Genomic DNA, 57671 nt, shown 5'->3' with positions numbered 1-57671 from the left:
AAATTGCTTAGGAGCCACGCTAGGAGAAGAAAAATAGTTTTCCCCCGCAGAAGGCCGATTTTCCAGCTCTGCATTTACTGGTTCAATACCCGGAAGCTCATCGATAGATGCGGCTTCTAATAATACTGTTCGTACCGCTTGATAAATAAAATCATGTACCAGACGAGCTTGGTGAAAACGAACCTCATGTTTTGCTGGGTGTACGTTAACATCAACTTGTTTTGGGTCAATGGTCAGATACAAAACATAAGCAGGCTGCTGGTTTTCGTCTAAATGCCCTTCATAAGCTTGGCGAATAGCATGATTAATCAGGCGGTCACGCATCATACGGCCATTAACATAGCAATATTGTGTTTCACTACCCGACGTCATTGATGGAGAAACGACCCACCCTTTGATTGCAAGATCGCTATGTTCCCAAGACAACGCTAAAGCGCCTTGTATGAAGCCTGTTCCACAAATCGTGCCAAGCCGCCTTTCTTGCTGCGCCTCATCATGGGCGGCACGATATTGTTTTACCAATTTGCCATTGTGAGTCAGGTTGATAGCCACATCAGGGCGAGAAAGCGCAATTCGGCGAACAATTTCATCAATGTGCCCAAACTCGGTTTTTTCTGTGCGCATAAATTTACGGCGAGCTGGCGTATTATAGAATAAATCTAATACCTCAACTGTTGTGCCGTTGGGGTGGGCAGCAGGTTTAACCATCACATCCATATCCCGACCTTCGGCATAGGATTGCCATGCTTCTGTCTGGTCTGCGGGCTTTGATGTCAACGTTAAACGTGAAACAGAACTGATACTCGCGAGTGCTTCACCGCGAAACCCCATACTCATAATGGCTTCAAGGTCATCCAATGTGGCAATTTTACTGGTCGCATGGCGAGCTAAAGCCAGAATCAGTTCATCTTTACTGATTCCACAGCCATTATCACGAATGCGGATCAGTTTTTCTCCGCCACGTTCAATATCGATATCAATACGCGTTGCCCCTGCATCAAGACTGTTTTCTACGAGCTCTTTAACCACTGACGCAGGCCTTTCAACCACCTCGCCTGCTGCGATTTGGTTGGCAAGTTGTGGGGAGAGAATATGTATTGCCATGTCTCCCCCTTATTGTGGCGCCGCTTGTATTGGATTTGCCAAGAAATATTGACGCAATCCTAAATGAATCGCTTCTGCAACTTTGTCTTGGAATTCATTAGATTTTAGCAACTGCTCTTCCGCGGTATTACTAATAAACCCTGTTTCCACTAAAATCGATGGGATATCAGGAGAACGCAATACACCTAGACTTGCATGTTCAGGGGTTCTTTTGTGAATATTACCGACTTTTCGCAGCTGTTCGATCACTTTAACTGCAACATCGTACCCCACACGCTGAGAATGACCGAATTGTAAATCTAAAACAGCTTGGCTTAAGTAAGGGTCCGCGCCACTCAGTGCATCACCCGCCCCACCTAATAATTCCGATTGTTTTTCACGTTGTTCTAGCCAACTACCCAGTTCACTATTTGCACGTCGATTAGACAAAACCCATACTGATGCTCCGCGTGCGCTGCTATTCGGGGCCGAGTCAGCGTGAATAGACACCAACATATTCGCCCCTTTCTTACGTGCCACATCAGAACGACCACTAACAGAAATAAAATAATCACCGTCACGTGTCATCGCAGGCTTAAACATTGGGTCGGCTTCAAGACGTTGGTATAATTTACGTGCAACGCTAAAAGTCACATCCTTTTCTTTATAACCATTCTTACCTATCGCACCCGGGTCTTTACCACCGTGACCTGCATCGATGGCAATGACAACCTGCTTACTGCCTTTTGGCATACTCTTATATTTAGTCGGTGTAGGTGTCGCAACAGGTGCAGACTCACTCATCTTCAACGGTTTATCTTGAGTGCTATTTACTGCTGGTTTAACCGTATTATTGGTTCGATTAAAAGAGGTAGAACTGGATGAACTCCCAGTCGATATCGTTAATACCAACTGATATTCACCTGAAACTTGTTTAAGTACCGCTTTCGCTTTTGCTACTCGGGATAACTCCAAAACTAAGCGTTTGTGTTGGTTATCAGAAGGTTGGCTCGCTCGTACTAATTTTACGAGGTCTCCCGCAGGAACTTTAAGGGGTAAACCAATGATCTCACCTCGCTGTTTGATATCAACAACAAGGCGCTCAGGTGAATGCAATGGAAAATAGGAGTAATCGGGCTTACCATCAATAAAGCTTAACACCACTTCTGCTTGTGATGGGCTGTTATTAACTTGAATATTTGATAATGTTGCCGCGTGCGCTTTTGCAGCAAACAGCCACATGACTGATACCATAAACAAGACGAAAACAGTAAAAAAACCCTTTTTTGTTATTCTGTGCATTGATGCATTCAACATGAGCAATAGCTTCCTTAGAGTAGGGGTAATGCTTCTAACAACGACTCCCCATTGGCAGAAAAAGCAACAAAGTGAGCCTGACGCCCTTCGCCTTGATAGGTCAGATGGAGCTCAAGATCCGCTTCAGGTAAAAAACCTTTACCTTGTTGCGGCCATTCGACCAAACAGATCGAATTTCCAGAAAAATAGTCACGAATTCCCATAAATTCAAGTTCTTCAGGATCAGCTAACCGATAGAGATCAAAGTGGAAAACTTGGCGATCTGCTAATTCATAGGGTTCAACCAAGGTGTAAGTTGGGCTTTTTACGTGACCTTGATGGCCCAGTGCTTGCAAGAAGCCTCGGCTAAAGGTCGTTTTCCCTGCGCCGAGATCACCATATAAATGAATAACTGTACCTTGATGGCAAGCCTTAGCGATAGCATTACCTAACGCAACAGTTTGCGCTTCATTGGCAAGTTGTATTGTACGTTCTTTCATATTGTTCTTTTTTATGTCATTAATAGACTGTGTCGCCTGTTTATCCTTTAAATGCATAGTTTATATTGCTGTTCAAAATGCATAAAGAGATATCAACAAACATCAATATTACCGCTTATCTTAACCTAAGATGGGGCTTTTTTCTTAATTAACATTATCTAAATGATGAGTTCAGAAATATCCTATAATTGCTCTCAATACTGAAGGCATTTTTTCATCCCTTTTGATGAACAACGCAGGTCATGATAGAGTGCCTGCCGTTTTACTCTTTATCAATATAGGATCCGATGGCAAGATACCTCGATCTCGATCTTCTCGCTCAGAATATTAAACAATGGGGCATTGAAGCAGGTTTCCAACAAGTCGGGATCTGCGATACTGACCTGTCTGCGGAAGAGCCCAAATTACAAGCGTGGCTAGATAAACAATTTCATGGCGAGATGGAATGGATGAGCCGCCATGGGATGATGCGAGCCAGACCCCACGAACTGCATCCAGGCACGTTACGTGTCATTAGCGTGCGCATGAATTACTTGCCAGCTAAAGCCGCATTTGCCAGTACACTAAATAACCCTGAATTAGGTTATATCAGCCGCTATGCACTAGGGCGAGACTATCACAAGCTGTTAAAAAAACGCCTAAAACAACTTTCAGATCGTGTTGTAGACTATTGTCGTGAATTTAATGGAATGATACTGGCCGATGGTACCACCATCGATGATCTTAATTTTCGACCTTTTGTCGATTCTGCTCCAATCTTAGAGCGTCCTCTTGCGGTAAAAGCGGGCTTAGGATGGACAGGAAAACATTCATTAGTTTTAAATCGTGAAGCAGGATCTTGGTTCTTCCTTGGTGAATTATTGATTAATTTACCCGTTCCTGTCGATAAACCTATCGAAGAAGATTGTGGCCGCTGTGTTGCTTGCATGACAACCTGCCCAACCGGTGCGATTGTTGAACCTTACACCGTCGATGCAAGGCGCTGTATTTCTTATCTCACCATCGAGCTAGATAGTGCTATCCCTGAAGAATTTCGCCCGCTAATGGGAAATCGGATTTACGGTTGTGATGACTGCCAGCTCATTTGCCCATGGAACCGTTTTTCTCAACTTACGAATGAAGACGATTTTAGCCCAAGAAAGGCGTTGCATACACCAGAACTGCTTGACTTGTTCTCATGGGACGAAAAAACCTTTTTGAAAGTGACCGAAGGCTCGGCGATCCGCCGCATTGGCTATATTAAGTGGTTAAGAAATATCAGTGTCGCGCTAGGCAACGCACCTTATCAAGATAGCATTGTTATCGCATTACAAAACCGGCTTGGAATTAACGCTATGTTGGATGAACACTTCCAATGGTCTATACAACAACAGCTTAACCGACGCAATGCAAACCAAGTTACAATCCAAACTTCGCAACAAAAACGTCTTGTACGAGCTATTAACAAAGGTTTACCGAGAGACGCCTAGAAAAAAGCCTGCCATATATCTGAAATCAAGAATTGTCAAATCAATGTGAATAAAATAAAAAATGCTTAGCTGACAATAGGTAAAGAATTTGCAAGCTACGCTAGCCTCATTTTGACAAAATAACCCACAAAACAATAAAATCAATAAGTTACAATAATGCAACTTAAACGCTAGAATTAATTAGCACAACAGAAATTTATTAATTAGCCTGTGGATAACTCTGTGTAATAAGTTATTTCAAATCGCGATAAAAGCGCAGGTTGATTGAGTTAGCTGTGGATAACTTTCTAATGTCTCGTTGAAAAGAAAAACACTGATTTTACGTTAACTAGCAATACAAAAGTGACCAAAAAGCAAGGTTAAAATGAAAAAATACTCGAAGTAAATAAAAAAGCATATTTTTGTTTATTGTTTAAACTTCGTGTTTTCATCTTAGAGATGGAAGTAAAACACCCTATTGCTAAGGGGTGGCTATTCTATTGTGCCCCGAAAGTGAATGCAAGCACAAATCTGGATATGATCCAAAAAAGATCGCAAAAACCTTTTAGATCCTAGTGTTCAAGGAATAAAATAGTGAACAAGCGCAGTTCGTATGCACTACGTGATTTCACTTAATAAAAGTGAGATAAATGGATATTATGTGAGATTTAATTAAGAAAAAAGTTAAGAGATAAAGAAAATATTGGAGCGGGAAACGAGACTCGAACTCGCGACCCCGACCTTGGCAAGGTCGTGCTCTACCAACTGAGCTATTCCCGCATTTGGTGGGTACTGTTCTTTCACTAAAACACTAAGAAAGTTTGGAGCGGGAAACGAGACTCGAACTCGCGACCCCGACCTTGGCAAGGTCGTGCTCTACCAACTGAGCTATTCCCGCATCACGAAAATAGTGCTTTAGCTAAAACATCAAGAAAATTTGGAGCGGGAAACGAGACTCGAACTCGCGACCCCGACCTTGGCAAGGTCGTGCTCTACCAACTGAGCTATTCCCGCATCACATTTCTGGATGTTTCACGTGCCGACTCAATCACAAAAACTTCATCGGTACGGGGAGCGCATTATACGAAAAATTCAGATACTAGCAAGCCCTTGCGCTCAAAATTTTTATTTTTTTATCCGTTTGCCGACAAAACAATCACAATGATGATTTTATCGACACCCGTTGTAATAAACTGATTTCAATACGTTAACATTGTTAACTTATTGAGAAAAAACCGCGAATGAAAGTCGCCAATGGCGACTTTCATAACGAATCATTTATTCTTTAATAAATGTTTCCCGGTAATAAGCTAATTCAGCCACTGATTCACGAATATCATCAAGAGCTTGGTGGGTATTTTTCTTCGAAAAACCCGCTAAAATTTCAGGTTTCCAGCGACGAGCGAGCTCTTTTAGTGTGCTGACATCAAGATAGCGATAATGGAAATAGCTTTCTAATTCAGGCATATAGTTGAATAGAAAACGCCTATCTTGCCCAACACTGTTTCCACAAATGGGTGATGCCCCCTGTGGAACCCATTGCTCTAAAAATTCAATCGTGGCTAACTCAGCTTCACGCTCACTTACGGTACTTTTGCGTACACGTTCAACTAAACCGCTGTTGGTATGGGTGTTTACATTCCACTCATCCATTAAAGCGAGTTGTTCATCCGTTTGGTGTACTGCAATGACAGGGCCTTCTGCTAAAATATTAAGATGACTATCTGTTACAATGGTCGCTATTTCAATAATACGATCACGAACAGGATCGAGCCCTGTCATTTCTAAATCGATCCAAATTAAATTATTCTCATTCTTTTGCATGATATACCCTAACCGCATTCTATGAAGTTAAGGTATGATAGCACTCTTCATGCCATCAGTGACAGGCGTGAGTAACCCTAAAATACCGCCCACAGTAAAGAGAGGACAGGTGGCTAAACAGAAACTTTCGAAAGGCCAACAGCGCCGAGTTCAAGAAAATCATCAAAAAAGACTCAAAAAGCAAAAAAACGTTGAGATCGATGATAGCCAATTAGGTGAAGCACAAGAAGGCTTAGTCATCAGCCGTTTTGGGCAACATGCTGATATTCAAGCAAGTGACGGGACTATCCAGCGCTGTAACTTACGCAGAACCATTTCTTCCCTCGTTACAGGGGATAATGTGGTGTGGCGGCCTGCCCTGAACACACAAAGCGATATCAAAGTAAATGGCATTGTTGAAGCTGTTCATGAACGCCACTCTGTTCTGACTCGTCCCGATTATTATGATGGCTTGAAACCGATTGCCGCTAATATTGACCAAATTGTTGTGGTTTCCGCTATTTTACCTGAGCTTTCGCTGAATATTATTGACCGTTATTTGGTTGCCTGTGAAACCACGGGGATTAAGCCTGTTATCGTTCTTAATAAAGTCGACTTACTCGACGACGAAAACCGCGAGTGGGTAAGCGATTTGATGACGATTTATAGTGATATTGGCTATCAAGTTCTCGAAGTTTCAAGCCATACCAATGAAGGCATGGAAGCGCTTACTAACGCGCTAGCAGGTAAAGTGTCCGTGTTTGTTGGGCAGTCTGGTGTGGGTAAATCCAGTTTATTAAACGCATTGCTTCCACACAATGAAGAAGCCATTTTAGTCAATGACGTTTCAGACAACTCAGGGCTGGGGCAACACACAACAACGACAGCCCGCTTATATCATTTCCCATTGGGAGGTGATGTGATTGACTCCCCTGGTGTGCGTGAGTTTGGTTTGTGGCATTTAACCACGGAACAAGTGACCAAAGGATTTGTCGAATTTAAAGATTACCTTGGTGGCTGTAAATTCCGTGACTGTAAACATTTGGATGATCCTGGTTGCCTGTTACGTGAAGCCGTAGAAGCAAATAAAATTGCGGAATCACGTTTTGAAAACTACCATCGCATTTTAGAAAGCATGGAGCAAATCAAGCCTCGTGGCAATTTTATGGCAAAAGAGAAATAATGTTAGTGAGTACTTACAAAATACCTAACTAACACTAAACTCGCTCTAAATAATTTAATCACGGTTAGTCAGTTACGCGACCGTTTGAAATATGACGAGTAAACTGTGTACAATAACCGCCCTTTTGCTAACATACCTTTAAAAATCAGAGGTTAACGTGCTAGATAAAATTAAAATTCGCTTGCAATATATGCTTCCAAAACAATGTCTTACTGAATTTGCTGGCTGGTTCGCAAGTCGCAATGCGGGTTTCATGACGCAATGGGCAATTAAACTGTTCGCAAAAGTCTATAAAGTGAACATGAATGAAGCACAAAAAAGCGAGCTTACGGCTTATGCCACTTTTAATGATTTCTTTGTCCGTCTGTTAAAAGAAGGCGCTCGCCCTATTGTCGAAAAAGAGCACCAACTTGCTCAGCCTGCTGACGGTGCCGTGAGCCAATTAGGTCCAATAAATGATGACCTTATCTTCCAAGCTAAAGGCCATCATTACACCGTTGAAGCGTTACTTGCGGGTCAATACCAATTAGCAGAACGTTTTCGTGGCGGTGACTTTATTACCACTTACCTCTCCCCAAGTGACTATCACCGTGTACACATGCCATGTGATGGCTTACTCAAAGAGATGATTTATGTACCAGGCGATTTATTCTCTGTAAATCCATTAACGGCACAAAATGTTCCCAACCTGTTTGCACGAAATGAACGTTTGATTTGTGTCTTTGACACCCCTGTCGGCCTAATGGTACAAATCCTTGTAGGTGCAACCATCGTTGGTAGTATCGAGACGGTTTGGAGCGGTTGCGTTAACGCCACGCGTGAAGGTGTCATCAAACGTTGGGTTTACCCTGAGCTGGATTCTGAAGGTGCTGTTTTCTTGAAAAAAGGTGAGGAAATGGGGCTATTTAAACTGGGCTCAACGGTGATTAATTTATTTGAGCCAAATAAAGTAACCTTTAATTCATCACTGATCCCCGGTTATGCAACTCGCATGGGTGAATTACTCGCTGAAACTGTTACAAATACAGTGGCAGAAGAGTCCGTTGACGCTTAATTAAATTATTATTCCTTGAAGGAGCTCCTCACTGTGCGTGTGATTATCAGTTTTTTTCTTAGCCTGTTAATCGTTTTTTCTTCCGTTGCAGCGCCGACTGCAGCGCAGGACGAAGCACAGATTAAGCAGGAGCTCAAACAACTCGAGTCAAGCACCAATCCTAAAGATGCAGAGATAGCACAAGCATTACAGGGCGCGCTAAATTGGATGAGTGAGACACGTGAGTCCGACGCTAAAGCCAAGTCTTACCAAGAAGCTATTGATAATTTCCCTAAAATCATCAAAGACATAAGACAAAAAATCCTCAATGAAAGTGATGAGCCTACCCCTATACCCGTTGGTATCAGTCTAGGTGAGCTTGAGCAACGCATTATTCAACTTAGCAGCCAATTACTTGATCTAAGTCGCTTAACTCAGCAAGAACAAGATAAAGGCCGCGAAATCAGTGAATCACTCAGTATTCTCCCACAACAACTTTCTGAGGCGAGGCGTTTGCTCAACGAAGCCTCTTCGCGTTTTCAGTCTCTGAGTACACCATCAACACCATTAGCCGATGCCCAGTACACTTTGGCTCAAGCCGAAGTAAGCGCTCGCAAATCCGTAGTTAATGAGCTGGAAATGGCCCAGCTTTCTGCCAATAATCGTCAAGAAATTTCACGGCTTACGTTGGAATTATATAAAAAACGCTACCAACGTATGGAACTTGAATTACAAAACCTGCGGGATTTCCAAAATACCCAACGCCAACAAAAAGCAATCTTAGCGCTAGAACACACAGAGATGTTGGCTGCGCAAGGTGAGCTTACGCCATTTTTAACTGAGCAGCTTGATATTAATCGAAAAATGTCTCAGGAATTAACCGCTCAAGCACAACGTATGAGCGCGATTACTAATAGCCAAGCCGAAATTTCAACGAGTATCCGTGATGCGCGCCAAGCACTCACAACTATTCGTGAACAAGCTCAATGGATCAGCAGCTCAAGTACATTAGGGGAAGCACTCCGAACACAGCTCTCTCGCTTGCCTGATATTCCCAAAAGCCAGCAACTTGATCGTGAAATGGCGGCTTTACGTGTTCAACGATTAAATTATGAAGATAGCCTCGATAGACTAAGTAAAATAGATACAACCGAGCAGGAAACCGAACATGGGCTCAATGCAGCTCAAGTGCAAGTTTATCAGTCATTGATTAAAACGCGTCGTGAGCTACTAACCTCTTTAATTTCAGGTCTCGATGCTGAAATGTTGGAGCTAACCAAGCTCAATGTCGCTACAGGGCAGTTGACCGATGCATTGAAAGAGGTCAAAGATGCCTCAAACCGTTATCTTTTCTGGGTCGCTGATGTTCCACCGATTAGCATCAGCTACCCCGTTATGTTAGTGACTGATATTACTCAATTACTTTCTTTGGATACCTTGTCTCAACTGGCTGGTGCTCTGCGTGTTATGCTAACGACACAAGATACCTTTTTGTATCTTTTAGGTTCGATAGCCTTAGTCATTTTCAGTATTAGCACACGTAAACACTATCAAGCATTTCTTGACCGCTCCAGTTTACGCATTGGTAAAGTGACACAAGACCGTTTCTACTTAACCATTCGCACTATTTTCTGGTCAATTATTGTTGCACTTCCTCTCCCTATGATGTGGTCCGCCATCGGTTATGGCTTACAAAGTGCATGGCAGTTCCCTATGGCTGCTGCCATTGGCTATGGCGTTAGTGCCACGACACCGTTGTTGTGGCTATTTATGATCAGCGAAACATTCTCTCGCCCTACAGGGTTATTTATTTCTCACTTCGGTTGGGATAAAGACTCGGTTAAGCGTGCGATGCGCTATTACCGAATGGCTATTTTTGTCATCGTTCCATTAGTCATGGCAATTATTACCTTTGAACATTATAGCGATAGGGAATTTGCAGCTAGTATTGGCCGCTTATGCTTTATCTTTTTATGTGTCGCACTTAGCTTAATTACCAACAACTTACGCCGCTCACAAATCCCTCTCTATTTAGATAGACATGGGTCCGGTGAGAATATTGTTAATCAAGCATTGTGGTGGATGATATTACTCGCACCTATTGTTGCTGGGTTTTTCTCCATTTTAGGTTATTTTTCAACCTCACAAGCCTTACTAGCGCGCTTAGAAACCTCCGTTGCTATTTGGTTTGTCATCCTCATCATTTACCACACTATTCGCCGCTGGATGTCAATGCAGCGCCGTAAATTAGCCTTTGAGCGAGCAAAACAGCGCCGTGCTGAAATATTAGCGCAACGTGCTAAAGGTGAGGACGATAGCCAGCAAGCAAATGCCAGCAGTGAAGGGAATATTGATATCGAAGAACAGGTTATCGACTTAGATGCCATCAGCACCCAATCCGTTGGGTTAGTTCGTTCGATTTTAACTATGATTGCCTTGGTTTCATTGATTTGGCTGTGGTCTGAGCTACATACCGCATTCTCTTTCCTTGAAAATATACGCTTATGGGATGTGACATCAACCGTTAATGGCGTTGATACTGTTCAACCTATTACCATGGGCTCAATTTTTATTGCTATTTTGACTATTATCGTTACTGCCCAATTAGTGCGTAACTTGCCCGCTTTACTTGAGCTGGCCGTACTCCAACATTTGGATTTAACACCCGGTACCGGCTACGCCATCAGTACATTAACAAAATATACGATTACTATTATCGGAACCATTGTTGGCTTCTCTATGTTAGGGATTGAGTGGTCAAAACTGCAATGGCTTGTTGCTGCAATGGGGGTCGGGCTTGGTTTCGGTTTACAAGAAATTTTTGCTAATATTATCTCGGGGTTGATGATCTTATTTGAAAAACCGATCCGAATTGGAGATACCGTCACTATCCGTAATTTGACCGGCAGTATTACCAAGATCAACACTCGTGCCACTACACTGACGGACTGGGACAGAAAAGAAATTATTGTGCCAAATAAGGCATTTATTACTGAACAATTTATTAACTGGTCGCTGTCTGACACGATCACACGTATTGTGATGACCATTCCAGCACCTTCTGACGCCAATAGTGAACTGGTGACAGATACCATTTTACGTGCAGCCAAACGTTCTACCATGATCTTAGATAACCCTGCGCCAGAGGTTTATCTGGTTGATTTACAACAAGGTATTCAAATTTTCGAATTACGTGTCTATGCTGCTGAGATGGGCCACCGGTTACCTGCACGTCATGAAATCCATCAAAACATCTTAGTTTCCTTTGCTGAACAAGGGATTACCTTACCATTCCCACCATTCCAAGCAAGGGTGGATGTCCGTGATAATTCGCTACAAAGTGCGACAAACAATCTTTCGGCACGTAATCCAAGCCGTAAACCAGGGGAACTGTAAGCCGTATTATGCGATTAAAACCAGATGATAAAGATGAGTTGGTGACGTTGAAGATCGCCCAACTTGAGCGTGTTGGGTCGATTTTATTCTTTTTAATTCCATTAATTATCTTATTAATTGTTGGGAAAGCTTTTGCATTTAATACACTGTACCTTTGGCAAGTGTATTGTGCGGTTTATATCGTTGGGTTTCGTGTACTTTGTGGCAAGCTATCATCACAACAGCTACAGCTAGCTATTCGTCGAGGCTGGGGGAATAACCGTTTCTATCGGCTTTCGTGGTGTTATCTTGTATTCTCTATAGCCATAATGGTGGGATACAAAATAGTCTCCCACACATCGGCTTAGCCATTAGCTGGCTTTGAAACCGTACGATTTAATGTAGTTTTCTGCTAATTTTTGTGCCTGCTGTAATTCTTCAGGATTTAACTGATCCGCTATCTTTTTTTGCAGGCGATGGCTTTCTGCGTTGCCACTGAACACTGCAGTTGCAAGCCATGCGTAGGCTTGTTGCAGGTTTTTCTTCACGCCACGTCCTTCAGAGTACATAACGCCTAAGCGGTCTTGAGACTTAGCATCTTTTTGCTTTGCGGCTTTTCTAAACCAAAACACCGCCTTTTCATCATCTAAATCAACGCCGCTACCAATCGAGTACATTTGACCTATTTGGAATTGAGCAAGTATGTTTCCGCCTTGCGCTGCTTTTCTAAACCAAAATGCCGCTTTTTCTAAATTTTGAGTGACGCCTAAGCCTTGCGCATACATCATCGCCATATTGGTTTCAGCTCGCGTATCACCTTGTTCTGCTGCTTGCTCATACCATAGCATCGCTTTGTCATAATCACGACGCACACCAAAACCATTAACAAACATCGTGCCAAGACGGAATTGCGCATCTGAATTCCCTTGGTTTCCAGCCTTGATAAACCACTCAGCCGCTGCTTTAGAATCTTGAGAAACACCTAACCCTTTAAAATAACGTTCACCTAGCTGGAATTGGGCTTTAGGATCACCTTTTTGGGCTAACTGCGTAATTTGTTCAATCGAGGGTTCTTGTGCTGCTGTTGCCGATGCTGGCACAGGGGTAGGTTTAGCGGTTAAAACGGAACTATAACAAATCGAGCCCAACAACAATACTAACGCTATTCTTTTCATCCTAAGGAACCCTCAACAGTGCAATATGCAAACTGTGAAAACAGTGCTATCCATTAATATCGACCTAAACACTCATCCCCCTAGTTTAAATTTACTTTCTGTCAGAAAAAATAGGAAAAGTGGCCTAAATTTCACAAAAAGCACGTTTCGCTGTATTTTCTCTATGGGAACTTGTGTTTTTCATCTAATTACAATAATAAAAAACCAGATAAACATAATGCCTATCTGGTTTCTCTATTTCAAATAACAAAATAAATTATGCGTTGTTAAGGTATTTATTTCTCAGGTAGCGAGCGACTGCATCATCACTGTTCGAGCCAATAACTTCCATCTGCGGTAACGCATCTTTCAGCAACTGGTGCGCATTTTCCATGATGCAGCCTTTTCCAGCCATCGTCAGCATTTCTTTGTCATTCATACCATCACCAAAAGCAATACTATCACTCGGTGTATAACCATGTAGTGCGGCCACTTGCTTCAGTGCCTCACCTTTAGAAACACTACCAGCCATAACTTCTAAACAGCTACGCAGTGAAAACGTGACATTCACTTTATCTTGCCAACGTGCTTGAATACGCTGCTGTAAATCCACCAGCAAATCATGATCTTCACTGGTATAGTAAACTTTACAGACCTCAGAAGTGACAAAGTCATAGCGATCAAATAACTGATAGTTAAATACCGATTCTTTAAAAAATTCTTTTTGTTCAGGGCTTTCACGGTTGATAAACCAATCATCACCATGGTAGTAGTTAGTGATAAGTTCAGAGTTATCAAATTCCATCAAACACAACTCGTGAGCAATTTCAGGCGCAACATTGTGCTCAAAAATCAAGTCACCGCGAGTATTATGGATCCGTGCGCCGTTAGACGTGATCATATACGCATCGATGCCTAAACCATCGCGGATTTGAGCAACATCCACATGATGACGGCCTGTTGCAAACACAAAATGCACATCTTGCGAAGTCACTAGCTGTTTCAAGGTGTCTTTGGTATAAGACGTTAAGTCATGATTGGGAGATAACAGTGTCCCATCTAAATCGGAAGCAACTACAGGATATTTCATATTCAAACCCTAACTAATACTGCTCAAAAAAATCACAGATAGCATTGAGCGCCATCGCTCTTAATGCATCCACTTCAAATAGGATTTCATGGTGTGCCCCTTCTATAATGAGAGGTAATTTTTCTTCTCGTCCTATTTGCGCTTTTTGCCTGCTTTGACAAAAAGCTTGTAGCTCTTTATTGCTGACCACTTTTTCTTCACTGGCTTCTAACACCATCAGTGGTACATCAATCTCTCCCGCTCTCGCAATTAGCTCATCGCCAATCACAAAACTCTCACGTAACCAATGGTAAGTTGGCCCACCTAAGCGCAATTCGGGATAATCGGCGTAATAGCGTAAGTAACGCCGATAACGCTCCGGGCTGTGTGTTAATACGTTGATTAAATAAGGTAACGGCTGCCATTTCCCAGTAGAAGCCGCGTAGTCATTACGAACACTTTCGCGAGATTCGGCCCTATCAACAATAAAGCTCGCCATCCAACGAGGCATCGGTAGATTAATTCCAATCATCGGTGCACATAAGGTTGCAGCATCAAATGTGACGCTATCTCGCAATAAATACCCGGCTAAGATAGCACTCCCCATTGAGTGAGCTAACGCGTAACATTTTGGATAATGCCGATATTTAACTTCAAGCTCAATGAACTTTTCAAAATCATCAATGTAGTCAGTGAATTTTTCAACATGACCTTTTTGAGGATCCGCTAACATGCGCCCTGATCGGCCTTGGCCGCGATGATCAATAATAAAAACATCATAGCCTAAATGATAAAAATCATAAGCCACTTCTGGATACTTTACATAGCTTTCACTACGTCCTGGTGAAATAACTATCGCTTTGTGATGCTTAGGGTGAATAAAACGGACATAGTGAATGGGAATATCATCAACACCTATAAATTGAGATTCTTCACGGCGTTGCCAGAAATCTAAAAGTGGGCCATTTGTAAAAGCAGAAAATTGAGTTTCTCGATTCAGCCAACTCTCTTTTAGGTGTTCAGGCGTCATCCAACAGCTTCCTTATTTATTCATTCATAACCTTCAAGATGGTCTTGGATAAGTGCCATAAATGCCACTCCAAAACGTTCGAGTTTGCGCTCGCCAACACCATTAATTAATAATAATTCGGCTGGTGAAGTCGGAGTGTGCTCAGCCATTTCAATCAATGTTGCATCATTAAACACCACAAATGGCGGAATATTTTCTTCATCTGCAATGGATTTACGCAGTTTACGCAGTTTCGCAAAGAGCTTTTTATCATAATTGCCATGATAAATTTTGTTTTGTTGATTACGGCTTTTTACCACTAAAACACGCGGAACTGCGAGTTTCAGTGTCGCTTCACCCCGTAATATTGGCCTTGCAGCCTCAGTTAATTGAAGCGCTGAAAAATGCGTAATATTCTGTGTGATCATACCTAAATGGATCAGCTGACGGATCACACTGACCCAATGTTCATTACTTTGTTCTTTACCGATACCGTAAACAGGCAGCTTGTCATGACCTAAGTCACGGATACGCTGATTATTCGCACCACGTAATACTTCTACAATATAGCCGATACCAAAGCGCTGACCAACACGATAAATACAAGATAGTGCTTTTTGCGCATCAACTAATCCATCGTACTGTTTTGGTGGATCTAAGCAAATATCACAGTTACCACAAGGTTGCTGGCGATTTTCACCAAAATAATTGAGTAGCACCAAACGACGGCAGGTTTGCGCTTCGGCAAAAGCGGCGATAGCATTCAGCTTATGTCGTTCAATATCTTGCTGCATACCCGCTGGCTTTTCTTCAAGACAACGACGTAACCATGCCATATCTGCTGGGTCATAGAATAAAATGGCTTCGGCTTCAACACCATCACGCCCTGCTCGCCCTGTTTCTTGATAATACGCTTCGATATTACGCGGAATATCGAAATGAGCGACAAACCGAACGTTTGATTTGTTTATTCCCATCCCAAAAGCCACTGTTGCCACAACAACTTGTAGGTTATCTTTTAGAAATGCATCTTGTACCCATTCACGTTGCGCAGCATCTAACCCTGCATGGTATGCCGCAACACTTAAGCCGCGTTTTTGCAATCGCTCTGTCGTTTCTTCAACCTTACTGCGACTATTACAATAAACAATACCCGCTTTGCCTTTTTGGCCTTTAATAAAAAACCAAAGTTGATCTAAAGGCTTATATTTTTCGACTAAGGTATAACGAATATTTGGCCTATCAAAGCTACTCACATGGACGAGTGGCTCATGGAGTTCTAATAAACGAATAATGTCTGCACGTGTGGTTTCATCCGCAGTCGCGGTTAGCGCCATCACGGGTACATTGGGTAATGATTGCCGTAATTGACCTAGTGCGCGGTATTCAGGCCGAAAATCATGCCCCCATTGGGAAATACAGTGGGCTTCATCCACCGCTAGCAAGGTGATATTCCATCCTGCTAGTTGGCTTAGAAAATAGTCAGTTAACAACCTTTCAGGGGCAACATACAGTAGTTTTATTTCCCCCTGACTGCACCGCTCAATAATTTGACGTTGTTCTTGTGACGTTTGCGATGAATTTAAACACGCAGCATTAACCCCATGTAACCGCAATTGGTCAACTTGGTCTTTCATTAATGAAATTAAGGGAGAAACCACCAGTGTAACGCCCTCTTTCACTAAAGCAGGAACTTGATAACAAAGGGATTTCCCGCCCCCAGTTGGCATTAACACTAAGCAATCACGGTTATCCAGGATGGCCCCAATAACGGCATCTTGCCCTGGGCGAAATGACTGATAACCAAATGTACTATTGAGCACATTTTCAGCCAATGAAAGTGGGTTAATGACGCAAGCAGTGGACACAAACTTCCTCAATCGATAAAACAAGTCGCTGCCCAATTGAGCAGCGAATTTGTTGATTTATGACTTGGTATGCAACTCAGAACAAAATAGAGAACTGAGTTTTTCTTCCATTACAACATATCGTTTAGCATAACACCGATACCAAAACGTGTTTGGCGATAATTGTAGTCTATCATCGACTCACCATATCCGCTAAACAACTGGGTATAAAAACGCACATGTTTACTAATTGGATAGCTCCACCCCAGTTCTGCACCACCATAACCCGTATTCCAGTTATAACGCCCAGTTGTAGTAAATACACTGTCTCCCAATGCATACCCTACTTTTAAACGATAGTAACCCATATATTTGGTAATATCGGAATTATCATCACGCCCTTCACTTTCATGAATGCGGTACCACGGTTTAAGGTCAACTTGCCAGTTACCATTTTGCGCCATCGCTCTCGCATATACTCGGTTCCAGCTGCGAGAAGTCGGTTCTGAACGCCCATTTGACTCATGGTTAAAGCCCGTTTCAAACTCACGTAACGTCCAACCAGCAAATTGGTAGTCGGTTAACCAGCCAACAAACACTTGAGGCTCATAGTTGGTTTCTCTAAATGGTGAAGACTCTTTTTTATTACTTAGCTGCCACCAAGAACGCTGAGTATAAGAAACAGCTAAAATTGAGTCATCACCCGCAATACCTGCCCATAAAGGAAAAGCTAAACTTAGTTGAAATTTAACTTCATCCTTTAACGCATCATCACCCCAATTGTAGCTAGAAATGGCTTCTTTATTTATCGAGGATGTATAGGTATAAATGATGTAATTCGATTCATACGGGTACAACACAAATGGGTTATCGTGGTGTTGTAGTAACCCTGAAATGATGCTACCACGAATTGGTAGGGTATTTTTTACATCGTCAACAGGCTGAATATCTGTATCTTCGGTCGCAAACAGTGAAGCAGACCAAAAGCTGAGCACTGCACTTAACAAAATCGGTAAAGCGCGCATTAGTCATTCCTATTTTCAACATCGTCCAAAAAAAGTTTGTCCTATTTTACACACAAAACTGAATAACTGTTGCAAGATTATTCATTCGTTTGTTAGAGACATCATTTAAACATAATGTTAACTTATGATTTACATATTTTTAAAGGATGAAAGCGATGAATGACCGTACTTATACTTTAGAAGAAGCCAGTGAGTTAATGAGCCATGCTTTTATTTATAAAATGCCATTTAACCAGCTACTTGGTATTAAATTAATGAGTCTAAATGATGATTTTGTTCAGCTTAGCATTGAGAATCGTCAGCAATTAATTGGTAATTTCACTCAAAACATCCTACATGGCGGTGTGATCGCTTCGATTTTAGATGTTGCAGGAGGCATGGTGTGTATTAACCGTATTTTGCAGCGAATTACCCCCTTAACTCATACTGAGATCGTCGACAAAATGTCTCGTATGGGGACAATTGACCTACGAGTTGATTATTTGCGTCCTGGTCGAGGCCAACTATTTACCGCCAGTGCCAGCTTATTAAGAGACGGTAATAAAATAGCCGTTACCCGCTGTGAGCTTCATAATGAAAATAATCAACACATTGCAACAGCAACGGCAACTTATCTGGTTGGGTAAAAATAAAATATAAATAATTAGTCACCTACTAAACTAATAACTTGTAAAAAAACCTGAGCAATGTCACATTAGTGGTATCAAAAATCGAGCCGCTTAAATCGGCTCGGTCTCTCTGTATAAGTATCTTTTTAGTCTTTAATTCAATTTCAGAGCCAACAATGAGCCAGCAAAATACTACCAAAGGCGTGTTATGTGCCTTAGGCGCCTATTTTATTTGGGGTGTCGCACCTATTTATTTTAAAAGTATCCAAGAAGTGCCCGCAGAAGAAATTCTGACTCATCGTATTATTTGGTCATTTTTCTTTATGATTTTATTATTAACCGTTTCACGGCATTGGAGCTATGTCCGCCAAGTACTAAAGCAACCAAAGAAAATATTAGTTCTTGGTGTGACTGCAACGACGATTGCTTGTAACTGGTTAATTTATATTTGGTCAGTTAATAATGGTTATATGCTACAAGCCAGCCTAGGCTACTTTATCAACCCATTAGTTAACGTACTGTTTGGAATGCTATTTTTACAAGAACGTTTTCGCCGCATGCAGTGGGTTGCTGTTGGTCTTGCATTAACGGGTGTCTTGATCCAGCTATGGCAATTTGGCTCAGTCCCTGTGATAGGGCTAAGCTTGGCTGTAACATTTGCCACCTACGGCTTATTACGCAAAAAATTAGGGGTCGATGCACAAACAGGAATGACATTCGAAACACTTTGGCTTCTTCCTGTAGGGATTATCTTCTTATTATTTTTTGCAGATAGTCCAACGAGTGATATGACAATGAATGATTGGCATTTGAATGTGCTTTTGATTGCTGCTGGGATAATTACTACAGTGCCACTGTTACTATTTACAGAAGCGGCTAACCATTTAAGGCTTTCAACGCTAGGCTTTTTCCAATATATGGGGCCAAGTATTATGTTCTTGCTCGCTGTCTTTGTGTACGGTGAAGTTATGACTCCTGAATTGTTAGTCACCTTTGGGTTTATCTGGGTTGCATTAATTTTATTTACATTAGATGCTTTATATACCCAGCAAAAACTAAGAAGAAAATAACGGATAACAGTTTTCAAAAACTCAGATAGCCGGAAAATAGTGTTAATATTAAATGCCGACTCTCGTTTAATATTCTAAACGAGCTCGGCGTTTCATTATATGGAACTCGAATAGTTAATTTAATTAATGCAAATAGGCTATTTAATTAAGTCGCAAATTCTTTATCTAACTCATCCTAAATCAAAATTAATTTAAATCTTTTTGTTCTTATCTATAATATGCCAAAATTGTAACAAAATAAACTTTACCCTACAAAATCAGTATGTTATCCACAAAAAATTCATCTTGATTTTCTAAGTATAATCGCTATGATTTAACTTATCTTAAATCCACTTCAATTAATAAACACATCCATCAAACAACTCTTTGAAATAAAAGTAGTTGTTTATTTTTTTAAATTAATGATTGCTTAATAGGAACTTGGTAATTATATTGTACGCCGCTTGTATTCACCCCAGCGGATGGTGATGGTCCGATTCATCACTGACGTTTCATTAAAGTGCGCACGATGACATTTCATTTTTAAAATGTCCTGGTGCGAGGTTTTCTGAAATTGAATGCAGACGGTTCTAAAATTTAATTTTATACAATCATGTAGCGTTAAGACTCTAAATAATTCGAAAACATAACTAGGCGGCGAGCGAAGCCAACAACGTTGTAATTCGAAGTATGACGAGTACGACTCTAAATAATTCGAAAACACAACTAGGCGGCAAGCAAGAGAGTCGCTAGGAGCATACAAAAGTATGTGACTAGTGCGAGCGAGCGAAGCCAACAACGTTGTGATTCGAAGTATGACGAGTACGGCTGCATTTTAGGTTCACTCGGCCTGAACATTCAGACAGAGTTGACGTTGTTAAGGGCTTTTGGGAAGGGCTTAAAAATGCAACAGAATACCGTTCAAATGAAACGCGTACTGACCGTGCCTGCGTTAGTTTTTTTCGGGCTGGCTTATATGGTGCCACTCGGAATTTTCACCACCTATGGACAAGTGACTGTATTAAGTGAAGGCCATCTGCCTATCGCTTATTTAATTACATTAGCTGCCGTCTTTTTCACTGCCATGAGCTATTGCCGCATGACAAGCGCACTTCCGCTTTCAGGATCTGCTTATTCATACGTGCAAAAAACCTTTGGCGGCACACTCGGTTTTTTAGTGGGTTGGGCACAACTGCTCGATTACCTCTTTTTACCTATTATTAATTACATTGCGATTGGGATCTTTGTTCACGAAGCATTCCCCAATATCCCGATGTATGTGATTATTTGCAGCACAATTACAATTGTTAGCATTATGAATATTTTGGGAATTAAATTAGTTTCCTCAATGAATATGCTAATCATTTTAATGCAATTTGTCTTTATCGCCGTGTTCCTATATTTGAGTTTTAAAACTTCATTTATATTGGATACTGATGCTTTATTAGCACCGATTACGGTCATGTCAGAACAAGTATCAGGGTTATTTGCAGGTGCTGCGGTACTCTGCTTAGCCTTCCTTGGATTTGATGCGATCTCCACCATGGCAGAAGAAACCAAAGATGCACGGAGTGCGTTACCCAAAGCGATTTTATACACCGTATTTATCGCGGGTACCCTGTTTGTCGTCATCTCCTATGGCGCGCATCTGGTTTACCCGATGTGGCAGGATTTTATTCCTAATACCGATATTGCGAGCCTTGCGGTAATGAAACAAGTGGGTGGCGCGATGATGGCATCTAGCTTTATCACCGCTTATGTTATTGGTGTATTTGCCTCCGCAATGACTTCACAAGCCAGTATTGTGCGTATTTTCTATGCGATGGGCCGAGAAGGTGTGTTGCCACGTTCGCTGTTTGCCTATCTGCATCCAAGACTCAACACACCGATTTACTCGATTATTTTTGTTGCACTAGCGTCATTACTTTCATTGGTACTTTCGCTCAGCATGGTCGCCTCAATGATCAGCTTCGGTGCCTTAATCGCGTTTACTTTTGTGAATTTATCGGTCATTAAGCATTTTTATATTGACCGTAAAGCACCGTTGGATAATACAAAAATTATCACTTGCCTGATTATGCCTTCTGTTGGTGTTATCCTAACATTATGGTTATGGACAAGCCTTGATAGCGAAGCCTTTAAAGTAGGTTTATGGTGGTTAGCTGCTGGGGCTATTTACCTAGCACTATTGACCCATGGTTTTACTCGTCGTCCACCTGCAATCTCTGACGATGAAACTGAAATGATTATAAACTAAGCATTTCAAGTCTTATAAATGATTACGGGGGAGCACTTGCCTTCCCCGTTGTTTTTTTAGCTCTGGTGCCACCAAAGCACCACTGATACAGACGGTTTACAATGAATAATCAATTAGCTGACGTTATTTACTTTAACGGTTATATATATACCGCAGATGATAAAAATCGCGTTGTCGATGCGGTTGCTGTTCGTGATGGTTATATTCTTGCCACAGGTACCTCTGATGAACTTCATCAATATGTTGGCCCTGAGACAGAGAGTATCGATCTCGAAGGAAAAATGATGATGCCTGGCATCATTGATGGTCATATGCATCCTTTTTGGGGCGGTATTCAACTCTTTGGTTGCCATTTAAATTATGAATCGTTAACTATCGACCAAATTTTAGCGCGCGTACAAGATCACCTCGATAAAGACCCTCGTACCGGGGAAAATGATTGGCTCAAAGTCACTGCATGGCTGCGCCAAGGTATGATCCCTGCAGGTGTTGATATGTACCGTGAAGATATGGACAAGCTCAATACAAAACGCCCTGTCGTCTTGTTTTCAAATGACTGCCATACACTGCTAGCAAATAGCCGTGCCCTCGAATTATTTGAAATCACCAAAGATACGCCTGAGCCACCTGATGGTAAAATTGGTAAATACGAGAATGGCGAGTTAAATGGTATCCTTGAAGATGCGCCTGCTATGCGTGCTGCCGATAGCATTCCTTCAATTCGTGAAGACCAAGCAATTGAAGTTGCTGAATTAGTACAGAAAGTCCTTAATCAGCAAGGTGTGACCATGGTGATGGATGCACGCGTCTCAGAACAACAACTTGAAGCCTTTTCTCAATTACAACAACGTGGCGACCTGACAATCCGTTTCCAAGCAGCACGTGAAATTACCCCTGATGAAACACCAAATGTTGCCTCAGTAGCGGCAGCAGTGGATAAAGCTGTTGCATTTGCCAAAAAATGGCACCAAGCCGATTGGACGCCAACCCCGGGTATTGGCTTAAATAATATTAAAATGTTTGTTGATGGTGTCATGCAGTTTCCAACCATGACAGCGTCATTATTGCAGCCATACCGTATCAATCAGGGCACGGATGACGCTCCGAATTGGGTTGAAACGGATAACTACGGTGATTTGTATTTCACGGCTGAGATTCTTGATGAATTAATGGAAAAAATTGCCGCAGCGGGCTATGACCCTCACTTGCATACTGTCGGTGAAGGTGCCGTTTCCATCGTTTTAGATGCGATAGAAAAAATGCGTGCTGCACACCCCGAAAAAGATATTCGCCCAGGACTCGCTCACAATGAATTAGTCCATGCCGATGACTATGCACGTTTTGCGCGTTTGAAAACCATCGCTTTCTTATCCTTCCAGTGGGCAGCGCCAACTCCAGAGCTCGCCGCTTTTGAGAAAAAAATGCTCGGTGATGAACGTTTTGAGCAACTTGAACCCATCGCTAAATTTGTCGATGCTGGCGCAGTTGTCGCATTTGGTAGTGACTGGCCAATCGATGATTTCGACGAGTGGTATGACTTAAAAGTGGCAGCAACACGCCGTGGCCGTGATATTAATGGTCAAAAAGCACCGAGACTGGATAATGACCGAGACTTAACGGTAATTGAAGTTTTGCGCTCTGCTACGATAGACTCCGCTTATGCACAACACCGTGAAGATGTACTTGGCTCATTAGAAGCTGGAAAATTTGCAGATATGATCGTGCTAGATCGTAATGTATTTGAGATCCCAGCTGATGATATTGAGAATGTAAAAGTATTACGCACAATTATTGGCGGAAAAACAGTACATATCGCTTAATAATTTAATTATCTATATAATTAAATAAACACCCCAAAGATTAAATATTATCTTGGGGTGTTTTTAATTGAGTGCTTAATTCCAAACCTGAATACGCACAATTAAATCGGGAAATTACGAGGGAATAGTTTCCCTCGTAAAGCAACATTACTCTTCGTAAGAAAACGTTGTTTGAACAACTGTATTTCCATGACTAATGATAATTAGACAAAGTCTGTCTCGCATTAGTACTGAAATACTAAACACGGTAATACACGCTGAAACAAACGCAATCACTGCGAATTTGCTCATTTCCCTTGACCTCTTAATGGTTAAGAGGCACAATCTCAACTGTTCAGGTTTGGATCGGGCCTCGTTGGTTAATAATAGCGAACGGGGCTTTTCCATTTCTAATCCAAACATTTTATTCCGACAGAGTATGCTTGAACTAAAAAGGCTCAAGCACCCGCAAAAATAATAACAAACTTTTATATTTCACTCACGTTTAATTTCATAGAAATAAATGAAAATACAAATTTAATTACCTAATTATTTATTAGATTAAATATTATAAATAAATTTAAATCATTTAATTTTATATTTTATTTTTATATATTGAACTTCGGAAAAAGGCTAAAAATCGATAGCCTTAAAAATAGTCCTTGCAAAAGAAAAAAGTTATCGTTAGTATCCGCAGCGTTTTACATTCATCTACTAACTGCAAGGAGGTTTACCATGACAACAATTAATCAAACTCTTTGCGGGCACTCTCAGAAATAGCCACTCTCGTTAGTTAATCTATTTTCTTAATTTTGCCTGCTAATTCACCTTATTTTTCAATTAAAAATGAGTTAATAGCTTATGGGCAATACCTTACATACTGTGGATCAGCAAGTTAGCTATATCGCCACAGGATCTACATGGATTGAAAGTAAAGCAATCCAACAATTACAAACAACTGCAAGCTTACCTGGTATGGTATCTGTTGTCGGCATGCCGGATCTGCACCCAGGTCGTGGATACCCAATTGGCGCGGCATTTTTCTCTACCAAACGCTTTTATCCTGCACTGGTTGGTAATGATATTGGTTGTGGAATGGCACTGTTCCAAACTGATCTTAAAAAATCGAAAGTTAACCTCGATAAGCTCGAAAAGCAACTTTCTGAAATGCCAGATCATGCGCCTTTGTCATGGCTTGAAGAGCATGTCCCAAACAACATGCTATCACATGATTTTATGCCATCATTAAGTTCTATTGGTGGTGGAAATCATTTTGCTGAATTTCAAGCCGTTGACGAAATATTAAATACAGAATTATTCAGTATGAGTGGTTTAAATAAACAGCAATTACTGTTATTAGTTCACAGTGGCTCTCGAGGTTTAGGCCAGTCCATCCTTCGTCAGCATGTAGAAAATCATAGTCATGATGGGCTTATAGACAATACTCAAGATGCAAAAAATTATCTGGAAGCACATCAGCGTGCTTTGCATTTTGCTCAGTTAAATCGCCAGATGATCGGCTTACGTATGCTTCAACAGGTTAAGTCAAAGGGTGAACTTGTTCTTGATATCAATCATAACCTAGTTGAAGCCTGCAAAATTAATGGTATTGATGGATGGATACACCGAAAAGGAGCCACCCCATCAGATCGCGGGCTTGTCGTTATCCCTGGCTCTCGAGGTGATTACAGTTATCTGGTTTCCCCACAACCAAGTGAAGTTTGTCTGAATTCTCTTGCTCACGGCGCTGGTCGGAAATGGATGCGAACGGAGTGTAAAGGGCGTTTGTCTCATAAATATACACCGATTCAATTATCAAGAACGGCGCTAGGTAGCCGTGTTATCTGTGCAAACAAACAATTGATTTACGAAGAAGCCCCACAATCTTATAAATCTATTGATACTGTAATTGAAAGTATGGTGAATATTGGCGTTATTCAAGTGGTTGCACGTCTTAAACCTGTCATCACGTACAAAACCAGTGGAGAGTGTTAATGATCTTATTACAATTCTCCTCAGCTCAAGGACCGGAAGAGTGCTGTATTGCTGTCGAAAAAGCCCTTGCCCACTTTCTACAAGAGGCTAAAGAATATCATGTCACTTATGATGTCTTAGAGTCTTTTCCATCTAAAAAAGGGCTGAAATCTGCCTTAGTTTGTTTAGAGGGTGTAGAGGCTGAAACTTTAGCAAACAATTGGTGTGGTACGATCCAGTGGCAATGCCAAAGCCCTATTCGGCCACGGCATAAACGAAAAAACTGGTTCTTAAGTGTGACTCAATTTTCACCTGTTCAACCTATCGAGGAAAGTGAAATTGAATTTGAGTTTACCAAAGCACAAGGGGCGGGAGGTCAACATGTTAATAAAACCTCCTCTGCGGTTAGAGCAAAGCATGTCGCCACAGGTATCACTGTCAAAGTGCAATCTGAACGCAGCCAACACGCTAACAAAAAACTCGCGAAGCAATTAATACAATGGAAGTTGAATGAGAGCCAATCGCAGCAACTTAATGAACTGGATAAACAACGTCATCATTCCCATTATCAAATTGAAAGAGGAAACGCAGTAATTACTTTTTTAGGAAATGAATTTAAGCGATTGATGTAAAATTAGTGCCACTTCTTATTAGGGTGGCACATAATTCAATACAATATTAGAGAATATTTAATTATTAGGATTACAAAACAAACCTATTTAAAACAATAAAAAATCGAACTATTCAATTTAGATGAATAACCCCCTATTTCAGTCACTGATAAATAGTCTTTTTGCGCTGGGAAATGATTTACATTTTGAATTAATGATGACATATCATCATTGGAATTAATTATCACAGTATCACCTATATTTTTCTTACTTAACTCCTTCAATGCTTTTTCTAATTGGCGTTCATACTCTATAACGCTAACACCTTGTTGGGACTGTTTAGAACCATAACCAAATTTATCAGTATCACTCATTCATAAATTCCTTTTATATAATTGATTAACACAATAAAAAATATAGTCAACAATTGAATATTAAAACACTAAGACTCGAATAACTTTAATATCAAGAAAAACAAAAAATCAAATTAATATATTGAAACCGCTGTTATAAAATTTGTTGGATATATAAATAATGAGAATACTTCTATCAGCCACCTCATTAAGAGGTGGTAATAGTCTGAACGGGTTAAAGTATTTTTTCTGTTAAAAACCAACCAGCAATGCTTTCTCGTTTTTGCTGAGTCGGTAGCACTTCATGTGGAAATTCTTCAGACATGAAAAAAATCATGCGGCCAGCCCGGGGTTCTAATTCAAACAGTTGATTGTTTTCTTTATCGTAAACAACAAGTTCACCGCCATCTCCTGTTTGCCATGTTTCATTCATATATAAAACAGTAGTCACCTTACGACGCCCTTGTCCTCTTGGGTTATCAAGGTGCTTTTTATAAAACCCACCATTAGGATAACGGCAGAAATGCGTTTCAAAATCACGTAGCCCTAGATAAAGCTGGCAGTTTAACTCTTGCCTTATCTGTTCCATTTTATCGAGATAATGGGTGATAGGTGCCCCCATTTCAGGCTCTAGCCAAATAGTTTGGTCAGCACGAACAGCTTTATTACCTTGTAATGAGTCTCCATGCCCAATACGCGCATCTTGCAATGTGTTTGGTATACATTGTTTTATCGTTTTAATATCTGACAAGGTCAGAAAATCGTTCCACACATACCAACCTTGTGAGGAAAGTGAATCAATGAGTTTATTGATAGACATGATAAATATAAGAATGGTTATTAGGTAAGATTTTATACTTTATTATCGGGAAAAATTAAAATAAAAAACGTGAATCTTGATGATTCAACAACTATATCGATGATTAATCCTAAAAGTAGGTATTTCTAAATGCAGGCTCTCGAGCGCCATCTATTATATTGATGCTCAACAAGTTTCCTCCTCGAGAGGATATTAATTAAGGGGACTAACAGTAACCAGTTAGCACCCTCAACCAATTAGCAAAATGATATCTTTAGTGTGTTACTCCACACATTGCTGTTCTTCCGACGCAACCTTTAATTTGAATGATGGGTTTTTGATCCAATATAGGGACATCAATACTTGATGAAGCATTACTCTCATAAGCTGGCTTGAACCCTACAATTTGTTCAGCAAGTGTATCTGGCTGTTGACGTTGAGTAAGTGATGATTTCGGTGTTTTCATGCCCTTTAAAAAATCTAATTCAATATTTAAGCGCTCTCGATTCATTTCTTTCATTAACATTTCAACTTCATAAATCTCTTTAGCTAACTCATTACTTTTTATATTAAAACTAGAAATAGGTGTAAAAATCTTGCCCCGTAACCCACCATGATTAACAAAATCTATTTTCTTGAAATTATTTTCAGGTCTATTCCAACTTTCATTATTTTGCAAATCTTGATTGACTTCCTTAATATATATATCAGCTTCAAGTCGACTGTATTGCCAATCTTCCTCTTTCAAATTAGTAAGTGCAGACTCCTGCTTTAATAACATATTAGAGACTTGTTTAACTTTCTCATACTGCTCAGATAGACTTTCATTTATTTTGATCTCAACCGTATTCATAGTGCTATTTATTCTATCAGCATCTCGCCTTTTAGAGACTAACAAATCCTCACGAACAGAATCCATTCTCTCTATTGATTTATTAGCACTATTATCAACATCATTTAATAGCTCATTAATTCTTTTTATTTTCAACTTAACCAAATCTAGATTTTGATTTATATTTGCAAAAATTTCATTTTCCATATGAATAATCTCCATTAATTAACTTAATAAAATTGAAAATAAAGGTTATCGCAAGTTAAAATAAAAAACAAACAGTTTAAATATATCATTAAATTATAAAATCAAGAATACATTATTCAGTATTATATAATTTCTATTATATTTATTTGTGGATTAGTACCGCAATTCTTCGCGGTACTATATTGAATTGAGATCTACAGCATTTCTAGCCGTGCATAAGAAGCCACCAGCCACTTAATTCCCTGCCCTTGAAAAGCAATTTGCAAGCGGCAGTGTTCCCCACTACCTTCAAGGTTAATAATCGTGCCTTCGCCAAATTTAGGATGAACTACACGCTGCCCTAATGCATACCCCGAATCATTTTGGCTAATCGGGGTACCAAGGCGTTGATGACTAACTGGTCTTGAAACCTGCGCTCGCAAGCGAACTTCCTCAACACACTCAGTTGGTAACTCACCGATAAAACGAGAAGGCCTGTGATAAACTTCTTTGCCATATAAACGACGGCTTTCAGCATAAGTGATCGTGAGTTTCTCCATTGCTCGGGTAATACCGACATAGGCAAGGCGACGTTCTTCTTCAAGACGACCGCTTTCATCCATCGACATTTGACTTGGGAACATACCTTCTTCCATCCCCACAATGAATACAATGGGAAACTCTAGGCCTTTAGCTGAATGCAATGTCATTAATTGAACCGCATCTTGACTGACATCCGCTTGCCCATCTCCTGCTTCCAATGCTGCATGAGAAAGAAAAGCCTGCAGTGGCATTAAGTCTTGGTCTTCATCTTGATAACTAAAGTCACGAGTCGCGTTGACTAGCTCTTCCAAGTTTTCAATTCGTGCCTGTGCTTTTTCACCTTTTTCTTGTTCATACATCGCTCGAAGGCCTGAGTCATTAATCACTCGATCAGCCTGAACATGCAATGGCATATCTTGGGTTTCTTTAGCTAATGCATCGACTAATTCTAAGAAACGCTCAATTGCAGCGGCTGCCCGCCCACCGAGTACCTGCTCACGAAGTAAGTACTCACAACTTTCCCATAATGTCAGTTGTTGATCCCGTGCAGTTTGGCGAACAGTATCTAATGTTCTCTCTCCAATCCCACGGGTTGGTGTATTGACCACACGTTCAAAAGAAGCATCGTCGTTGCGATTTGCTATCAGCCTTAAATAAGAGAGCGCATCTTTGATTTCTTGGCGCTCAAAGAAGCGTTGCCCACCATAGATACGATATGGCATAGCACTTTGGATAAGCGCTTCTTCCAATACACGAGACTGGGCATTACTACGGTAGAGCATAGCGCAATCTTGTAAAGCGCCCCCATTTTCATGCCATTGCTTGATACGCCCAACCACATAGCGGGCTTCATCTAACTCATTAAAAGCACAATAGAGGGAAATTGGCTCGCCATCTCCCCCTTCCGTCCATAAATTTTTTCCTAAGCGGTCACTATTATTCGCGATCAATGTATTCGCTGCTTTTAATATATTATTCGTTGAGCGATAGTTTTGCTCGAGACGGATAGTTTCTGCACCAGGAAAATCATTGAGAAAGCGCTGGATATTTTCGACTTGAGCGCCACGCCAACCATAGATTGACTGGTCATCATCACCAACAATCATGACTTTGCCCGTATCCCCCGCGAGTACACGGATCCATGCATATTGGATATTATTGGTATCTTGGAATTCATCGACAAGAATATTGGTAAAGCGCTCACGATAATGCTGCAAGACATGGGGTTTATTTAGCCACAATTCATGGGCTCGTAATAATAGCTCAGCAAAATCCACCAGTCCGGCTCTGTCACAGGCTTCTTGGTAAGCTTGGTATACTTTTAGCCATGTTGCTTCAACGGGATTACCGTAGGCTTCAATGTGTTGAGGCCGAAGGCCTTCATCCTTTTTACCGTTGATGTACCACATACCCTGACGTGGCGGCCATTGTTTTTCATCTAAATTCATCGCCTTGAGTAAACGACGAATTAAACGGTACTGGTCATCGCTATCGAGAATTTGGAAATCTTGGGGTAAATTGGCATCCATATAGTGTTGGCGTAATAGGCGATGCGCCAATCCATGGAATGTCCCTATCCACATTCCGCCTTCACTGGTTCCAATCAATTGATTGATTCTATGGCGCATTTCTGCAGCTGCTTTATTCGTGAACGTCACTGCCATAATTGAAAATGGAGAAGCATTTTCTACAGACATCAGCCATGCGATTCGATGCACTAACACCCGAGTTTTACCACTCCCCGCCCCCGCAAGGACAAGTAAATTGGTACGCGGTGCGGCAACCGCTTCGCGCTGTTTGTCATTAAGACCTTCAAGCAGATAAGAGACGTCCATAGTTACCATCAAAGCAAAACAGTGGCTAACACCACTGTGAGGTTATTGACAATGGCAAACCCCACTGTCTTTTTATACAGTAAATGATTATACCAATGATAAGAGAGAATCCAACCGCGAAATTTCCACATGCGGTAATAAACGCCCCTCTTTCTCTTCCATCAGTGTTTTTTGTTCTGTGTTTATCCAGCAAGCTTGCATACCGCTATTAATTGCACCTTCAACATCCGTTAACAGGTTGTCGCCAACATGAAGAATAAACTGTGGTTCCATCTCAAGCCGCTTCGCCGCTAAGCGATACATATCACAAAATGGTTTTGAGCGGCCGTCGGGCCCTGCTTTCAATACAAATTGAAAATATTGACCTAACCCACATGCTTCAGGCTCTGCATTTCCATTTGTGATCGCCACCAGCGGAACTTTCTCTGCGAGCTGACGCAATGTTTCATGGGTAGATGACGGGATATCGATTCTATTTCGCCAATATGTGAAGTGCGCCATGATGTCATCAGCCCCTTTTTGCGCGGCTTCTTTCGAGTAACCATAATGGCAAAGCATCATTTTGGAAGAAAGCCAACGCCAGCGTGATATATCATGATAAATATCAGGCTCTTGTTCTTCAACAAGGCGCCGAAAAGCATAAAGATCTTCATTATTAAAATGATTAAAGCGCGGATCATATTCACGAACAAAACGTAAAACTTCTTCTTCCGTTTTATCAATAACGGGATGGTTATCGTAAAGCGTGTCATCCAAATCAAACGTGATCGCCAAAATGGGTGATAACGGACGGTAAAAATGCATTAAGGTTTCTCCCTCTTTGCTCTCGGATGAGCCACATCATAAACGTTTGCTAAGTGCTGAAAATCAAGGTGCGTATAGATTTGTGTCGTCGATAAATTTGCATGCCCAAGAAGTTCTTGCACTCCACGTAAATTCCCACTGGATTCAAGGATATGTGTCGCAAAAGAGTGGCGTAATTTATGGGGATTAATGTGGCTATTAACCCCTTGTTTTATTCCCCATTGCTCAAAACGCTTCTGTACGTTCCGATTCGAAATTCGTTTACCACTTTGGGTTGAAATGAAAACAGCGTCATCTTCTGGTTCATAGAGTTCTCGCATCTCAAGCCAACGCTGCAGCCAGCTCACTGCGGTTTTCCCCATTGGCACTCTGCGCTCTTTGCTCCCTTTTCCCATCACCCACACTTCACCCGTATTTAAATCAAGATGGCGAACGTCCAGCCCAACGAGCTCAGATAAACGTAACCCCGCACCGTACATTACTTCAAGCATTGTTCGGTCACGTACAACAAGGGGGTCGCCACTATCCATATTCAACAGTTGGGAAACTTCATCCACATCCATATTTTTAGGGAGACGCTTTTTGGATTTTGGAGCATGGATTGCTTTTGCCGGGTTTGCTGGTAGTTCCCCTTGATGTACCATCCAATCAAAAAAACTACGCAACGATGATAACCGCAACGCCATACTTGCTGCTTGCAAGCCAGATTTACGACTTTTCGCGGCAACATTACGCACAATAGTCGCATCTACTTTTTGCCATTCATGGATATTTAATGAAGCTAACATTTCCACGATAACACTGAGTTGACGGCGATAATTAGTGATAGTGACGGGGCTTAGCCGGCGTTCAACTCGCAAATAATGCAGAAAAGCTTCAATTTGGCTCATCAACCCTTCTGGCTGATTTTTTACAGGCGTTCTATCCATTGGCATAATAACCTCGGTAGAATTTGAGCAACTTTTTCCAGCATGACCGTTCCCATATCATGTTGGTAATGTTCACGATCTCGGCTAGTAAAAATGACCATACCTGATTCACCGTGATGACCAAACAGTGAAATAGCGACTGAGCCCACATTTAATGCTTCGGGTAAAAGTAATTGAATTTCAGGGCCATTTAGCCGACCGAGGTAGTTAAGATTATCGCCAAACCGTTGAATTCTCACGGGTTCAAAGACACGACGCGAAATAACAAGTTGATGCGCATCCATCGGTGCAGACAAATGCCAGCTATCGCTAAACAAACGTACTTGGGCACCTGATAAACCTAATTTTTTTGCCCAACGATTTAGCGCTAACAGCATTTGTTGTAAACTTTCTGCTGACGACATTTCAATCACCAACACTAATAACTCTTCAAAAAGCTCCGCATTTTCATGGGCTTGCTCAACCATAAAACGAATGTCTTGTTCGAGCTCTTTGATTTTCAACCGTTGACGGCTCATCACTAATTCAGGTAATGAAATAGCCTCCCGCACAACATGGGGGATTTTTAGCTGTTCCAACAGTTGAGCATTACGAAGAAAAAAATAGGGGTTTTCCGTTAAGTAGCGCACGACATCGAGCTCATCAATTTGATGAACCAATTCCTGTGCTTTTTTGGTTTTATCCATTTTTCCCTCTTCGGCTATTCAAAATTAGAGTTGAATGACTCCGTCATAAACATGCGTTGCAGGGCCTGTCATATAAAGTGGCGACCCAGGGCCGTCCCACGAAATATCTAATGAGCCCCCCGGCAAATCGACTTTAACCCGTTTCGCCAGTAACCCTTGAGTAATTCCAACTGCAACAGCCGCACATGCTCCGCTACCACAAGCTTGAGTTTCCCCAGCCCCGCGTTCATAGACGCGCAAGCGAATATGGTCAGCACTGATAATTTCCATAAAGCCAATATTGGCACGTTCAGGGAAGCGCTCATGACTTTCTAATGCGGGACCTAACACTTCGACTTCTGCCGTATGAATACTTTCAACTTGAATGACACAATGTGGGTTCCCCATTGAGACAACCCCACACAACACTGTACGTTCTTGTGCTCGAATAATATAGGTCTTTTCTTCTTTGATAGCGCGAAATGGCACTCTCTGCGGTTCAAAATCAGGTTCGCCCATATTAACGCTGACATCATCATTTTCATTTATGGTTAATGTCATACGGCCGGACTGAGTACTGACCTTAATTTTCTGCTTATTCGTTAAGCCTTTTAGCCTAACAAAACGTGCAAAACAACGGGCTCCATTGCCACATTGTGCAACTTCACTGCCATCCGCATTAAAAATACGATAATGAAAATCAAGGTCAGGGTCATAAGGTGCTTCAACTAATAATAGTTGATCGAACCCAACGCCTGTATGCCTGTCTGCTAATCGACAAATCAATTCAGGCGAAAAATACACATTTTGTGTAACACCATCGACAACCATGAAGTCATTGCCTAAGCCATGCATTTTAGAAAATTGCATTTCACGCTCCATAGAGGCGACTTACTGATTATTTGTGGTTTGAGCAGGCTCTTTGGCAGTACTGTCTTGTGCAGTGGGTTGCACATCAGATGCCTTAGCCGGTGCTGCAGTTTCTTCCGGCGGAAAATACAACGGGCCTTTTAAGCCGCAGCCAGAAAGGGTAAATAAAACAACTAGAGCACTAAGCCCAATTAAACTTTTTTTCATTCTTTTTCGCCCGTAATGCTTACTTTTGACATCTGATATTTTACACAATAACAGGAGTGGCCTTGCAAATCACGCCTGTTTATTCAGCATGCTGATATTATATACTTTAGGCTAAATTTAGTCTGAAATTTTTAGTAGGTATGCTTAGATTGACCCCAATGCCGATCCCCTCCTATAATTTCAATCAATAATAATAGTTTTCATTAAATCATTGTGAGCAAACAGGAAATTAATCGTGAATGACAGCGAATTTCATCAGTTAGCCGAAGCGCTACTGAACAGCATCGAAGAGCATTTAGATAATTATGAAGGTGATGCCGATATTGATTGTGAAATCAATGGTGGCGTGATGACCCTTAGCTTTGAAGATGGCAGTAAAATTATTATCAACAAACAAGAGGCATTCCACCAAATGTGGTTAGCAACTAAACAGGGTGGGTACCATTACGATTATCAACAAGGTCATTGGGTTTGTGACCGTTCAGGACATGAGTTTAAGGCTAAACTAGCCGAGGCAATTGCTTTCCAAAGCCAAGAGCCCTTTTCATTCTAAGCCTTATGAATTTAAACGGTGGGCAGCGTTATACTACTGCCTACCATCAATAATAGTGCGCTTGTGGGTGCTGCGGTTGGCTAGAATGCATTTCATACCCAATGTCATCATCTTCTGCCGTAAATGGCCATGTCCCGCCAGAAAAGGCAACAACTTGGTTTTTACCATCTTGATTAATGATTTGGTAAAATTGCGGTAAATTGAAGTTGATAAAGTTTGCACCGTAGGTAAACCGATCATGGGAAGAAGAATAGAATTTACTCACATCACGGACAAGATCTTCTTTCGATCCTTCACAGTGGGAATAGATTTCAACCCGATTCGCTTCATCTAAAACATAAATATTAAAACTGGTATTATCTGCCGTATTTTCAAAGAAAAACTGTACAATCCCTTCACTTGCATAGCCATCGACAACCGCAGGCAAATGGTTGTCACTCTTCGCCTGAAGTTTAACGGGCCAGCCATGCAGCTTGTTATGGGAGATAGCCCCATAGAACTCAACCGCATTCTCAAGTTTTTGTACGGAAACATTCAGGCGCTCAAAGAATAAACCCCATGTCTGCCCCGCGATACGTAATGCCTTAAAACGCCCAGGGTCATTTCGGTTGCTCGATAAACGCAATTCAACACACTCAGAAATTAGCTGTTGTACACGGGTACGAATCAACCCACGTAAGTGCTCACTATAACAAAACACTTCGACCGCTTCAGGAGGTGACGCATCTTGATGCATTTTCCCTAAAATGGTTTTAAGTGCTTCTAACATGCACTGTTCTCCGCTGAAATGTAGCGTTCTTACCTCATTCCACGAATTACGATATAACAAATCAATGCTACCGATCAGACATTGTTGTGATTCGCCAAAACTGAAAATATCCAGTTTTCTAAAATCAACATGAACAACTTGCTCAGAATAGACCTGTGTTGGGTCTTTTTCTAAGTTAACAATGATTGCCAGATGGCGAATTTCACACGGGCTATAAAGCGCTTTTGGCGTTGGAGCGGGTAACCTAATAGGGAAATGGCTTGAAACATCGTGCATTAATTCAAGCAGTTTTCGTTCATCACACTGGGACTTCCCATTATGCATATAAACTTGGGTTGTCTCAGTCAGTAGACCATTAAAATACGCCCACGCCACTAATTTATTTAAATAGCGGTTATATTCAAGAGGTTGATGGCCAATAATGGCATCAATATTTGGCGCTTGGTTATACAGATACCAACCACTCCGGTTAGCGCGCCCCTCAGGCACATAAATAAAGGTGAGATGCGCTTCGCTTAAATCAGGTGAAATTTGGGGGTTAACTAATGTCACCTTACCAGGAAGAGCCTCGAAAGCCGCATATAATTTACGGGTTAATACCCCAATATCTTGTGGGCTTGCACTAACACTTAAATTATTTCTCCGCGCAAAGCGAATAAGGTTACGATAACTTTGCATCATCGTATCAAGTAACTCGTTATGCGCCTCACGGACACGCTCAATTTTCCATTGATTACGTGTATCGAGTATCGACAAACGTGCTTCCCCCCAACCCCATGATTCAACCAACTGAGACAACACATCACGGCGCCAGCCTGAACACGTGTTAGCGTCTTCTTCAGACAGTTTTTCACACACTTTTAGGTAGAAACAACGACGGATAAGGTCAAGACGAGTTAAATCATTAATTTCAGTCAGGTAACGTGTCACACGCTCTAACATTAAGCAGTATGAGTCCAAGCCATAACACACGATTTCGCCAGCATGTAAATGACGCTTAAACTCCATCGCTAATAATTTGCCGTTAGGGTAATCCCATGAATAGGATTCCAACAAAATACTCTTCAATACGGCCTTATAGGGGGAATCGACACTCTTGTACAACTGCCATAGGCTTGCACCGAAATACTCCGCGGCAGAAAGTTCGCTTAACCCGCCTAAATCAAGCCATTCATTAGGCGTTAATACCCCTTGCGCGTATAACCCCATAACATATTCATCGTAATGCTGTTCTTCCTCAACGGGTACCATCGTCCACAATAAACGCTTGCCCGCCATACGCACAGCCGTTCGATAAAATTCATCTAATAGTAGGATGTGTTGCGTTGAACCACAGTTCTCTCCACCGATATGCCCACTGGCATGATGGCGAAAACGATTTTCATCGATTAAAAAAACAGTGACATCAATGCCTAAAGACGCTGCCCACTGCTCAATCAGTGTACATTTTTTTTGTAAGAACCGTTTTTCTTCGTGATCCAACCAAGAGGGGTGACAAACCCACACATCAATATCTGAGCATTGGCTTTGTCCAACAGAAGAGGTACTCCCCATCGAATAAATACCTGTGATGGGTAATTCGCCATTCGTGGCAGTTTCAATAGGTAAAAAGCGTTCAAATTGTTCCAACCACTTCATTTGCTCTGCATCAGGTGAGAAAAAACAGACACCATGAGGCACATTACCTTCAATAAAACCAGGTATCATTGGGTGATGATAATGAAACAAGACAGGCAGCAAGCTATAAACCTTCGAGAAGGCTTCACTCATAGAAGCTGTTGCACGTTCCAACCGTAATTGGTTTATCGCATCCAGTCTTTGTTTTAAGGTTTCAATATAGAGATACAAAGGTTACGCCTGATTGAATGAAAGTAATACAAACCGGAGAATTTCCCAGCACCCAACAGATAGAGATAGATTTAAAATAATTTTCAAATGGATTGTCGGAAACGTGATCAATTTAACACCTTGCATCAAAAGGGTAAAGTAGATCACATAATTTTACGCGCTTATTTTTGATACAAAATGCTTTTCAACATATTGTATAAAAAGACTTTTTATTTTTTAATCTGTAAAATATCCCTTGTTTTTCAATGGAATAATTTCTTTTTACCCAGCAGTCTAGTAAAACAACAAAATAGAATGATATTAAGTACAATACGCACAGCGTCTGTGCTTACACGCTTCAACACGAATTAACAGAAAACACAGAATGTTCCACGCAAAAAATAGCACGATAAGCTAAAGAAAGGACTTAATAACGATTCTAGGTCATCTCATTTTGAATCACTTTCTTGCATCATGGTAGAAAAAGTAAATCGGCGATAAACGATCCGAAGAGGGTTTTTTCACCTAACTGGAAAAAATATCCTTAACATGTTAAAACTAATGCCAATTGTATGGTTAATCTGCGGCATTCTTCGCCAGAGAAAACAGTAAAATGACATCAACAAATATCGTGCGTATTGCTACGCGCAAAAGCCCTCTAGCCCTATGGCAAGCACACTTTGTCAAAGACAAATTAGAGCAACTTCACCCAGGTGTGCTGGTTGAACTCGTGCCTATGGTGACAAAAGGTGACATCATCCTTGATACACCTCTCGCGAAAGTTGGCGGAAAAGGGCTGTTCGTCAAAGAGCTAGAACTTGCTTTATTGGAAGGGCGCGCTGACATTGCCGTTCACTCGATGAAAGATGTCCCTGTTGAATTCCCTGAAGGCTTAGGGTTAGTCACGATTTGTGAACGCGAAGACCCTCGAGATGCCTTTGTCTCAAACCACTACGATAGTCTTGATGCATTACCAGAAGGCAGTATCGTTGGGACATCGAGTTTACGCCGTCAATGCCAATTAAGGGAACTTCGCCCTGACTTAGTCATTCGCGACTTGCGCGGCAATGTGGGAACACGCCTATCAAAATTAGATAACGGTGAATATGACGCCATTATTTTGGCCGTTGCAGGGTTAAAACGTTTGGGATTAGAAACGCGAATTAAAACCGCTCTTGCTCCTGAACAATGCTTACCTGCGGTTGGCCAAGGCGCTGTCGGCATCGAATGCCGTTTAAATGACAGTAAAACCCGCGAGTTACTTGCGAAGCTAAATAATGACGCAACCTCAACTTGTGTCCTTGCGGAACGTGCGATGAATATGCGCCTTGAAGGCGGTTGCCAAGTCCCTATTGGCAGTTATGCTATTTGGCAAGATGACAAAATATGGCTGCGAGCCTTGGTGGGAGCCCCAGACGGCAGTGTTATTATTCGTGGGGATCGGCTCGTTTCTCCAAGCGAAGCTAACCAAGCAGGGGTATCCTTGGCTGAAGAATTACTTGAGCGTGGTGCAAGGGAAATTTTGGCGGATGTCTATCAAGGAAACCCGCCTGCATGAAAGTGCTTGTCACTCGCCCTGAACCTGCAGGTTCAGAGCTGATCACGGCAATCACCGCCAAAGGGGGGGAAGCCTTCTCCTCCCCTTTAATTCGCATTGGACCCGGTGCTGAATTAAATACCCTTATACCTCAACTTGATAGCCTTACTGAAAATGATTTAGTCTTTCTTTTATCTAAAAATGCAGTCGAATATGCAAATTTAACACTTGAACAAATGGCGCGTAGCTGGTCAGATAAGTTATCTTACTATGGAATTGGCCGCTCTACAGGGCAGTATTTTCAACAAGTAACAGGAAAAAGCATAAGTTGGGCTGAACAAGGTGAAACCAGTGAAGTACTACTAACACACCCTGAACTTCAATTTCTCGAAGGGAAAAACGCTCTATTATTACGAGGAAATGGCGGACGAGAGCTTCTCGCATCAACATTAAGGGCCAGGGGCGCAAAAGTCAGCTATTGTGAATGTTATACAAGGCATCCCGTTTACTATGATAGAGCCCAGTTCAATCAGCAATGGTTTCAAACGGGTATTACAGATGTTGTGATCACAAGTGGTCAAATGTTAGCCTTGTTAGACGAATTAATCACTGAAGAATACCAAACTTGGTGGTTTTCCCGCCGCCTACTTGTCGTCAGTGAACGGATTGCAGACCAAGCCCGCAGAGGCGGATGGCAAAAGGTCTGTATAGCTAATAGCGCAGATAATAATGCTTTATTAGAAGCATTAATTTCAATCGATATGGGATGCTAATTTATGACGGAACACGATAAAACAACCGAGACGGTTACCCCAGAAGCTGGCGCAGAGCAACAGCGCCCAAAAACTAAACCTTCTTCGGAACAAAAACGTTCTGGTCTGGTAGGCGGTGTAATTGCTATTGCTATTATCATCGCGATTGGTGGCGGATTATACTATTTCACCCAACAAAGCACTGCCACTTTAGTAAATGAAAACAATGAATTAAAGCAAAGGCTGAGTGATTTAGTCGAACAACAAAACTCCGACAGGCAACGGTTAGACGCATTAGTTGCGTCCAATGCTGAAATAAAAAGCCATTCTCGTGAATATGAAGAGAACCTCAACCGCCGCATGCAAGAGTTGCAAGCACACGTCACAGCATTATCCAGCGCTGATGTGAAAAGTTGGCTATTAGCCCAAGCTGACTTTATGGTCAAAATGGCAGGAAGAAAGCTGTGGAATGACCGTGACCCAGTGACCGCAGCCGTTCTGTTAAAAAGTGCAGACTCAAGTCTGGCAGAAATGAATGACCCGAGCCTACTCGACATTCGTAAATCGATTAACAGTGATATGGCTAAATTAGCTGCAATCAACCAAGTTGACTATGACGGTATTATCTTACGTTTAAACCAGCTAAGTAATGAAGTCGATAATTTACGGTTAGCGGATTTAAACAGTGGCGACGCGAAAACCGAAGATAACGCTGACGTTAGCAATGATATCTCTGATTGGAAACAAAACTTGACTCGTAGCTGGAAAAGTTTCGCCAATGACTTTGTTACAGTTCGAGCTCGTGATGGCTCAGAAGCCCCGCTCCTAGCCCCAAATCAAGATATTTACCTACGTGAAAACATTCGTTCTCAATTATTAATCGCAGCACAAGCGGTACCCCGTTATCAAGAAGCCACTTACAAGCAGTCATTAGAACAAGCTTCGACATGGGTAAGAGCCTATTTTGATACTGAAGCGCCTGAAACTAAAGCTTTCTTATCAACTATTGATGACTTAATCAATCAGCCGATTGACATTGATATGCCTGACACCTTAGAAAGCCAAGAGAAGCTAGAAAAAGTCATGCAAACACGGGTTCGTAGCTTACTCTCTCAGTCGTCAGACAACACAAAAGTTAGCGATGGTGCTGTTGATGCCGCTGCAGATGCGCCTAAAGCGTCAACAGAGGCTGCGCCCGATGCTGCTGTTCCTGCCACGGATACGCAAAAAGCAGAGTCAGCTGACAATTCGCACCCTTTTGAATCAGCAGAGCCTGCTGGCAATAGGGGGTAATTATGATAAAAGTCCTGATCCTATTTATAGTACTTATTGCCGGGGTGATCTTAGGCCCATTATTAGCAGGTCACCAAGGTTATGTTTTTATTCGTACTGACAATTATGACATTACGACCAGTGTAACCAGCCTCGTTTTAGGCTTTATCTTGCTCCAATTTGTGCTGTTGTTCCTCGGTTGGTGTTATCGCCGCTTTATTAGTACAACATCGCGTACTCGAGGTTGGGTAAGTGGCCGTAAATACCACAAAGCACATACTCAAACACAAAAAGCGCTATTGAAATTAGCAGAAGGTGATTTCGAACAGGTTGAAAAGTTAATGAGCAAACATGCTGATTTCTCTCAACAACCCGTGATTAACTACCTAATGGCAGCTGAAGCCGCTCAACAACGTGGTGATGAATATCGCACTCACCAGTACTTAGATAGAGCCGCAGAAGCTGCGGGAAGTGATCAACTTCCTGTTGATATCAGCCGTGTCCGTATTCAATTAGCGGAAGGGGAAGTCCACGCTGCTCGTAATGGCATCGATAAACTTCTCGACAAAGCTCCAAGGCACCCTGAAGTCTTACGTCTTGCGGAACAAGCTTACTTACGTTCAGGTGCTTACCAGTCGCTGATTGAATTACTCCCGGTCATGGCCAAAGTGCAATTACACAATGAAGATGAGCTCGATGCATTGAAATTAAAGGCTTACAAAGGGCTGATGAACCAATATATGGCTGAAGGGGGTAGTGATGGACTAAAAGCTTGGTGGAAAGCACAGCCTCGTCGAGTTCGTCATGAAACCGCATTGCAAGCTTTCTTAGCAGAACATTTAATTGAATGTGGTGATATTGCAAGTGCAGAAAAAATAATTATTGATGGCTTAAAACAGCAATATGATGAACGCTTGCTTCTGTTAGTGCCAAAACTTAACAGTGAACGCCCTGAAGTTATCGAAAAAACCCTTTTACATCTGCAAAAACAAAACGGTGCCACCCCGTTACTCAACAGTACATTAGGCGTTTTGTCGCTACAACACGCGCAATGGGACAAAGCAGAAACCTACTTTAAAGCTGCTTTGGCTCAACGTTTTGATGTGCAGGATGCATCATGGTTAGCCGATGCGTTTGACAGGCAACATAAATCTAGTGATGCGGCAAAAATTCGCCAAGATGCATTAAACCATTCATTAAAACAAGAACGAAACTAATATTCTTGCTTATCCTTTTCTAAAAACTCCACACCTTTTAGTGGAGTTTTTTTATTCATAAACTTAACTGCCACTAAGTCTAGCTTCCCCAATCAAAACGCAGAAATGAATTTAAATACATTGCGTTAGTCGTATTAAATCATCGTAAAAGGAGAATATGAGGTTTATGATTGGCAACATCACAGATCAATAACGCAATGTTTAATCAATAATTTTTATTTAAGGATAAGCAAAACACATTCCGCTATGTTATAAAATAAACACATAGTGTATAAAGCTTTATATACATCTTTGCTTTGAATGAATTAGGGATATCGATATGAATGTAATTAAAACTATTTGGTGCTGGATTATTGCAACCCCAAACCGTTTACAAATATTCTTTGACCTTCTGCTGTTAGTATTATCACCTTTTGTTTTTATTATGATTATTGGTTTTAATACCGAAGATCTTAGTAAAGACATTTTCATTATTACATTCATTATCCTCTGCTATACCTATATTACTCGTTGGTTTAGTAAATGGTTTAGTAAAGGTAGAAGCTAATACCTCTCTTATTTTTAGCCTCTTAGTGATTTTCTAGGGGGCCAAGTGTTTTGTATAGACAAAAAAACACCTGCACAAGGCAGGTGTAAAATACAATCAGGTCTACAGACGGATGGTGCCTCACTCAACGTTTCGCCCGTTCGTTGATGGTAAGAGGATGAGCTCTTGATCATCTAAGTTGGACAATAGGCACCGATAATCGGCTTTGCGTCATCTCTGGGTTTATGAAGCTTCGCTGTCATAAGAAGTGAGATGAGCATCTACATATAGAATAATGCACAATGCATGCCAACTTTTTTTAAATGATATTTTTTAAGCTCACTCTTTTAACTTCTCTCTCATCCCTCCGGTTTTACGCATAATTTTTCTTCTTGGAAGTCAGCCTCTCTAACATTAAAGAATGCACGCTCTTGTTGCCCATATCTTGCTGTACTATTTTGTCGCAGTTTAGAGACACCATAAATGAGTTATTTATATTTACTTATAAATCAAAAGGTAATATGTCGCCTTTTGGCGACATCAATATAATAGATTGTATCTATTCTACGACACTAGCGAGATGACCTACTAAATTACAAATAAAAACAAGTAATTAACCATTCCCAGTCACTAATTGAAAAAAAACCTGAATATGCTCTGGATAATTCTAATTATGGCTAAAACGGCAAATGAAGATATCCCGAAGAACATACATAAGTATGTAACCTGGGTAGCTGAACGCAGCCAACAAAACATGGCTTGAAGAATGAAGAGAATATAAAAGTATAAATATAAAAAGCAAAAAACCCGTCGATTAAGACGGGTTTCTTTAAATTGGTCGGCGAGAGAGGATTCGAACCTCCGACCCACTGGTCCCAAACCAGTTGCGCTACCAAGCTGCGCTACTCGCCGAATTTTTTAGTACTCATTACATTTCTTCGTGGTGCGAAAGGGGGGACTTGAACCCCCACGTCCATAGGACACTAACACCTGAAGCTAGCGCGTCTACCAATTCCGCCACCCTCGCAATATCACAAAAAAATGGGGTGGCTAATGGGACTCGAACCCACGACAACTGGAATCACAATCCAGGGCTCTACCAACTGAGCTATAGCCACCATAACTTCACTTTTTTCAAAGCGTTGCTATATTACTACATACAACGTCATTTTGCCAACCGTAGCGAAGCGCTAAAACTGGTGCGCCCGACAGGATTCGAACCTGAGACCTCTGCCTCCGGAGGGCAGCGCTCTATCCAGCTGAGCTACGGGCGCTTAACGCCGTTGCGGGAGAGGATAGTACGGATTTATCCTCCTGCTGTCTAGTCCTTTTTGAAATAAAAATATCGATTGCTTGCCTTTTATCCATTTCGTCGAGAAAGAGAGCATATTTACTCTCTTTTTCACTGTACCGCTAATAAAAATCAGGCAAAAAACGGCGATTACACTTTTGCCTTACGGTTATTGAACAGACGAATGATAAAATAAAGCAGGGAAACGCCCCCTAAAAAGATAGCGCCCACGATTAAAGATAAGCGAGTATCAGGGTTAATCGCCATTCCAACCAAAACACAGGCTAAAAAGAGCAAGGTTGCATAGTTAACCCATGGAAAAAGAATCGATTTGAAAGGGTGTCCAATGAGTTTTTCTCTGTTTTGTTGGCGAAAACGGATTTGGCTGGTCAATAGCACTAACCAAGGCACCATTCCGGGTAACACACTCGCACTATAGACATACACAAAGACTTTCTCTGGATTCGGTATGATGTAATTCAGGCTTGACCCAGCCACTAAGCAAAGGATAGTAAAGCCCACACAACGCGCCGGTACGCCATTTTTTGTTAATTTCAATAATGAGCGAGGCAACTGTTTATTTTGCGCTAAGGCATACAACATTCGCCCACCGCTATACATCCCACTATTACACCCAGATAACGCTGCGGTTAATACCACAAAATTAATTACTGCAGCGGCTGACACAATTCCCACTTTTGCAAAGGTGAGAACAAATGGGCTACCTTGTGAACCCACTTCAGTCCACGGAAACAGCGTTACAACAATAAAGATAGCGCCCACATAAAAAATTAATATGCGCCATAAAATATTATTGATCGCCTTTCTTAACGTGACTTGCGGATTTTTCGCCTCACCCGCAGTGATCCCAACTAGCTCAACCCCTTGATAAGAGGCCACAACGATACACAAAGCAAATAAGAAGCCTTTCCAGCCCCCGGCAAAGAAACCACCATGTTCGGTAAGGTTCGCAAGCCCAATCGGCTCAAAGTTATTACCTAGACCAAAAAAAATCAGCCCTAAGCCAATTAAAATCATCACCACAATCGTGGTCACTTTGATCATGGCAAACCAGAACTCAAGCTCTCCATACAGCCGTACAGCGGCTAAGTTAGCTAATGCCACTAATACCACTGCGATAATGGCAAAAATCCATTGAGGCACATCAGGGAACCAATATTCCGCATATACACCAATGGCTGTAATCTCAGAAATACCGACGGCCACCCACATAAACCAGTAGCCCCACGCGGTGAGACATCCCCAAAATGGACTCAAATATTTATAACCAAACGAAGCAAAAGAACCCGTTACAGGTTCAAGAAATAGCATTTCCCCCATTGAGCGCATAATGAAGAAAACAAAAATTCCTGCGATGATATAAGCCAGTAAAACAGAAGGGCCCGCCCATTTTAGCGTACTGGCTGATCCCATAAATAACCCAACGCCAATAGTTCCACCGAGCGCAATAAGCTCGATATGGCGTGCTTCTAACCCACGTTGAAGCCCCTGTTGTGGATTTCCCATACATACCCCTGTCAAAATTAGAAATTAAAACTGCAGTTTTAATTGAAGCTCAGTTAATAATAATCACTGCAATTATTCGGAAAGAATCAATTAGTCGATTAAAAAAATGCCATAGCCGCAAGATTGAGCACAAACTGATGCGAACATACTTATTTTTGAGGGATTATAGAAATATTTGAAGGAAGAGACCAGCAATTCGGAACCGTAAGAACGGTAAGTCGGCCTGTTAAGCCCACTTACCGTGAGTGAAACCTAGTGAAAATAACAATAAAAATCAAATCACTAAAAAATTTATAGCTTACCACCGTAATAGTAACCTAAAAATTTCAACAATTTAAACTGACGAGTAATACGGGAAGGTTGAGATAATAAGCGATATAACCATTCCAGCCCTAAGTTTTGCCAAACTTTCGGTGCGCGCTTAACATGCCCTGTAAACACATCATAGGTCCCTCCAACGCCCATATATAAGGCATCTGGGTACACACTTCTGCAATCCCGCATAAAAATTTCTTGTTTCGGGGAGCCCATTGCAACTGTCACAATTTTGGCCCCACTTGCCCGAATACGTTCGAACAAGGCATTTCGATCTTCAGCCGTAAAATAGCCGTTTTGCGAACCTACAATGTTCACATTCCACTGGGAACGTAGCTTGTTTTCTGTTTGTTCTAGGATCTCTGGTTTGCCGCCAACTAAGAAAACAGGCGTCCCTTCTTTACCCGCCCTTTCCATTAACCCTTCCCATAAGTCAGCACCAGCCACACGGGAAACTTCTGCTTGTGGGTATTTACGACGAATAGCACGGACAATACTAATTCCGTCAGCGTATAAGTATTCGGCTTGGCCTAATAACGTATTTAAAGCGGTATCTTGTTCAGCGATCATCACTTTTTCTGCATTAATCGCAACAAGTGTTCCCGTTTTCGTTTCCCCACCCGCAAAAAGGTAGTCTAAGAAATGGGCCATATTTTTGAAGCCCCAAATATTATGACCACGAATACGATATTGTGGAACAGATGACTGTGTAACGGATGAAGACTGAGTTGATGACGATTCCATGATACTCCTTTAGCGGCTTTCACGCTGTTGGCTTCTAAAAAAAGAAGCTGTTTTTATGCGAATAAGCCCCGCACTTTCAAATAACCAATACAGTAATTTTGCTAACACCAGACACAGTCCGAATATTAAGCAGAAGAAAACCACCCGTGAGACGAAAGAATCTACGCCTTCACGCGCTAAAACAATAATGTTGAAAATGGCGCCAAAACAAAATGCCTGCATAATGGCTGCTTTATAGCGATTCGGTTCTTTCAGGCTCATGCCATAGATCCAATCAAACCATTTGATGATAAGCCCCACAACGATGGCGCCGAGTGGTATAAAAATCACTCCGCCCATCACTACCAATGAACCAATTAGTGTTGGCGAAATTGCCAGTCCTGAATGGTTGTTGAGTACTTCCCACGTAAAATAATTGGCAGAGTTCAATACCGTATCTGGACGTTCAGGCCAAACCCAAGAAGGAATGAAAACATAAAAGTCACGGATAATTGGCGCTAGGCCTTGAAAATCCATCTCATCGTAATGACTCAGCAGCAATGCTAAGTTTTCCCACGGGGAGAATGTGTCCCGCGTTAAGTACAAGAAAGTGTAATACGCTTCGGCACCGCTAACATCTAGCCCATAGCGTTTTAAGGCTAACCAGAACATCCCTACAATACTGGCGACCCCAGCCGCGGCTAACATCCACAGCGTAATCCAACCTCTGACAATCCCAATAAATAAGAACAGCGCGAAGGCAATAATGATGTTCGCTCTTGTTCCCCCGACGATAACATAGGTTAAGAAACCAAATGCGACGGTACTAACAAGGAAGAAAATCCAGCGTTTCTGTGTTGGCCGCAAGAAATAAACAATCAACATTGCAGGAATGAAGAAATAGAAAAAGCGTTTTAATGCCACGCCAGAAACTTGGCTGGAAAAAATTTGGCTATAGGATTTTAACTTGAACAGTAAAAAACCGTTCTGCATGAAAAAGATACCCACTGTCACAACAGCAATCAGTATCAATAACAGACAGGTTAGATTCGTTTCCACTTTGTTCATGCTAAACAACGCACGTCGTGGTGCATCCGGTTGCCTAGACAGCCGTGTTTTATAGGCGACATAATAAATCGCATAAAAACTGGTTGCCGCTAGCTGCGCATAGAGTAAGTAATCCGCCTTCACAACCGCAACATCAAATTGAAACACTAACGCACAGGTTAATGGGAAACCAAAGTAAAACGTCAATAAATACAGCATTGAAAAGAAAATATTGAAGTTAAACCGAGCACGTAAAAATTCTTTGTATAGCAAAGTACCAATAAAAATAATTGATATCAGGTAGACCAGTGCTAAGCCGCCTAATTCCGTCAGCGTCATGCTCGCTCCTCCAGGGCTCTGAGAACGGTTTTCCAGCCCTCAGTAAAGTTAGGAGCAAAAAATTCAATATGGTGTTTATCTAATAAACTCATTTGGCGCTGAGCTTCGTCCACCAGCGGTATCGTCAGGTTGTCACCATAGAAAAACACAGGGACATTTTGAGCGGTTAAATCCTGCCAGAACGTATTTTGACGGCTGATGACAAACGGAATACCAAATTGGATCAGCAAACAAACCGTCCCCACCCCTTGCTGGCGATTAAAAATAAAATAACCAAGATCACAGGATTTGAGCAGATTAAGGTACTCGCTAAACTCCATGCGCTCTTTCAGAATTTCCACTTGCCCTGAAGTAAATTCACTATTTGCAGCCTGTTCGACTTGTTCAATATAGCCTTGGTTATTTGCAGGATAGCCCATTGGGACAATCACCTTAACCTCATCACCGAATTGCTGTTTAATCGCACTCAGCGCCTCTACATGACGATTAGAACGGTCACCTGAGTTACCCAGCAGAATCGTCAGTTGAGAGCCTTCACGCGCTTTGGGCTCGCTTATTGTCAATGCGGGGTCCATTCGTGTTGGAAAATACAACACGGAGGCAGGCACTTTAGGGTTCGACTGGTGGAAATAGCACAAATCCCCGCGTGTAGCACACACGTGCCCAACCTTCTTCTGAGCCAAACGACGTAAAATATAAAATAATTTAAATTTTAATGAGCTAGACTCCTCATAGAGGTCAGCTCCCCATATATGCCACCAAAACTGATGGGATTTGATTTGGCCAAATAGCAGCGCTAACCAAATAGGCGCATTAAATTGCCCATGAAAGAAAAAACGAGTACGCCGATCTGCCTTGGCGCGTTGTATGACGCTATTAGCAATAGCCTGTTTATTCGCAAAAACATCTATTTTTAGCTGAGGATAAGCGTCAGCAAGCTGCACATCGTCGCTTACGACCATAAAATGCGGTGTTGATGATGGCGCCATCTCTCGGTAGATTACGTCATTAAAAAACGTCAGTACCGTCTGATTGTGGTGTGGGAGGTTCGATCCCAGTACATGTATTAAGGTTGTCATGCTCGCCTACGGTAAATCAAAAATACGCAACAACATAAAGTGAAATAGACAATATAAGTGGCCATATAAGCCTGAGTTGCACCTACTGCGCCATGTTCAGGGATTAGCCAATGGGCAAAGCCCGTTAATAATATAAACTGACTAACTTCAGTGAGGACATAAAAACGCAATGCGGCTTTGGCAATAACCAAGTAACCAAATACGTAAGCCCCCACTTTCAATACATCACCGACCAGTTGCCATGCAAACAGGTCTCTCATCCCTGTAAATTCTGTTGAGAACAGCAACCAAATCGCAAAATCACGTAATAACCAAACCGTAAAACTGACAACCGCTACGGCTGGTAAAACGAATTTCAATGCTTTAACAATCTCTGCTGTGATTTCATTTTTATGCTGCAAACGCGATAACGTCGGCAACAAATACACTGAAAATGTCGCGGTAATAAACTGCAAATAGGCATCTGAAATGGTGGTCACACCGGTCCATAGCCCCACTTCATCCCAACTATAGGTTTGGGCGAGCAGGTTTCGCATCATGATATAAGCGACTGGCAACGTAACTGCGGTTAGCATCGCCATGACGGTGAACTTGCCTAAATTAGTCGCAATTGCTTTGTCCCATGCGGGTTTCAATGATGACAACGCAAATTGCTTACGTTTAATTATCATCCCTGCCGCAGGCAGTACCACGAGTGCTGGCACTAATGCCAATCCTGCGAGTGCGCCTTCATACCCGCCAACTAGATAGCATAAATAATAAGCAACCACGCCAATTATGCTACCCCAAATAATGGCCAATGCATTACCTGAAGCGTCTCGATACCCTTTTAAGATAGCTAAGAAATAGTTGGCGTAACCGATCCCCATTTGGATCAAAGCAACCATTTGAATAACTGAGCTATATTTCACGCTATCAAATAGCGCCTCACTAATGACCGGGCTACACAGTAAAAAGATAATTGCTAATAAGGTCGAAAACCCAAGGATAATCGTCGATGAGGTCCCCAACACTGCACGCAATTTCAGTGGGTCTTGGTGGTGCTCTGCGACATATTTGGTGACACCATTAAAAATCCCTGCGCCCGATAATACTCCGAGTACCGTAATCAATTGGCGGAAATTACCCGCCAGCCCCACACCGCTGGGGCCAAATGAGACTGCAAATAACTTAACGATTAACAGGCCTACCCCGATTTTAATCAGGGTAGACCCAGCAGTCCAAACCGATGCTTTAGCTAATGACATTAGGCAAAGAACGCTTTGATTCGCTCAATGACTGTCTGCTGCTCGTCATCAGTCATGTTGTAGAACATCGGTAAACGCACTAAGCGGTCACTTTCTGATGTCGTATACTTATCTTCGCCATGGAAGCGACCAAACTCGATACCGGCAGGGCTTGTGTGCAATGCAACATAGTGGAATACCGTCAAAATACCATGGGATTTCATATAATCATTGAACTCGGTACGCTCGTCGATATCTTTAAGTTTGATATAGAACATATGGGCATTGTGTTTTAAGCCATCTGGCACCGTCGCTAAGACTAAACGTCCCGCATCAACCAATGGCTGCAACGCTTCATCATAACGTTTCCATAATAGTAAACGGCGATCATTAATTTTGTCGGCTTCTTCTAACTGCGCCCATAAATAAGCGGCTTGTAAATCAGACAATAAGTAGCTTGAGCCGATGTCACGCCATGTGTATTTATCCACTTGGCCGCGGAAAAATTGGCTACGATTCGTCCCTTTTTCACGGATCACTTCGGCACGGCTAATCAAGTCTTTATCATTGATAAGCGTTGCTCCACCTTCACCGCCTGAAGAGTAGTTTTTCGTTTCATGGAAGCTATAACAACCGATGTGGCCGATAGTGCCCAGTGCTTTGCCTTTATAGGTCGACATCACACCTTGTGCCGCGTCTTCAATCACAAATAAATTGTGTTTTTTCGCGATATCCATAATGGTGTCCATCTCACAAGCAACACCTGCATAGTGGACAGGAACGATAGCGCGCGTACGTTCAGTGATTGCGGCTTCAATTTTAGTTTCATCAATATTCATGGTATCAGGGCGGATATCAACGAATACGATTTTTGCGCCACGTAACACGAATGCGTTAGAGGTTGATACAAAAGTAAAACTTGGCATGATGATCTCATCACCCGGCTTGGTATCAATCAGGATCGCCGCCATTTCTAATGAAGCTGTACAAGATGGCGTTAACTGCACTTTCGGGCAATTAAACCGTTTTTCCATCCATTCTTCACAACGTTTCGTGAAGCCACCGTCACCACACAGTTTGCCACTTTCCATGGCTTGTCTCATATACTCTAATTCAGTACCTACAACGGGTGGTTTATTAAATGGAATCATGTTGTCCCCTGTATAACCAATAGGCGGTACTGGCAATTGCTGCACCGCTACGTGAATAAAGATTTAATGCCGCAACATTACTGATTTGCGTGGCCACATTTAACTGTCTTTTTTGGTGTTCCACACACCAATTAAATGCTGCTGACATCAACTTACGCCCCACACCTTGCCCTTTCGCTTCTGGCATTTTCGCGAGTAGGCCAACCCGTGCAGTTTCTGCATCAAGGTGCCGCAAACTCACAAAGCCCAATATCGCACCAGACGCATCTTTAACCAGTAAACAAGTGTGGTCAAACGTACCCAGAACTGATTTTTCTATCCACAACGCATAAAACTGACCGCTATCACCATCACGGTACCAAGGTGCTCTAAAGCGGCTTTTGCTAAAGACAGACTCAGCGGCTTGTCGCAGCGCAGGGATATCACCCACTTGTGCAGCAACAACGTGATCTTCCGCTGTTAAACCCGCTTTTAAATAAGCATTTTCTGTGCCAATAGTCAGCGCGAAATCGATTTCACCTTCAACAAATGAAAACCCCATACCGGCTAAATCGTCAATCAACTGCGTTTCAGACGCAGCGACTTTTGCTTGCACGATATCGTATTCATTTATTTGATAAGCAAGGAGGGTTTCGAGATTATCCCCCGTAAAATTCAACTTTGCCGTTGAGCGATGAAAAAATTCGCTCTCCCATGGCAAGCTCTCAATACTGGCGCGGACGGACACGTAATAAATCCTCTAAGTATTGCCCATAACCTGTTTTTTTCAGCTGTTGTGCTGAAAAAGCGACTTGTTCATCTGTCAGCCAGCCGTTACGCCACGCAATTTCTTCCAAACAAGCAACTTTGAAACCTTGACGTTTTTCAACCGTTTGCACAAAGGTACCCGCCTCAATGAGGCTATCGTGGGTGCCTGTATCTAACCAAGCAAAGCCTCGACCGAGCAATTCAACATTTAGTTCGCCACGTTCTAAGTACATTTGGTTAATCGATGTAATCTCTAACTCACCACGTTCAGAAGGTTTAACTTGTTTTGCAAATTCAACCACTTGTGAATCGTAGAAATACAGCCCTGTCACCGCCCAATTCGATTTAGGTTTAACCGGTTTTTCTTCAATCGACAGTGCTTTAAAATTATCGTCAAATTCCACGACCCCAAAACGCTCAGGATCCATCACTTGGTAACCAAAAACGGTTGCGCCATTGACTCGTTCAGCAACAGATTTCAATTTTGGGCTAAATGAATGACCGAAAAAGATATTGTCGCCCAAGACTAAACAGCAAGAATCACCATTGATGAACTCTTCACCAATGATAAACGCCTGCGCAAGGCCATCTGGTGATGGCTGCTCTGCGTAGCTCAGCTCAATCCCGAACTCGTGGCCATCCCCTAATAAACGCTTAAACATCGGCAAATCGTCAGGGGTAGAGATAATTAAAATCTCACGGACTCCCGCTAGCATCAGAACGGAAAGCGGGTAGTAAATCATTGGCTTATCGTAGATTGGTAATAACTGTTTAGAAATACCACGAGTAATAGGGTGCAAACGCGTCCCCGACCCTCCAGCTAATATAATACCTTTCATACTGTCACCTAATTTCCTAGACCTAAACGTTCGCCCGCATAGGAACCGTCCTGTACGCGGCGCCACCACGTTTCATTGTTCAAATACCACAGCACTGTTTTGCGGATACCTGATTCGAAGGTTTCTTGTGGCGTCCACCCCAATTCGCGCTCAATCTTCGCGGCATCAATGGCATAACGCATATCATGCCCCGGCCGGTCTTTCACATATGTGATTAAATCACGGTAGTGCGCCACACCTTGTGGCTTCTGCGGGTGCAGCTCTTCAAGCAGATCACAAATCGTTTCTACAACGTCAATATTACGGCGCTCATTATGGCCACCAATATTATAGGTGGTGCCAGGTTGCGCGGTTGTCGCAACTAAATGCAGTGCGCGTGCATGGTCTTCAACAAACAGCCAGTCACGAATTTGCTCACCTTTCCCATAAACAGGCAGAGGCTTACCGGCTAAGGCGTTCAAAATAATTAAAGGGATCAATTTCTCAGGAAAATGATACGGCCCATAGTTATTTGAACAATTAGTGACCATCGTTGGCAGGCCATAGGTTCTTTGCCATGCACGAACTAAATGGTCACTCGATGCCTTCGAGGCTGAATAAGGGCTACTTGGTGCATAAGGCGTGGTTTCTGTGAAGAAACCATCTGGCCCCTCTAGGTCACCATACACTTCATCTGTTGAGATATGGTGAAAACGGAAAGCCGCTTTTTTCTCATCATTCAGTGCAGACCAGTAATGACGTGCCGCTTCTAACAGTGTGTAAGTGCCCACAATATTAGTTTCGATAAATGCCGCAGGGCCATCAATTGAACGGTCAACATGGCTTTCTGCCGCTAAATGCATCACGACATCGGGTTGATATTGTTCAAAAACAGCATCTAATGCAGCTCTATCACAAATATTCACCTGCTCAAAAGCATAGCGCTGGTCACTCGCAACCATTGTGAGGGACTCTAAATTACCTGCATAAGTCAAGCAATCCACCACAACCGCACTGTCATCCGTGTTCTCAATAATATGACGAACAACTGCGGAGCCGATAAAACCAGCGCCTCCAGTGATTAAAATGCGTTTCAACGCCATACTCCTTTTGTATCCACAACCCATTTTTGTGGGATTGTAGAACCTTGGATACCTTTGAACACATTGTGGTCAACTAACATTAAGATCACATCCGCTTCATTAACGGCTTGTTCAATCGAAACCAGCTCAGAAATACCTTTTAAAGAGGTCGGTAATTCATGGATGTGTGGTTCAACCGCATACGTTTTACCTGGGTTCCAGTTCGCCACCATTTTGGTGATGTGCATTGCTGGGCTTTCACGTAAATCATCAATATTCGGTTTAAATGACAGGCCGAAACAGGCAATTGTCACTTCACTGGCTTTTTTACCTGTTTCCACTAAGCAATCAGCGACCGCCGCTTTTACTTGGTCAACAACCCAAATAGGTTTGCCATCATTGACTAAACGCGCGGTATGAATGAGGCGTGATTGTTTCGGGTTTTGTGCAACGATAAACCATGGGTCAACCGCGATGCAGTGCCCACCAACACCCGGACCGGGTTGCAAGATGTTAACGCGTGGGTGGCGGTTCGCAAGGCTGATCAGTTCCCACACATTGATATCTTGTTCCGCACAAATTAATGATAATTCATTCGCAAAAGCAATATTCACATCACGGAAGCTATTTTCCGTTAACTTACACATTTCTGCGGTTCTTGAGTTAGTAATTACACACTCACCTTCAAGGAAAATATTGTATAGCTCACTTGCGCGCAGAGAAGATTTTGGCGTCATACCACCAACAACACGGTCATTTTTAATTAATTCGACCATCACTTGGCCCGGTAACACACGCTCAGGGCAGTATGCCACATCGATATCTGCATCTTCCCCTGCTTGGTGGGGGAAAGTTAAATCAGGGCGAGCAGCTGCCATCCACTCTGCCATTTGCTCTGTTGTGCCTACTGGCGACGTCGACTCAAGGATGACTAAATCCCCTTTCTTCAACACCGGAGCAACAGACTCAGCTGCAGCACGTACATACGCGAGGTCAGGTTCGTGCTCACCTTTAAATGGGGTAGGCACAGCAATCAGATAAGCATCTGCAGGTTGCGGCTTAGTAAAGGCTTTCAGATGGCCTTCTTCAACCGCCTTTTTGACCACGATATCCAGTTCTGGCTCTACAATGTGGATTTTACCTTGGTTAATAGTATCAACGGCATGTTGGTTAACATCGACACCAACCACTTGTTTTTGACGTGATGCAAAGGCGGCTGCTGTTGGTAAACCAATATAACCAAGGCCAATAACAGAAATAGTTTCAAAACTCATAATTTCACCTGATTACTTTTCAATGCTGCAAGAATACGCTGACATGCATGACCATCCCCATAAGGGTTATGTGCGCGGCTCATTTCGTGATACTCCGCGTCATCTGTCAGTAACCGATTAACTTCTTTCACAATTTTTTGTGTATCTGTTCCCACAAGACGAACTGTTCCTGCATCAACCGCTTCTGGTCGTTCTGTCGTATCTCTCATCACCAAAACAGGCTTACCGAGAGAAGGCGCTTCCTCTTGAATACCGCCAGAATCTGTTAAAATCAAATAAGCATGGTTCATTAAATAAACAAACGGCAGGTAGTCTTGGGGACTAATTAAAATAATATTATCAATATCATGCAGTATACGTTTAACAGGCTCACTCACATTTGGATTTAAGTGAACAGGGTAAACAACTTGCACATCTGGATGTGCTTGTGCAATTTCTGCTAGCGCATGACAAATACGTTCAAAACCGCCACCAAAACTTTCACGGCGATGACCTGTGACTAAAATCATTTTTTTATTGGGGTCGATAAACGGATAATTTGCAGCCAGTTTTTCCATCATATGCTGGTCGCTCATAACTTTATCACGTACCCACAATAGCGCATCAATGACACTATTCCCGGTGACAAAAATATGGCTATCAGGAATAGACTCTTTTAACAGATTTTGGCGTGAATTTTCGGTTGGGGCGAAATGATACATCGCTAAATGCCCAGCAATCTTACGGTTTGCTTCCTCAGGCCATGGGGAATACAGGTCTCCTGTACGTAACCCAGCTTCCACGTGCCCTACAGGTATACGATGGTAAAATGCCGCAAGGCTAGTTGCCATCGTCGTTGCTGTGTCGCCATGAACAAGAACAACATCCGGTTGAAAATCAGCAAAAACGCTTTTCAACCCTTCAAGAATACGACATGTGATATCCGTTAAATCTTGCCCTGGCTTCATAATATTGAGATCGTAATCTGGAATGATCTCAAACAGTTTCAGTACTTGATCTAGCATTTCACGATGCTGTGCTGTAACACAAACTTTAGCTTCAAAATCTGCATCTTCAGCTAATGCATGAACCAGTGGTGCCATTTTAATGGCTTCAGGTCGTGTGCCGAATACAGTCAATACTTTCACAGTGACTCTCTTATATTTATCTTTCGCAGTGAGCTGCTTTGTATAATCTTAATAACTTTATATGCCACTGGTAAATTCACCAGTGGCTTATCCCAAAATCAAGATGGGCGGCGGCGAGCAAGTACCACACCGGCACCTACTAACATTCCTATGGCTCCCCATAGAACCATCATAAAGGCTCGACGAGGACTATCGCGTTTAACGGGCTCTTCAGGCGTTCGTAAATAGCGATATGCTTGAAAATTATCTTGGAGGGTAGGCCCGACGCTCAATGTTGATAACATGGCAATATTTTGATCGTAATCACTGTCGTGATCGGGCCCAGTTGCTTTCAATGTTTCAATCTGTGCTTGTAATAAAGGAGCACCTAACATAAACATTTTAGAATCTGGAATTTCATCCACAGGCGTTGCACTTTGATTACGTACAATACCTTGTTTTTCAGCAACTTTTAGTGCTTGTTCTAAAGCATTCAAACGTCGTTCATAAGCAGCTTTTGCCACCATATCTTCACGTTTAACCAATGCCTTCATGGATTGCATTTTCGTTGCCCATGTACCTTTAATTTCATCATTGAGATTAGCTGTGGCACGTTGGTTAGCGAACTGAATATATTGACGTAGTAACTGGTTCGCATCTGCGGAAGTTTCCGCTACTAACTTAATGCTATCTGTTAAATTTTTGACTTCATCTGCTGGCGTAAACTCAATATCATTGATGAGCTCATCCAATAATGCGGCATCTGCTTTAGGGTCATTCTCTAAACGCTGCTTATAGTAATCCGTATTTAGCCAAAACTGACGACGCGTATCATAAGAGCCGAGCTGCTTTGTGAATTCTTGATAAGCTTCTTTTGCGATTGTTGGTAATTGCCCTTCTTGCCCCGTAGTATTAATACGGGAATCGAGGTTGCGCAGAAATTGTTGCTGAGAATAATAACTTCCCAGATTATTGACGGTTGGTAAATCCGTAATTGCTGTCGCACTCCACTTTGGCTGCATAAAATAGGACGCTCCCAAAGCAATTGCTGCAAAAATAACAGCAAATGCAACGATCCAAATTTTACCTTGCCACAGTGAGCGACATAAACCACGGATATCCAATTCCGGCTCTATTGGCGATTGATACTGACTCGGTTGTGTTTCTGAGTTATTCACTGCACAGAACCTCTATTTTCGTTTTGTCGTTACCGTACTGCTCCTCTGCGTGCTCTACGTCTTACTCGTTTAATAAAACGGGCGACTTTCCAAGCTCGTTTGATGCAGTAACCATACATCATAAATACAAGCAAAAATAATGCCAACATTACCCATTCAGGTACAAATG

General features: G+C 42.0%; 48 protein-coding genes, 7 tRNA genes and 1 pseudogene (1 of these 56 running past the window's edge). 16 read left to right on the top strand and 40 right to left on the bottom strand.

Features of this window, described 5'->3' with window-relative positions; genetic code table 11:
* The 3 genes in view from mutL to tsaE are tightly spaced (at most 14 nt apart) and all read right to left on the bottom strand, a layout consistent with a single transcriptional unit that may run on beyond the window.
* Positions 1-1104 carry the 5' portion of a DNA mismatch repair endonuclease MutL gene (mutL, locus tag PSF42_RS11110; RefSeq protein WP_125890709.1) on the bottom strand. It extends 867 nt beyond the left edge of the window, so only the first 1104 of its 1971 coding nucleotides appear in the window; its start codon is at positions 1102-1104; the stop codon falls past the left edge of the window.
* A gap of 9 nt (positions 1105-1113) precedes the next feature.
* The gene (amiB, locus tag PSF42_RS11105; RefSeq protein WP_272680026.1) at positions 1114-2400 is read right to left on the bottom strand and encodes an N-acetylmuramoyl-L-alanine amidase AmiB; all 1287 of its coding nucleotides are present in this window, start codon (positions 2398-2400) and stop codon (positions 1114-1116) included.
* Between the two features lie 14 nt (positions 2401-2414).
* Positions 2415-2879: a tRNA (adenosine(37)-N6)-threonylcarbamoyltransferase complex ATPase subunit type 1 TsaE gene (gene tsaE, locus PSF42_RS11100; protein WP_125890711.1), complete on the bottom strand. Its 465-nt coding sequence runs from the start codon at positions 2877-2879 to the stop codon at positions 2415-2417.
* A 287-nt stretch (positions 2880-3166) separates the two neighbouring features.
* Between tsaE and queG the strand changes: the two genes are divergently transcribed.
* The gene (gene queG / locus PSF42_RS11095) at positions 3167-4348 is read left to right on the top strand and encodes a tRNA epoxyqueuosine(34) reductase QueG (protein ID WP_272680025.1); all 1182 of its coding nucleotides are present in this window, start codon (positions 3167-3169) and stop codon (positions 4346-4348) included.
* Between the two features lie 683 nt (positions 4349-5031).
* Here queG and PSF42_RS11090 read toward each other — a convergent pair.
* From PSF42_RS11090 to orn, 4 genes are all read right to left on the bottom strand, one after another.
* A tRNA-Gly gene (locus tag PSF42_RS11090) sits at positions 5032-5107 on the bottom strand.
* A gap of 42 nt (positions 5108-5149) precedes the next feature.
* Positions 5150-5225 (bottom strand) — tRNA-Gly (locus PSF42_RS11085).
* A gap of 40 nt (positions 5226-5265) precedes the next feature.
* Positions 5266-5341 (bottom strand) — tRNA-Gly (locus tag PSF42_RS11080).
* A gap of 264 nt (positions 5342-5605) precedes the next feature.
* Entirely contained in the window at positions 5606-6151 is a 546-nt protein-coding gene (gene orn / locus PSF42_RS11075; protein WP_213913385.1) for an oligoribonuclease, read from the bottom strand.
* A gap of 109 nt (positions 6152-6260) precedes the next feature.
* Between orn and rsgA the strand changes: the two genes are divergently transcribed.
* The 4 genes from rsgA (at position 6261) to PSF42_RS11055 (ending at position 12089) form a co-directional block, all read left to right on the top strand.
* Entirely contained in the window at positions 6261-7313 is a 1053-nt protein-coding gene (gene rsgA, locus PSF42_RS11070; RefSeq protein ID WP_272680053.1) for a small ribosomal subunit biogenesis GTPase RsgA, read from the top strand.
* Between the two features lie 157 nt (positions 7314-7470).
* On the top strand, positions 7471-8367 hold the full coding sequence (gene asd / locus PSF42_RS11065) for an archaetidylserine decarboxylase (RefSeq protein ID WP_213913386.1): 897 nt from the start codon (positions 7471-7473) through the stop codon (positions 8365-8367).
* A gap of 33 nt (positions 8368-8400) precedes the next feature.
* Positions 8401-11742 carry a miniconductance mechanosensitive channel MscM gene (gene mscM, locus PSF42_RS11060; RefSeq protein ID WP_248467190.1) on the top strand — a complete coding sequence of 1114 codons (3342 nt, stop codon included), beginning with the start codon at positions 8401-8403 and terminating at the stop codon, positions 11740-11742.
* 8 nt (positions 11743-11750) lie between these two features.
* Positions 11751-12089: a hypothetical protein gene (locus PSF42_RS11055; RefSeq protein ID WP_248467192.1), complete on the top strand. Its 339-nt coding sequence runs from the start codon at positions 11751-11753 to the stop codon at positions 12087-12089.
* A 3-nt stretch (positions 12090-12092) separates the two neighbouring features.
* Here the strand turns inward: PSF42_RS11055 and PSF42_RS11050 are convergent, their stop codons facing one another.
* The 5 genes from PSF42_RS11050 to pldA all read right to left on the bottom strand — a co-directional run bounded on the left by PSF42_RS11050 (position 12093) and on the right by pldA (position 17825).
* On the bottom strand, positions 12093-12896 hold the full coding sequence (locus tag PSF42_RS11050; RefSeq protein WP_125894279.1) for a tetratricopeptide repeat protein: 804 nt from the start codon (positions 12894-12896) through the stop codon (positions 12093-12095).
* 256 nt (positions 12897-13152) lie between these two features.
* Positions 13153-13965, bottom strand: a complete 813-nt coding sequence (gene yigL, locus PSF42_RS11045; RefSeq protein ID WP_272680024.1) for a sugar/pyridoxal phosphate phosphatase YigL — start codon at positions 13963-13965, stop codon at positions 13153-13155.
* 13 nt (positions 13966-13978) lie between these two features.
* A complete protein-coding gene (pldB, locus tag PSF42_RS11040; RefSeq protein ID WP_213913389.1) occupies positions 13979-14974 on the bottom strand; it encodes a lysophospholipase L2 in 996 nt (331 codons plus the stop codon).
* A gap of 20 nt (positions 14975-14994) precedes the next feature.
* Positions 14995-16821, bottom strand: coding sequence for an ATP-dependent DNA helicase RecQ (gene recQ, locus PSF42_RS11035; RefSeq protein WP_125894285.1), 1827 nt, complete (start codon positions 16819-16821; stop codon positions 14995-14997).
* A 110-nt stretch (positions 16822-16931) separates the two neighbouring features.
* Complete coding sequence (pldA, locus tag PSF42_RS11030) at positions 16932-17825, bottom strand: phospholipase A (RefSeq protein ID WP_125894287.1); 894 nt, start codon at positions 17823-17825, stop codon at positions 16932-16934.
* 155 nt (positions 17826-17980) lie between these two features.
* Between pldA and PSF42_RS11025 the strand changes: the two genes are divergently transcribed.
* The 4 genes from PSF42_RS11025 to PSF42_RS11010 all read left to right on the top strand — a co-directional run bounded on the left by PSF42_RS11025 (position 17981) and on the right by PSF42_RS11010 (position 23559).
* Positions 17981-18451: a thioesterase family protein gene (locus tag PSF42_RS11025; protein WP_125894289.1), complete on the top strand. Its 471-nt coding sequence runs from the start codon at positions 17981-17983 to the stop codon at positions 18449-18451.
* Between the two features lie 158 nt (positions 18452-18609).
* Complete coding sequence (gene rarD / locus PSF42_RS11020; protein ID WP_213913391.1) at positions 18610-19503, top strand: EamA family transporter RarD; 894 nt, start codon at positions 18610-18612, stop codon at positions 19501-19503.
* Between the two features lie 883 nt (positions 19504-20386).
* Positions 20387-21739, top strand: coding sequence for an APC family permease (locus tag PSF42_RS11015; RefSeq protein WP_125894382.1), 1353 nt, complete (start codon positions 20387-20389; stop codon positions 21737-21739).
* Between the two features lie 101 nt (positions 21740-21840).
* Positions 21841-23559, top strand: coding sequence for an amidohydrolase (locus PSF42_RS11010; RefSeq protein WP_272680023.1), 1719 nt, complete (start codon positions 21841-21843; stop codon positions 23557-23559).
* Positions 23560-23706: 147 nt separating this feature from the next.
* On the opposite strand, the gene PSF42_RS11005 is transcribed toward PSF42_RS11010, so the two are convergent.
* Positions 23707-23850, bottom strand: coding sequence for a Hok/Gef family protein (locus PSF42_RS11005; RefSeq protein ID WP_125894295.1), 144 nt, complete (start codon positions 23848-23850; stop codon positions 23707-23709).
* Between the two features lie 549 nt (positions 23851-24399).
* On the opposite strand from PSF42_RS11005, the gene PSF42_RS11000 reads away from it, so the two are divergent.
* Both PSF42_RS11000 and prfH read left to right on the top strand, forming a co-directional pair.
* Positions 24400-25533 carry an RNA ligase RtcB family protein gene (locus tag PSF42_RS11000; protein WP_272680022.1) on the top strand — a complete coding sequence of 378 codons (1134 nt, stop codon included), beginning with the start codon at positions 24400-24402 and terminating at the stop codon, positions 25531-25533.
* Positions 25533-26144 carry a peptide chain release factor H gene (prfH, locus tag PSF42_RS10995; RefSeq protein WP_125894299.1) on the top strand — a complete coding sequence of 204 codons (612 nt, stop codon included), beginning with the start codon at positions 25533-25535 and terminating at the stop codon, positions 26142-26144. The genes PSF42_RS11000 and prfH overlap by 1 nt, the downstream gene beginning before the upstream one ends.
* Positions 26145-26227: 83 nt before the next feature.
* Here the strand turns inward: prfH and PSF42_RS10990 are convergent, their stop codons facing one another.
* From PSF42_RS10990 to lptM, 9 genes are all read right to left on the bottom strand, one after another.
* Positions 26228-26497: a hypothetical protein gene (locus tag PSF42_RS10990; protein WP_125894301.1), complete on the bottom strand. Its 270-nt coding sequence runs from the start codon at positions 26495-26497 to the stop codon at positions 26228-26230.
* 214 nt (positions 26498-26711) lie between these two features.
* Complete coding sequence (locus PSF42_RS10985) at positions 26712-27296, bottom strand: 2OG-Fe(II) oxygenase (protein WP_272680021.1); 585 nt, start codon at positions 27294-27296, stop codon at positions 26712-26714.
* 253 nt (positions 27297-27549) lie between these two features.
* Positions 27550-28314, bottom strand: coding sequence for a hypothetical protein (locus PSF42_RS10980; protein ID WP_272680020.1), 765 nt, complete (start codon positions 28312-28314; stop codon positions 27550-27552).
* 194 nt (positions 28315-28508) lie between these two features.
* Positions 28509-30671: a DNA helicase II gene (gene uvrD / locus PSF42_RS10975; protein ID WP_272680019.1), complete on the bottom strand. Its 2163-nt coding sequence runs from the start codon at positions 30669-30671 to the stop codon at positions 28509-28511.
* 87 nt (positions 30672-30758) lie between these two features.
* Complete coding sequence (gene yigB / locus PSF42_RS10970; RefSeq protein ID WP_272680018.1) at positions 30759-31475, bottom strand: 5-amino-6-(5-phospho-D-ribitylamino)uracil phosphatase YigB; 717 nt, start codon at positions 31473-31475, stop codon at positions 30759-30761.
* Positions 31475-32404: a tyrosine recombinase XerC gene (xerC, locus tag PSF42_RS10965; RefSeq protein WP_125894311.1), complete on the bottom strand. Its 930-nt coding sequence runs from the start codon at positions 32402-32404 to the stop codon at positions 31475-31477. The genes yigB and xerC overlap by 1 nt, the downstream gene beginning before the upstream one ends.
* The gene (locus tag PSF42_RS10960; protein WP_125894313.1) at positions 32386-33090 is read right to left on the bottom strand and encodes a DUF484 family protein; all 705 of its coding nucleotides are present in this window, start codon (positions 33088-33090) and stop codon (positions 32386-32388) included. The genes xerC and PSF42_RS10960 overlap by 19 nt, the downstream gene beginning before the upstream one ends.
* 24 nt (positions 33091-33114) lie before the next feature.
* Positions 33115-33939: a diaminopimelate epimerase gene (dapF, locus tag PSF42_RS10955; protein WP_125894315.1), complete on the bottom strand. Its 825-nt coding sequence runs from the start codon at positions 33937-33939 to the stop codon at positions 33115-33117.
* A 21-nt stretch (positions 33940-33960) separates the two neighbouring features.
* Positions 33961-34146 carry an LPS translocon maturation chaperone LptM gene (gene lptM / locus PSF42_RS10950; RefSeq protein ID WP_004906065.1) on the bottom strand — a complete coding sequence of 62 codons (186 nt, stop codon included), beginning with the start codon at positions 34144-34146 and terminating at the stop codon, positions 33961-33963.
* Positions 34147-34381: 235 nt separating this feature from the next.
* On the opposite strand from lptM, the gene cyaY reads away from it, so the two are divergent.
* Positions 34382-34699, top strand: coding sequence for an iron donor protein CyaY (cyaY, locus tag PSF42_RS10945; RefSeq protein WP_125894317.1), 318 nt, complete (start codon positions 34382-34384; stop codon positions 34697-34699).
* Between the two features lie 46 nt (positions 34700-34745).
* Here the strand turns inward: cyaY and PSF42_RS10940 are convergent, their stop codons facing one another.
* On the bottom strand, positions 34746-37316 hold the full coding sequence (locus PSF42_RS10940; RefSeq protein WP_125894319.1) for a class I adenylate cyclase: 2571 nt from the start codon (positions 37314-37316) through the stop codon (positions 34746-34748).
* A gap of 592 nt (positions 37317-37908) precedes the next feature.
* On the opposite strand from PSF42_RS10940, the gene hemC reads away from it, so the two are divergent.
* From hemC to hemY, 4 genes are read left to right on the top strand one after another with little or no spacing between them, the layout of a single operon-like run.
* Positions 37909-38853 (top strand): hydroxymethylbilane synthase, encoded by a 945-nt coding sequence (gene hemC, locus PSF42_RS10935; RefSeq protein WP_125894321.1) that lies wholly within the window; start codon positions 37909-37911, stop codon positions 38851-38853.
* Positions 38850-39605, top strand: coding sequence for a uroporphyrinogen-III synthase (locus tag PSF42_RS10930; protein WP_272680017.1), 756 nt, complete (start codon positions 38850-38852; stop codon positions 39603-39605). The genes hemC and PSF42_RS10930 overlap by 4 nt, the downstream gene beginning before the upstream one ends.
* Before the next feature lie 3 nt (positions 39606-39608).
* On the top strand, positions 39609-40877 hold the full coding sequence (gene hemX / locus PSF42_RS10925; RefSeq protein ID WP_272680016.1) for a uroporphyrinogen-III C-methyltransferase: 1269 nt from the start codon (positions 39609-39611) through the stop codon (positions 40875-40877).
* A 2-nt stretch (positions 40878-40879) separates the two neighbouring features.
* A complete protein-coding gene (gene hemY / locus PSF42_RS10920) occupies positions 40880-42073 on the top strand; it encodes a protoheme IX biogenesis protein HemY (RefSeq protein WP_272680015.1) in 1194 nt (397 codons plus the stop codon).
* A 1361-nt stretch (positions 42074-43434) separates the two neighbouring features.
* Here the strand turns inward: hemY and PSF42_RS10915 are convergent.
* The 17 genes and pseudogenes from PSF42_RS10915 to PSF42_RS10835 all read right to left on the bottom strand — a co-directional run.
* A tRNA-Pro gene (locus PSF42_RS10915) sits at positions 43435-43511 on the bottom strand.
* 29 nt (positions 43512-43540) lie between these two features.
* A tRNA-Leu gene (locus PSF42_RS10910) sits at positions 43541-43626 on the bottom strand.
* 15 nt (positions 43627-43641) lie between these two features.
* Positions 43642-43717, bottom strand: a tRNA-His gene (locus PSF42_RS10905).
* A 79-nt stretch (positions 43718-43796) separates the two neighbouring features.
* Positions 43797-43873: transfer RNA gene (locus PSF42_RS10900), tRNA-Arg, on the bottom strand.
* Between the two features lie 167 nt (positions 43874-44040).
* Positions 44041-45417, bottom strand: coding sequence for a bifunctional threonine/serine APC transporter ThrP (gene thrP / locus PSF42_RS10895; RefSeq protein WP_213913401.1), 1377 nt, complete (start codon positions 45415-45417; stop codon positions 44041-44043).
* 291 nt (positions 45418-45708) lie between these two features.
* Positions 45709-46476 carry a lipopolysaccharide N-acetylmannosaminouronosyltransferase gene (gene wecG, locus PSF42_RS10890; protein ID WP_272680014.1) on the bottom strand — a complete coding sequence of 256 codons (768 nt, stop codon included), beginning with the start codon at positions 46474-46476 and terminating at the stop codon, positions 45709-45711.
* A 9-nt stretch (positions 46477-46485) separates the two neighbouring features.
* Positions 46486-47841 (bottom strand): ECA oligosaccharide polymerase, encoded by a 1356-nt coding sequence (gene wzyE, locus PSF42_RS10885; RefSeq protein WP_125894335.1) that lies wholly within the window; start codon positions 47839-47841, stop codon positions 46486-46488.
* Positions 47838-48920, bottom strand: coding sequence for a TDP-N-acetylfucosamine:lipid II N-acetylfucosaminyltransferase (locus PSF42_RS10880; protein ID WP_213913403.1), 1083 nt, complete (start codon positions 48918-48920; stop codon positions 47838-47840). Before PSF42_RS10880 ends, wzyE begins: the two co-directional genes overlap by 4 nt.
* Positions 48917-50167 (bottom strand): lipid III flippase WzxE, encoded by a 1251-nt coding sequence (gene wzxE, locus PSF42_RS10875; protein ID WP_125894339.1) that lies wholly within the window; start codon positions 50165-50167, stop codon positions 48917-48919. Before wzxE ends, PSF42_RS10880 begins: the two co-directional genes overlap by 4 nt.
* Positions 50167-51297: a dTDP-4-amino-4,6-dideoxygalactose transaminase gene (gene rffA, locus PSF42_RS10870; RefSeq protein WP_125894341.1), complete on the bottom strand. Its 1131-nt coding sequence runs from the start codon at positions 51295-51297 to the stop codon at positions 50167-50169. Before rffA ends, wzxE begins: the two co-directional genes overlap by 1 nt.
* The gene (gene rffC, locus PSF42_RS10865; protein ID WP_272680013.1) at positions 51284-52024 is read right to left on the bottom strand and encodes a dTDP-4-amino-4,6-dideoxy-D-galactose acyltransferase; all 741 of its coding nucleotides are present in this window, start codon (positions 52022-52024) and stop codon (positions 51284-51286) included. Before rffC ends, rffA begins: the two co-directional genes overlap by 14 nt.
* Positions 52002-52883, bottom strand: coding sequence for a glucose-1-phosphate thymidylyltransferase RfbA (gene rfbA / locus PSF42_RS10860; RefSeq protein ID WP_125894345.1), 882 nt, complete (start codon positions 52881-52883; stop codon positions 52002-52004). Before rfbA ends, rffC begins: the two co-directional genes overlap by 23 nt.
* 8 nt (positions 52884-52891) lie before the next feature.
* Positions 52892-53965 carry a dTDP-glucose 4,6-dehydratase gene (gene rffG / locus PSF42_RS10855; RefSeq protein WP_272680012.1) on the bottom strand — a complete coding sequence of 358 codons (1074 nt, stop codon included), beginning with the start codon at positions 53963-53965 and terminating at the stop codon, positions 52892-52894.
* Complete coding sequence (gene wecC, locus PSF42_RS10850) at positions 53956-55218, bottom strand: UDP-N-acetyl-D-mannosamine dehydrogenase (protein WP_125894349.1); 1263 nt, start codon at positions 55216-55218, stop codon at positions 53956-53958. The genes rffG and wecC overlap by 10 nt, the downstream gene beginning before the upstream one ends.
* Entirely contained in the window at positions 55215-56345 is a 1131-nt protein-coding gene (gene wecB / locus PSF42_RS10845; protein ID WP_125894351.1) for a non-hydrolyzing UDP-N-acetylglucosamine 2-epimerase, read from the bottom strand. Before wecB ends, wecC begins: the two co-directional genes overlap by 4 nt.
* 98 nt (positions 56346-56443) lie before the next feature.
* Positions 56444-57502 (bottom strand): ECA polysaccharide chain length modulation protein, encoded by a 1059-nt coding sequence (gene wzzE, locus PSF42_RS10840; RefSeq protein WP_213913408.1) that lies wholly within the window; start codon positions 57500-57502, stop codon positions 56444-56446.
* Positions 57503-57531: 29 nt separating this feature from the next.
* Positions 57532-57671, bottom strand: a pseudogene (locus tag PSF42_RS10835) (UDP-N-acetylglucosamine--undecaprenyl-phosphate N-acetylglucosaminephosphotransferase); the annotation flags it as partial.

The organism is Providencia sp. PROV032, from assembly GCF_028484875.1.
In the GTDB taxonomy this organism is placed as follows: Bacteria; Pseudomonadota; Gammaproteobacteria; order Enterobacterales; family Enterobacteriaceae; genus Providencia; species Providencia rettgeri_E.
This window is presented reverse-complemented; position numbering and strand designations above follow the sequence as displayed.

Coding starts and splice junctions, on each gene's coding strand:
- amiB (WP_272680026.1), bottom strand. CDS start 2,400: ATGTTGAATGCATCAATGCACAGAATAACAAAAAAGGGTTTTTTTACT.
- tsaE (WP_125890711.1), bottom strand. CDS start 2,879: ATGAAAGAACGTACAATACAACTTGCCAATGAAGCGCAAACTGTTGCG.
- queG (WP_272680025.1), top strand. CDS start 3,167: ATGGCAAGATACCTCGATCTCGATCTTCTCGCTCAGAATATTAAACAA.
- orn (WP_213913385.1), bottom strand. CDS start 6,151: ATGCAAAAGAATGAGAATAATTTAATTTGGATCGATTTAGAAATGACA.
- PSF42_RS11055 (WP_248467192.1), top strand. CDS start 11,751: ATGCGATTAAAACCAGATGATAAAGATGAGTTGGTGACGTTGAAGATC.
- PSF42_RS11050 (WP_125894279.1), bottom strand. CDS start 12,896: ATGAAAAGAATAGCGTTAGTATTGTTGTTGGGCTCGATTTGTTATAGT.
- yigL (WP_272680024.1), bottom strand. CDS start 13,965: ATGAAATATCCTGTAGTTGCTTCCGATTTAGATGGGACACTGTTATCT.
- pldB (WP_213913389.1), bottom strand. CDS start 14,974: ATGACGCCTGAACACCTAAAAGAGAGTTGGCTGAATCGAGAAACTCAA.
- pldA (WP_125894287.1), bottom strand. CDS start 17,825: ATGCGCGCTTTACCGATTTTGTTAAGTGCAGTGCTCAGCTTTTGGTCT.
- PSF42_RS11025 (WP_125894289.1), top strand. CDS start 17,981: ATGAATGACCGTACTTATACTTTAGAAGAAGCCAGTGAGTTAATGAGC.
- rarD (WP_213913391.1), top strand. CDS start 18,610: ATGAGCCAGCAAAATACTACCAAAGGCGTGTTATGTGCCTTAGGCGCC.
- PSF42_RS11015 (WP_125894382.1), top strand. CDS start 20,387: ATGCAACAGAATACCGTTCAAATGAAACGCGTACTGACCGTGCCTGCG.
- PSF42_RS11010 (WP_272680023.1), top strand. CDS start 21,841: ATGAATAATCAATTAGCTGACGTTATTTACTTTAACGGTTATATATAT.
- PSF42_RS11005 (WP_125894295.1), bottom strand. CDS start 23,850: ATGAGCAAATTCGCAGTGATTGCGTTTGTTTCAGCGTGTATTACCGTG.
- PSF42_RS11000 (WP_272680022.1), top strand. CDS start 24,400: ATGGGCAATACCTTACATACTGTGGATCAGCAAGTTAGCTATATCGCC.
- prfH (WP_125894299.1), top strand. CDS start 25,533: ATGATCTTATTACAATTCTCCTCAGCTCAAGGACCGGAAGAGTGCTGT.
- PSF42_RS10990 (WP_125894301.1), bottom strand. CDS start 26,497: ATGAGTGATACTGATAAATTTGGTTATGGTTCTAAACAGTCCCAACAA.
- PSF42_RS10985 (WP_272680021.1), bottom strand. CDS start 27,296: ATGTCTATCAATAAACTCATTGATTCACTTTCCTCACAAGGTTGGTAT.
- PSF42_RS10980 (WP_272680020.1), bottom strand. CDS start 28,314: ATGGAAAATGAAATTTTTGCAAATATAAATCAAAATCTAGATTTGGTT.
- uvrD (WP_272680019.1), bottom strand. CDS start 30,671: ATGGACGTCTCTTATCTGCTTGAAGGTCTTAATGACAAACAGCGCGAA.
- yigB (WP_272680018.1), bottom strand. CDS start 31,475: ATGCATTTTTACCGTCCGTTATCACCCATTTTGGCGATCACGTTTGAT.
- xerC (WP_125894311.1), bottom strand. CDS start 32,404: ATGGATAGAACGCCTGTAAAAAATCAGCCAGAAGGGTTGATGAGCCAA.
- PSF42_RS10960 (WP_125894313.1), bottom strand. CDS start 33,090: ATGGATAAAACCAAAAAAGCACAGGAATTGGTTCATCAAATTGATGAG.
- dapF (WP_125894315.1), bottom strand. CDS start 33,939: ATGCAATTTTCTAAAATGCATGGCTTAGGCAATGACTTCATGGTTGTC.
- lptM (WP_004906065.1), bottom strand. CDS start 34,146: ATGAAAAAAAGTTTAATTGGGCTTAGTGCTCTAGTTGTTTTATTTACC.
- hemC (WP_125894321.1), top strand. CDS start 37,909: ATGACATCAACAAATATCGTGCGTATTGCTACGCGCAAAAGCCCTCTA.
- PSF42_RS10930 (WP_272680017.1), top strand. CDS start 38,850: ATGAAAGTGCTTGTCACTCGCCCTGAACCTGCAGGTTCAGAGCTGATC.
- hemX (WP_272680016.1), top strand. CDS start 39,609: ATGACGGAACACGATAAAACAACCGAGACGGTTACCCCAGAAGCTGGC.
- hemY (WP_272680015.1), top strand. CDS start 40,880: ATGATAAAAGTCCTGATCCTATTTATAGTACTTATTGCCGGGGTGATC.
- thrP (WP_213913401.1), bottom strand. CDS start 45,417: ATGGGAAATCCACAACAGGGGCTTCAACGTGGGTTAGAAGCACGCCAT.
- wecG (WP_272680014.1), bottom strand. CDS start 46,476: ATGGAATCGTCATCAACTCAGTCTTCATCCGTTACACAGTCATCTGTT.
- wzyE (WP_125894335.1), bottom strand. CDS start 47,841: ATGACGCTGACGGAATTAGGCGGCTTAGCACTGGTCTACCTGATATCA.
- PSF42_RS10880 (WP_213913403.1), bottom strand. CDS start 48,920: ATGACAACCTTAATACATGTACTGGGATCGAACCTCCCACACCACAAT.
- wzxE (WP_125894339.1), bottom strand. CDS start 50,167: ATGTCATTAGCTAAAGCATCGGTTTGGACTGCTGGGTCTACCCTGATT.
- rffA (WP_125894341.1), bottom strand. CDS start 51,297: ATGATTCCATTTAATAAACCACCCGTTGTAGGTACTGAATTAGAGTAT.
- rfbA (WP_125894345.1), bottom strand. CDS start 52,883: ATGAAAGGTATTATATTAGCTGGAGGGTCGGGGACGCGTTTGCACCCT.
- rffG (WP_272680012.1), bottom strand. CDS start 53,965: ATGGCGTTGAAACGCATTTTAATCACTGGAGGCGCTGGTTTTATCGGC.
- wecC (WP_125894349.1), bottom strand. CDS start 55,218: ATGAGTTTTGAAACTATTTCTGTTATTGGCCTTGGTTATATTGGTTTA.